This window comes from Streptomyces sp. NBC_01006 (assembly GCF_045162725.1).
Taxonomy (GTDB): domain Bacteria; phylum Actinomycetota; class Actinomycetes; order Streptomycetales; family Streptomycetaceae; genus Streptomyces.
In genome coordinates, this window is sequence record NZ_CP108700.1 from 2001243 (window position 1) to 2058913 (window position 57671).

The 57671-nt window shown below is 70.9% G+C and carries 52 protein-coding genes and 1 pseudogene (1 of these 53 only partly in view); 19 read left to right on the plus strand and 34 right to left on the minus strand.

What is annotated here, in order from left to right; all coding sequences use genetic code 11:
* Positions 1-46: 46 nt before the first annotated feature.
* Both eat and OG509_RS09065 read left to right on the plus strand, forming a co-directional pair.
* Complete coding sequence (gene eat / locus OG509_RS09060) at positions 47-1525, plus strand: ethanolamine permease (protein ID WP_406181554.1); 1479 nt, start codon at positions 47-49, stop codon at positions 1523-1525.
* 32 nt (positions 1526-1557) lie between these two features.
* Complete coding sequence (locus OG509_RS09065; protein WP_406181556.1) at positions 1558-2262, plus strand: gamma-glutamyl-gamma-aminobutyrate hydrolase family protein; 705 nt, start codon at positions 1558-1560, stop codon at positions 2260-2262.
* 30 nt (positions 2263-2292) lie between these two features.
* On the opposite strand, the gene OG509_RS09070 is transcribed toward OG509_RS09065, so the two are convergent.
* Positions 2293-3216 carry a LysR family transcriptional regulator gene (locus OG509_RS09070; protein ID WP_406181557.1) on the minus strand — a complete coding sequence of 308 codons (924 nt, stop codon included), beginning with the start codon at positions 3214-3216 and terminating at the stop codon, positions 2293-2295.
* Positions 3217-3286: 70 nt separating this feature from the next.
* Here OG509_RS09070 and OG509_RS09075 point away from each other — a divergent pair, with 70 nt between their 5' ends.
* The gene (locus OG509_RS09075; protein WP_406181559.1) at positions 3287-4408 is read left to right on the plus strand and encodes a TDT family transporter; all 1122 of its coding nucleotides are present in this window, start codon (positions 3287-3289) and stop codon (positions 4406-4408) included.
* On the opposite strand, the gene OG509_RS09080 is transcribed toward OG509_RS09075, so the two are convergent.
* Both OG509_RS09080 and OG509_RS09085 read right to left on the minus strand, forming a co-directional pair.
* On the minus strand, positions 4405-5142 hold the full coding sequence (locus OG509_RS09080; protein ID WP_406181560.1) for a helical backbone metal receptor: 738 nt from the start codon (positions 5140-5142) through the stop codon (positions 4405-4407). The two genes, OG509_RS09075 and OG509_RS09080, sit on opposite strands and share 4 nt — an antisense overlap.
* Complete coding sequence (locus OG509_RS09085) at positions 5139-5750, minus strand: helix-turn-helix domain-containing protein (protein WP_099893661.1); 612 nt, start codon at positions 5748-5750, stop codon at positions 5139-5141. Before OG509_RS09085 ends, OG509_RS09080 begins: the two co-directional genes overlap by 4 nt.
* A 251-nt stretch (positions 5751-6001) precedes the next feature.
* Between OG509_RS09085 and OG509_RS09090 the strand changes: the two genes are divergently transcribed.
* Genes OG509_RS09090 through OG509_RS09105 form a run of 4 tightly spaced genes read left to right on the plus strand, consistent with a single transcriptional unit; the run spans position 6002 to position 10368 of the window.
* A complete protein-coding gene (locus OG509_RS09090) occupies positions 6002-6907 on the plus strand; it encodes a 5'-3' exonuclease H3TH domain-containing protein (protein WP_385588493.1) in 906 nt (301 codons plus the stop codon).
* 49 nt (positions 6908-6956) lie between these two features.
* A complete protein-coding gene (locus tag OG509_RS09095; RefSeq protein WP_406181563.1) occupies positions 6957-7790 on the plus strand; it encodes a siderophore-interacting protein in 834 nt (277 codons plus the stop codon).
* 43 nt (positions 7791-7833) lie between these two features.
* On the plus strand, positions 7834-9375 hold the full coding sequence (locus OG509_RS09100) for a serine hydrolase (protein ID WP_406181564.1): 1542 nt from the start codon (positions 7834-7836) through the stop codon (positions 9373-9375).
* 18 nt (positions 9376-9393) lie between these two features.
* Positions 9394-10368: an RluA family pseudouridine synthase gene (locus tag OG509_RS09105; protein ID WP_406181566.1), complete on the plus strand. Its 975-nt coding sequence runs from the start codon at positions 9394-9396 to the stop codon at positions 10366-10368.
* 13 nt (positions 10369-10381) lie between these two features.
* Here OG509_RS09105 and OG509_RS09110 read toward each other — a convergent pair whose 3' ends face one another.
* From OG509_RS09110 to OG509_RS09165, 12 genes are all read right to left on the minus strand, one after another.
* On the minus strand, positions 10382-13222 hold the full coding sequence (locus OG509_RS09110; protein ID WP_406181568.1) for a DEAD/DEAH box helicase: 2841 nt from the start codon (positions 13220-13222) through the stop codon (positions 10382-10384).
* Positions 13223-13302: 80 nt separating this feature from the next.
* A complete protein-coding gene (locus tag OG509_RS09115) occupies positions 13303-13905 on the minus strand; it encodes a hypothetical protein (RefSeq protein WP_406181570.1) in 603 nt (200 codons plus the stop codon).
* A gap of 41 nt (positions 13906-13946) precedes the next feature.
* Positions 13947-14912 carry a twin-arginine translocase subunit TatC gene (gene tatC / locus OG509_RS09120; protein WP_406181571.1) on the minus strand — a complete coding sequence of 322 codons (966 nt, stop codon included), beginning with the start codon at positions 14910-14912 and terminating at the stop codon, positions 13947-13949.
* 73 nt (positions 14913-14985) lie between these two features.
* Positions 14986-15282 (minus strand): Sec-independent protein translocase subunit TatA, encoded by a 297-nt coding sequence (gene tatA / locus OG509_RS09125; RefSeq protein WP_030860241.1) that lies wholly within the window; start codon positions 15280-15282, stop codon positions 14986-14988.
* 214 nt (positions 15283-15496) lie between these two features.
* Positions 15497-15697, minus strand: a complete 201-nt coding sequence (locus tag OG509_RS09130) for a hypothetical protein (RefSeq protein ID WP_030157206.1) — start codon at positions 15695-15697, stop codon at positions 15497-15499.
* A 26-nt stretch (positions 15698-15723) separates the two neighbouring features.
* Positions 15724-15972 carry a hypothetical protein gene (locus OG509_RS09135; protein ID WP_134074760.1) on the minus strand — a complete coding sequence of 83 codons (249 nt, stop codon included), beginning with the start codon at positions 15970-15972 and terminating at the stop codon, positions 15724-15726.
* Positions 15973-16096: 124 nt separating this feature from the next.
* Positions 16097-17065 carry a YafY family protein gene (locus OG509_RS09140; protein WP_030860247.1) on the minus strand — a complete coding sequence of 323 codons (969 nt, stop codon included), beginning with the start codon at positions 17063-17065 and terminating at the stop codon, positions 16097-16099.
* A 115-nt stretch (positions 17066-17180) separates the two neighbouring features.
* Positions 17181-18137, minus strand: a complete 957-nt coding sequence (locus OG509_RS09145; RefSeq protein WP_385588413.1) for a helix-turn-helix transcriptional regulator — start codon at positions 18135-18137, stop codon at positions 17181-17183.
* A 153-nt stretch (positions 18138-18290) separates the two neighbouring features.
* Complete coding sequence (locus tag OG509_RS09150; protein ID WP_053688747.1) at positions 18291-18668, minus strand: FKBP-type peptidyl-prolyl cis-trans isomerase; 378 nt, start codon at positions 18666-18668, stop codon at positions 18291-18293.
* 42 nt (positions 18669-18710) lie between these two features.
* Entirely contained in the window at positions 18711-19649 is a 939-nt protein-coding gene (locus tag OG509_RS09155; protein WP_406181575.1) for an FKBP-type peptidyl-prolyl cis-trans isomerase, read from the minus strand.
* Positions 19650-19753: 104 nt separating this feature from the next.
* Positions 19754-21115, minus strand: a complete 1362-nt coding sequence (pafA, locus tag OG509_RS09160; RefSeq protein WP_030157196.1) for a Pup--protein ligase — start codon at positions 21113-21115, stop codon at positions 19754-19756.
* Positions 21116-21173: 58 nt separating this feature from the next.
* Complete coding sequence (locus OG509_RS09165; protein WP_406181578.1) at positions 21174-22460, minus strand: MFS transporter; 1287 nt, start codon at positions 22458-22460, stop codon at positions 21174-21176.
* Between the two features lie 114 nt (positions 22461-22574).
* Between OG509_RS09165 and OG509_RS09170 the strand changes: the two genes are divergently transcribed.
* Complete coding sequence (locus OG509_RS09170; RefSeq protein WP_406181580.1) at positions 22575-23570, plus strand: LacI family DNA-binding transcriptional regulator; 996 nt, start codon at positions 22575-22577, stop codon at positions 23568-23570.
* A 52-nt stretch (positions 23571-23622) separates the two neighbouring features.
* Here OG509_RS09170 and prcA read toward each other — a convergent pair whose 3' ends face one another.
* The 6 genes and pseudogenes from prcA to arc form a co-directional block, all read right to left on the minus strand.
* The gene (gene prcA, locus OG509_RS09175; RefSeq protein ID WP_406181581.1) at positions 23623-24390 is read right to left on the minus strand and encodes a proteasome subunit alpha; all 768 of its coding nucleotides are present in this window, start codon (positions 24388-24390) and stop codon (positions 23623-23625) included.
* Positions 24391-24436: 46 nt separating this feature from the next.
* On the minus strand, positions 24437-25276 hold the full coding sequence (prcB, locus tag OG509_RS09180) for a proteasome subunit beta (protein ID WP_406181583.1): 840 nt from the start codon (positions 25274-25276) through the stop codon (positions 24437-24439).
* Positions 25228-25403: pseudogene (locus tag OG509_RS09185) on the minus strand (endonuclease domain-containing protein); the annotation flags it as partial. The gene prcB and the pseudogene OG509_RS09185, both read right to left, overlap by 49 nt.
* Positions 25404-25518: 115 nt before the next feature.
* Complete coding sequence (locus tag OG509_RS09190) at positions 25519-25731, minus strand: ubiquitin-like protein Pup (protein WP_030016348.1); 213 nt, start codon at positions 25729-25731, stop codon at positions 25519-25521.
* A 170-nt stretch (positions 25732-25901) separates the two neighbouring features.
* Positions 25902-27413: a depupylase/deamidase Dop gene (dop, locus tag OG509_RS09195; RefSeq protein ID WP_385588432.1), complete on the minus strand. Its 1512-nt coding sequence runs from the start codon at positions 27411-27413 to the stop codon at positions 25902-25904.
* Between the two features lie 248 nt (positions 27414-27661).
* Positions 27662-29428, minus strand: coding sequence for a proteasome ATPase (arc, locus tag OG509_RS09200; RefSeq protein WP_030157184.1), 1767 nt, complete (start codon positions 29426-29428; stop codon positions 27662-27664).
* A gap of 264 nt (positions 29429-29692) precedes the next feature.
* On the opposite strand from arc, the gene OG509_RS09205 reads away from it, so the two are divergent.
* A complete protein-coding gene (locus OG509_RS09205) occupies positions 29693-30013 on the plus strand; it encodes a ferredoxin (RefSeq protein ID WP_406181586.1) in 321 nt (106 codons plus the stop codon).
* A gap of 4 nt (positions 30014-30017) precedes the next feature.
* Here the strand turns inward: OG509_RS09205 and OG509_RS09210 are convergent, their stop codons facing one another.
* From OG509_RS09210 to OG509_RS09220, 3 genes are all read right to left on the minus strand, one after another.
* Positions 30018-30620 (minus strand): hypothetical protein, encoded by a 603-nt coding sequence (locus tag OG509_RS09210; RefSeq protein ID WP_406181587.1) that lies wholly within the window; start codon positions 30618-30620, stop codon positions 30018-30020.
* A gap of 210 nt (positions 30621-30830) precedes the next feature.
* Complete coding sequence (locus OG509_RS09215; RefSeq protein ID WP_385588440.1) at positions 30831-31727, minus strand: tRNA (adenine-N1)-methyltransferase; 897 nt, start codon at positions 31725-31727, stop codon at positions 30831-30833.
* Between the two features lie 18 nt (positions 31728-31745).
* A complete protein-coding gene (locus OG509_RS09220; protein ID WP_406181589.1) occupies positions 31746-32951 on the minus strand; it encodes a site-2 protease family protein in 1206 nt (401 codons plus the stop codon).
* Between the two features lie 186 nt (positions 32952-33137).
* Between OG509_RS09220 and OG509_RS09225 the strand changes: the two genes are divergently transcribed.
* The gene (locus OG509_RS09225) at positions 33138-34064 is read left to right on the plus strand and encodes a RecB family exonuclease (protein WP_406181591.1); all 927 of its coding nucleotides are present in this window, start codon (positions 33138-33140) and stop codon (positions 34062-34064) included.
* Positions 34065-34128: 64 nt separating this feature from the next.
* Entirely contained in the window at positions 34129-34803 is a 675-nt protein-coding gene (locus OG509_RS09230; RefSeq protein WP_406181593.1) for a response regulator, read from the plus strand.
* Positions 34804-34901: 98 nt separating this feature from the next.
* On the opposite strand, the gene OG509_RS09235 is transcribed toward OG509_RS09230, so the two are convergent.
* From OG509_RS09235 to metH, 4 genes are all read right to left on the minus strand, one after another.
* The gene (locus OG509_RS09235) at positions 34902-36491 is read right to left on the minus strand and encodes an ABC transporter substrate-binding protein (RefSeq protein ID WP_406181595.1); all 1590 of its coding nucleotides are present in this window, start codon (positions 36489-36491) and stop codon (positions 34902-34904) included.
* A gap of 100 nt (positions 36492-36591) precedes the next feature.
* Entirely contained in the window at positions 36592-38196 is a 1605-nt protein-coding gene (locus tag OG509_RS09240) for an ABC transporter substrate-binding protein (protein WP_406181597.1), read from the minus strand.
* A gap of 480 nt (positions 38197-38676) precedes the next feature.
* Positions 38677-39378 carry an HAD family hydrolase gene (locus OG509_RS09245; RefSeq protein ID WP_406181598.1) on the minus strand — a complete coding sequence of 234 codons (702 nt, stop codon included), beginning with the start codon at positions 39376-39378 and terminating at the stop codon, positions 38677-38679.
* A 114-nt stretch (positions 39379-39492) separates the two neighbouring features.
* Entirely contained in the window at positions 39493-43005 is a 3513-nt protein-coding gene (gene metH, locus OG509_RS09250; RefSeq protein WP_406181600.1) for a methionine synthase, read from the minus strand.
* 252 nt (positions 43006-43257) lie between these two features.
* Here metH and OG509_RS09255 point away from each other — a divergent pair, with 252 nt between their 5' ends.
* The 5 genes from OG509_RS09255 to OG509_RS09275 all read left to right on the plus strand — a co-directional run bounded on the left by OG509_RS09255 (position 43258) and on the right by OG509_RS09275 (position 49487).
* A complete protein-coding gene (locus tag OG509_RS09255) occupies positions 43258-44025 on the plus strand; it encodes an IclR family transcriptional regulator (protein WP_030157167.1) in 768 nt (255 codons plus the stop codon).
* Between the two features lie 316 nt (positions 44026-44341).
* Positions 44342-45124, plus strand: coding sequence for an MIP/aquaporin family protein (locus OG509_RS09260; RefSeq protein WP_406181602.1), 783 nt, complete (start codon positions 44342-44344; stop codon positions 45122-45124).
* A gap of 74 nt (positions 45125-45198) precedes the next feature.
* The gene (gene glpK / locus OG509_RS09265) at positions 45199-46725 is read left to right on the plus strand and encodes a glycerol kinase GlpK (protein ID WP_406181604.1); all 1527 of its coding nucleotides are present in this window, start codon (positions 45199-45201) and stop codon (positions 46723-46725) included.
* 37 nt (positions 46726-46762) lie between these two features.
* On the plus strand, positions 46763-48370 hold the full coding sequence (locus OG509_RS09270; RefSeq protein WP_406181606.1) for an FAD-dependent oxidoreductase: 1608 nt from the start codon (positions 46763-46765) through the stop codon (positions 48368-48370).
* 127 nt (positions 48371-48497) lie between these two features.
* On the plus strand, positions 48498-49487 hold the full coding sequence (locus OG509_RS09275; RefSeq protein ID WP_406181608.1) for a PAC2 family protein: 990 nt from the start codon (positions 48498-48500) through the stop codon (positions 49485-49487).
* Positions 49488-49561: 74 nt separating this feature from the next.
* Here the strand turns inward: OG509_RS09275 and mshC are convergent, their stop codons facing one another.
* The 4 genes from mshC to OG509_RS09295 all read right to left on the minus strand — a co-directional run bounded on the left by mshC (position 49562) and on the right by OG509_RS09295 (position 53157).
* Positions 49562-50791 (minus strand): cysteine--1-D-myo-inosityl 2-amino-2-deoxy-alpha-D-glucopyranoside ligase, encoded by a 1230-nt coding sequence (mshC, locus tag OG509_RS09280; protein WP_406181610.1) that lies wholly within the window; start codon positions 50789-50791, stop codon positions 49562-49564.
* A 121-nt stretch (positions 50792-50912) separates the two neighbouring features.
* Positions 50913-51803 carry an SCO1664 family protein gene (locus OG509_RS09285; RefSeq protein ID WP_406187511.1) on the minus strand — a complete coding sequence of 297 codons (891 nt, stop codon included), beginning with the start codon at positions 51801-51803 and terminating at the stop codon, positions 50913-50915.
* Positions 51767-52357 (minus strand): DUF3090 domain-containing protein, encoded by a 591-nt coding sequence (locus OG509_RS09290; protein ID WP_385588476.1) that lies wholly within the window; start codon positions 52355-52357, stop codon positions 51767-51769. The genes OG509_RS09285 and OG509_RS09290 overlap by 37 nt, the downstream gene beginning before the upstream one ends.
* Positions 52358-52419: 62 nt before the next feature.
* Positions 52420-53157, minus strand: a complete 738-nt coding sequence (locus tag OG509_RS09295; protein WP_406181612.1) for a histidine phosphatase family protein — start codon at positions 53155-53157, stop codon at positions 52420-52422.
* A 54-nt stretch (positions 53158-53211) separates the two neighbouring features.
* Between OG509_RS09295 and OG509_RS09300 the strand changes: the two genes are divergently transcribed.
* Positions 53212-54204, plus strand: a complete 993-nt coding sequence (locus tag OG509_RS09300; RefSeq protein WP_406181614.1) for a magnesium and cobalt transport protein CorA — start codon at positions 53212-53214, stop codon at positions 54202-54204.
* A 25-nt stretch (positions 54205-54229) separates the two neighbouring features.
* On the opposite strand, the gene OG509_RS09305 is transcribed toward OG509_RS09300, so the two are convergent.
* Positions 54230-55018, minus strand: a complete 789-nt coding sequence (locus OG509_RS09305; RefSeq protein ID WP_406181616.1) for a ferritin-like domain-containing protein — start codon at positions 55016-55018, stop codon at positions 54230-54232.
* 186 nt (positions 55019-55204) lie between these two features.
* Positions 55205-56254, minus strand: coding sequence for an LLM class F420-dependent oxidoreductase (locus OG509_RS09310; RefSeq protein ID WP_385588487.1), 1050 nt, complete (start codon positions 56252-56254; stop codon positions 55205-55207).
* A gap of 109 nt (positions 56255-56363) precedes the next feature.
* Between OG509_RS09310 and OG509_RS09315 the strand changes: the two genes are divergently transcribed.
* A complete protein-coding gene (locus tag OG509_RS09315) occupies positions 56364-57356 on the plus strand; it encodes an aldo/keto reductase (RefSeq protein WP_406181618.1) in 993 nt (330 codons plus the stop codon).
* A protein-coding gene (locus OG509_RS09320; RefSeq protein WP_406181620.1) for a helix-hairpin-helix domain-containing protein crosses the window boundary here: on the plus strand, positions 57353-57671 show its beginning. The gene runs 2102 nt beyond the window's last position; 319 of the gene's 2421 nt are visible here — the first part of the coding sequence; it begins with the start codon at positions 57353-57355; its stop codon lies beyond the right edge, outside the window. The genes OG509_RS09315 and OG509_RS09320 overlap by 4 nt, the downstream gene beginning before the upstream one ends.

Genomic DNA, 57671 nt, shown 5'->3' on the forward strand with positions numbered 1-57671 from the left:
ACGGCAAAGGTACGCCCCACAACCATTGCCCTAGGCAGGAGCGCACATGGCCGACGACACCGAGGCACGGCTCGCAGCCGTACCCGAACCCACCACGTCCCCCGAGGGCGGCGACACCTCCGACGGCTACCTGGAGCGGCGCACGCTGCGCCGCGGCAGCGCCGGCTGGCTGCTGCTGACCGGCCTCGGCGTCGCGTACGTCGTCTCCGGCGACTTCTCCGGCTGGAACGTCGGCCTCGCCCAGGGCGGCTTCGGCGGTCTCGCCATCGCCACCGTCCTGATGGGCGCGATGTACGCCTGTCTCGTCTTCTCCCTCGCGGAACTGTCCGCGATCCTGCCGACGGCGGGCGGCGGCTACGGATTCGCCCGCCGGGCGCTCGGCACCTGGGGCGGCTTCCTCACCGGCACCGCGATCCTGATCGAGTACATCCTGGCCCCGGCCGCGATCGCCATCTTCATCGGCGACTACGTCGAATCCCTGAACCTCTTCGGCCTCACCTCCGGCTGGCCGGTCTACCTCGCCTGCTTCGCCGTCTTCATCGGCATCCACCTGTGGGGCGTCGGCGAGGCCCTGCGCTTCTCCCTCGTCGTCACCGCCGTCGCCGTGCTCGCACTGATCGTCTTCGCGCTCGGCGCCTTCACCGAGTTCGACCCCTCGAACCTCGACAACATCGCCGTGGACACCACCGCCGCCGGATCGAGCTCCTGGCTGCCGCTGGGCGTCCTCGGCATCTGGGCCGCCTTCCCCTTCGGAATGTGGTTCTTCCTCGGCGTCGAGGGCGTACCGCTGGCCGCCGAGGAGGCCAAGGACCCCGTGCGCTCCATGCCCCGGGCCCTGTCGATCTCCATGGGCATCCTCGTCCTGCTCGCCCTGCTCACCTTCCTGGCCTCGACCGGCGCCCGCGGCGCCGACGCCATCAAGGACGCCGGGAACCCGCTGGTCGTCGCCCTCGAAGGGAACCCCGGCCTCTCCTGGCTGAAGACCTTCGTCAACTACGCCGGTCTCGCGGGCCTCGTGGCCTCCTTCTTCTCCCTCATCTACGCCGGCTCCCGCCAGCTCTTCGCCCTCTCCCGGGCCGGCTACCTGCCGCGCTTCCTCTCCCTCACCTCCAAGCGCAAGGCCCCGTACCTCGGCCTGCTCATCCCCGGCGCGATCGGCTTCGCGCTCGCCGCGGCCACCGGCAACGGCCCGCGCATGCTCAACATCGCGGTGTTCGGCGCGACCATCTCGTACGCGCTGATGGCCCTCTCCCACATCGTGCTCCGCAGGCGGGAGCCGGGGCTGGAGCGCCCGTACCGCACTCCCGGCGGCATCGCCACCTCCTCGGTGGCCTTCGTCCTCGCCCTCTCGGCGCTCGTCGCCACCTTCCTGGTGGACAAGGACGCGGCGTTCATAGCCCTCGGTGTGTACGCCGTCGCCCTCGCCTATTTCGCGTTCTACAGTCGGCACCACCTCGTGGCCTCCGCACCGGAGGAGGAGTTCGCGGCGCTGGCTCAGGCCGAGGCCGAACTCACCCGCGACTGACCGCCGTTCCCCAACCCCTGGAGGTAGCAACCGTGCCCAGGCCGCTCATCGGCATCACGACCTACGTGGAGGAATCCACCCGCTACGGGGTGTGGGACGTCCCCACGTCCCTCGTACCCACCGGGTACTACGAACTCGTCCAGGCGGCGGGCGGCGCGGCCGTGCTGCTCCCGCCGGACGAACCCGGTTCGGCGGCGGAGGTGTTGAGCCGGCTGGACGGCCTGGTCGTCGCGGGCGGCCCCGATGTGGACCCGGTCCGCTACGGGACCGAGCGGGACCCGCGTACGGGCGCTCCCGCCACGAAGCGGGACGAGTGGGAACTCTCCCTGATCGAGGCGGCCTTGGCGGCGGGCCTGCCGGTGCTGGGCATCTGCCGGGGCATGCAGGCGCTGAACGTGGCCCTGGGCGGCACGCTGATCCAGCACATCGACGGCCACGCGGTCGCCCCGGGCGTCATGTCCTGGCACCCGGTCCGCCCGGTCGAGGGGACGCGGTACGCGGCGCTGATCCCGGAGGAGGCGGAGGTGCCGACCTACCACCACCAGGCCGTCGACCGCCTGGGCGAGGGCCTGATCGCCTCGGCCCACGCGGTCGACGGCACGGTGGAGGCCATCGAACTCCCCGACCCGGCGCACTGGGTCCTGGGCGTCCAATGGCACCCGGAACGCGACAAGGACACCCGCGTGATGTCCGCACTGGTCGAAGCGGCCTCCGTCAGCGCGGCCGTCCCGGCCTGACGGGCCCGGCGGCCGGTCGGCGACAGCCGGTCAGGGGCGGGCCCGGGTCAGCGACAGCAGGTCGCGGGCCGGGCCCGCCGGCCTGGCCCCCACGGGCCACACCGCCCGCAGGGCCCGCCCCAGCGCCGCCCCCGTCACCGGGACCTCCACCAGCCGCCGGGCCGCCAGCTCCTCCCCCAGCGCCAGCTCCGACAGCACGCACGGCCCGGCCCCGCTCAGCGCCGCCGCCTTCACCGCAGTCGTCGACGCCAGCTCCAGCAGCGGCGCCGCCGGCCCGCCGCTCTCCGCCAGCGCGGCGTCCAGCACCTGCCGGGTCCCCGAGCCCCACTCCCGCAGGATCAGCGGGGTCGCCGCCAGCTCGGCCGCCGCCACCCCCCGCGAGCGCCGCGCCCACGGGTGCCCCGGAGCCACCGCCACCACCAGCCGGTCCTGCGCGATCACCGCCGAGTCCAGTCCCTCCGGCACCGACAGCCCCTCCACGAACCCCAGGTCCGCCTCATGGGTCAGCACCCGTTCCGCGACCACCGCCGAGTTCCCCGCGTGCAGCGACACCGCCGTCCCCGGCCGCTGCCCGCGCAGCGCGATCAGCCACCCCGGCAGCAGGTACTCCGCGATGGTCATGCTGGCGGCCACCCGCAGCCGCGAGTCCCGCCGCCCGCGCAGCGCCTGCGCCCCGGCGTCGAAGGCCTCCGCCGCCTCCACCACGCGCCGCGCCCAGTCCGTGACCAGCGCCCCCTCCGCCGTCAGGGTCGACCCCCGCGGCGAGCGGTCCACCAGCGCCACGCCCAGCCGCGTCTCCATCGCCCGGATCCGGCTGCTCGCGGCGGGCTGGGTGATGCCCATGCGCCTGGCAGCGCCGCTCAGGCTGCCGACCCGGGCGACCGCGAGCAGCAGCTCCAGCGCCCCCAGGTCCGGTACCCGGTGCGCCAGCGGAACCCACTCCTCGTTACCCATAAAGTCAGTTTATGGCCTTATAGAGAGATGACCCCTGCCCCCGACAGAGCCCCGCCACGAGGCTGGGTCCATGGCCACCACCCTCGCGCGACCCAGCGCCCACACCTCCCGGAGCCCCGAAGCCCACAAGGCCTTCCCGGCGCTCCGTCACCTCGGCCCCAACTGGTACGCGTCCGTCATGGGCACGGCGATCGTCGCCAACGCCGGCGCGACCCTCCCGTACCAGGTGCCCGGCCAGCGCGTGGCCTGCCAGATCGTCTGGGCGCTGTCCGCGGCGGCCCTCGCCCTCCTGCTCACCGCCCGCGCCGGCCACTGGCTCCACCACCGCGACCAGGCCCGCGCTCACCTCCTCGACCCCGCCGTGGCCCCCTTCTACGGATGTCTCGCGATGGCCCTGCTGGCCGTCGGCGGCGGCACGCTGATCGTCGGCAAGGACCTCATCGGCGTGCCCGCCGCCGTCGCCGTCGACGCCGTGCTCTTCACCGCCGGCACCGCGATCGGCCTGCTCATGGCCGTGGCGGTGCCGTACCTGATGGTGGTCCGGCACAAGGTCGAGGCCGCGCAGGCCACCCCCGTATGGCTGCTGCCCCTGGTCGCCCCGATGGTCTCCGCCGCCCTGGGCCCCCTGCTGATACCCCACCTGCCCGCCGGACAGCCCCGCGAGGCGCTGCTGCTGGCCTGCTACGCCATGTTCGGCATCAGCCTGCTGGCCACCCTGCTGATGCTGCCCCTGGTCTTCGGCCGGCTGATCGTGAGCGGTCCCCTGCCCCTGCTGCTGACCCCGACCCTGTTCCTGGTCCTGGGCCCCCTCGGCCAGTCCGCCACCGCGGTCAACCAGCTCGCCGACATGGCCCCCGAGGCGATCGGCGCCCCCTACGCCGACGCGCTCGGCGCCTTCGCGGTGGTCTACGGAGTGCCCGTGATGGGCTTCGCCCTGCTGTGGCTCGCCCTCGCGGCCGCGATGCTGGTCCGGGCCGCCCGTAACGGCATGGGGTTCGCGATGACCTGGTGGGCGCTGACCTTCCCCGTCGGCACCTGCGTCACGGGCGCCGCCGGTCTGGCCCGCCACACCGGCCTGACCGCGTTCGCCTGGCTCGCCGCCGCCCTGTTCCTGGCCCTGCTGACCGCCTGGCTGCTCGCCGCCGTCCACACCCTGCGCGGCCTGTTCACCGGCGCGCTGCTGCCCCGCTAGCGGGCCGCGCGCAGGGCCGCCGCCAGTACCGCCGGGGCCTCGGCCAGCGAGGGCCCGTACCAGGTGAGGTGGCGGCCGCTGACCAGCGCGGAGGGACGGTCCGGGAAAGCTTCCGGGCCGTCCTCGCGCGTGAAGCGGTACGGCTCGTCGGGGAGCACCACCAGATCGCAGTCGGCGGCGGCCAGCTCCTCCACCGGCACCCGCGGATACCGCTCGGCGTGCCCGGCGTAGACGTTGTGCACGCCCAGGCGCGCCAGCAGATCGCCCGCGAAGGTGTCCCGGCCGAGCACCATCCACGGCCGCCGCCAGATCGGTACGAACGCCCGCAGCGGGCCGGCCGGGGTCACCCGCGCCCAGGCCTCCTCGGCCTCGTCCAGCCACTGTGGTCTCACCAGGCCCAGGGCCCCCACCAGCACCCGGGACAGCTCGGTCAGCGCCTGCGGCAGCTCCCGTACCTCGGTGACCAGCACCTCCACCCCGGCCGCGCGCAGCGCCGCCAGGTCCGGGGCCCGGTTCTCCTCCTCGTTGGCGATCACCAGGTCCGGGCGCAGCGCCGTGATCCGCTCCACGTCGGGGTTCTTCGTCCCGCCGATGCGCACCGCGCCCCGTTCGGCGAGGTCCGCGGGGTGCGTGCACCAGTCGGTCACCCCGACGAGCAGCCCGGGAGCGCTGACCGCCACCGCCTCGGTCAGCGAGGGCACGAGCGAGACGACCCGCGTCCGGCTGCGGCTCACTGCCCGGGCGAGGGCGGCTCGGAGGTCGCGTGGATGTGCTCGCCCACCGCCACGACCAGGAGCCGGGTGTCCTCGGAGACGGCCCGCCAGCGGTGCCGTACGCCGCCGGACAGGAACAGCGCGTCCCCGCTCTCCAGCCGGTACGCCCGCCCTTCGGCCTCCACCTGGCAGGCGCCCGAGACCACGTACATCAGCTCGTCGTTGCGGTGCTGGTACTCGCGGCCGGCGTCCTGGTCCCCGGTGAACTCCAGCGCGTGCAGCTGGTGGTGTCCGCGTACGAGGGGGCGCACGCCCGGCATCGGCGTGAGCCCGGAGTCGTCCCCGGCCCGTACGAGATCGACGGTGCGCGCGGTGTCGGAGGCGGCCAGCAGCTCGACGGCCGTGGTCTCCAGCGCGTCCGCGACCCGCTCCAGGGACCGCATGCTGGGCCGGGCCCGTTCGTTCTCTATCTGGCTCAGGAAGGGCACCGACAGGCCGCTGCGCGCCGATACGGCGGCGAGGGTGAGGTGCAGTGCCCGGCGGCGCTTGCGCACGGCCACGCCCACCCGGAGCGGTTCCTTGGCGTCCTTGTCCCGTTCCTTGTCGTCCGAGCCGTCCCTGTCGTCCATGGCGGGGCTGCCCTCCCCTTGTCTGGTCCGTCGGCGTACGTCGGCGTCCGTCTCACATCGGTGTGCTGTAAGCACCTTACGCAGCAACCGCCCCCGGTTTCGCGTGCAAGAGCCGACCAGGGTACGCCCCGGGTGAAACTTCCGTGCCGTTTTCGAGCGCTCTTGCGGCCACCTCCCGTGCCCCCGGGCGTAACCGTCGGCTGTGGGCGGGGTGCGGCATCATCGTCACCGTGACGACGACTCGACGCCTGATGCTGCTGGACACCGCCTCCCTCTACTTCCGCGCGTACTTCGGCGTGCCGGACTCCGTGAAGGCCCCGGACGGCACCCCCGTCAACGCGGTGCGCGGGCTGCTCGACTTCATCGGGCGCCTCGTGCAGGACCACCGCCCCGACGATCTGGTGGCATGCATGGACGCCGACTGGCGGCCGCACTGGCGGGTGGAGCTGATCCCCTCGTACAAGGCCCACCGGGTCGCCGAGGAGACCGAGACCGGTCCGGACGTGGAGGAGACCCCCGACACGCTGTCCCCGCAGGTGCCGATCATCGAGGCGGCGCTGGACGCGTTCGGGATCGCCCGGGTGGGCGTCGCCGGGTACGAGGCCGACGACGTGATCGGCACGCTCACGGCGCGCGCCACGGGCCCGGTGGACATCGTCACCGGCGACCGGGACCTGTACCAGCTGGTCGACGACGCCCGGCAGCGGCGCGTGCTGTACCCGCTGAAGGGGGTCGGCACGCTCCAGGTGACGGACGAGGCGTGGCTGCGCGGGAAGTACGGGGTGGACGGAGCGGGGTACGCGGACCTGGCGCTGCTGCGCGGCGACCCGAGCGACGGGCTGCCGGGGGTCCCGGGGGTCGGCGAGAAGACGGCGGCGAAGCTGCTGGACGCGTACGGCTCGCTGGCCGGGATCATCGCGGCGATCGACGACCCGAAGTCGAAGCTGACGCCCACGCAGCGCAAGCGGCTGGACGAGTCCCGGCCGTATCTGGCGGTTGCTCCGAAGGTGGTCCGGGTGGCCTCGGACGTCCCGCTTCCGGAGTTCGATCCGGCGCTGCCCGCGGTGCCCGCGCAGCCGGAACTCGTCGACGCGCTGGCGCGCCGGTGGGGTTTGGGCGGAGCGGTCTCGCGCCTGGGCAGCGCGCTGCGCCCTTGAGGTGCTAACTTAGGTAATCCTAAGTTTCAGGGGAGCAAGGGGAGACGCCGTGGCAGAAGGACGCGCCCGCAAGATCGGCACCGCAGTCGTCGTGCGCACAGAGCGGCTGACGCCGCACATGGTGCGCGTGGTGCTGGGCGGTGCCGGACTGGTCCGATTCAGTGCGGGCGAGTTCACGGACCATTACATCAAGCTCCTGTTCGCCCCCGAAGGCGTCACCTACCCCTCGCCGTGGGACCTGGACCGGATCCGCGCCGAGTACGCGCGGGAGGCCTGGCCGCGCCAGCGGGCGTACACGGTCCGCTCCTGGGACCCGGTGCACCTGGAGCTGACGCTCGACTTCGTCGTCCACGGCGACGAAGGGCTGGCCGGCCCCTGGGCGGCCCGCGTCCAGCCGGGCGAACTCGTCCGCTTCCTCGGCCCCGGCGGCGCGTACGCGCCGGACCCGGCGGCCGACTGGCACCTGCTGGTGGGCGACGAGAGCGCGCTGCCGGCGATCGCCGCCGCGATGGAGCGCATGCCGGTGGGCGCGCGGGTGCGCGCACTCGTGGAGGTCGAGGGCCCGGACGACGAGCAGAAGATCGCCACCCCGGACGGTGTCGTCCCGGTCTGGCTGCACCGCGGCTCCGGCCCGGTCGGCGGGATGCTCGTCGAGGCGGTCAGGTCCCTGGAGTTCCCCTCCCGCGACGTGCACGCCTTCGTCCACGGCGAGGCCGGCTTCGTGAAGGACCTCCGCCGCCACCTGCGCCTGGAGCGCGGCGTCCCCAAGGAGCGGCTGTCGATCTCCGGCTACTGGCGCCTCGGCGAGACGGACGAGGGCTGGCGGGCGATCAAGCGCGACTGGAACGAGCGGGTCCTGGCCGAACAGGAATCGGCGGCCTGACGCTCGCGGGGCGGGGTCGCCCGTTCGGCGGGACAATGTCGCCATGCGTACGCTCCACTCGCTCGGAGTAGCAGGAGCCGCCGTCGTGCTGGCCGCGACCGGCGCCGCCGCCGCGCCCAGCCCGCCGCCCGCGCCGAAACCCCAGATCACGGACGCGGAAGTGGACGCCGCGCTCGGGCGCCTGCCCGGGTTCGTCACCGACGCCATGCGCAGCACCGGGGTCCCCGGGGCCGCCGTCGCCGTCGTCCACGACGACAAGGTCGTCTACCTCAAGGGCTTCGGCGTCCGGCGCACCGACCGGAGCGGCACGATCGGCCCCGACACCGTCTTCCAGATCGCCTCCCTGTCGAAGCCGATCTCCTCCACGGTGGTGGCCGGCACCCTCAAGAACCCCGCCGACTGGGACCGCCGCACCGAACTCCCCGGGTTCGCGCTGAAGGACCCCTGGGTCACCGATCACGTGACCACCGCCGACCTCTTCTCGCACCGCAGCGGCCTCCCCGACCACGCCGGGGACCTCCTCGAAGACCTCGGCTACGACCAGGCGTACATCCTCGACCACCTCCGCATGGAGCCCCTCACCCCCTTCCGCGCGAGCTACAACTACACCAACTTCGGCCTCACCGCCGCCGCCGAGGCCGTCGCCCGGCAGCAGGGCACGAGCTGGCAGAAGCTCGCCGAGGACACCCTCTTCAAACCCGCCGGGATGACGCACACCAGCACCGAGTTCTCGGCCTTCATCAACGCCCCCGACCACGCGGCCACCCACGTCAAGAACCCGGACGGGACCTGGTCGCCCCGCTTCGTGCGCGACCCCGACGCCCAGGCCCCGGCCGGCGGCGTGAGCTCCACCGCCACCGACATGGCCCGCTGGCTGCGCCTCCAGCTCGCCAGCGGCACCCTCGACGGGAAGCGGATCATTCCCGCCGACACCCTGGCGGCCACGCGCCTGCCGCACATCGTGTCGCAGGCGCCGAACCCGCCCCTGGACCACACCGGCTTCTACGGGCTCGGCTGGAACGTCTCGTACGACGACGCGGGCCGGCTGCGCCTGAGCCACTCCGGCGCCTTCGAACTCGGCGCCAACACCAACGTCACGATGCTCCCCCTGGAGAAGCTCGGCATCGTCGTCCTCACCAACGGCGCCCCGGTCGGCATGGCCGACGCCATCGCGATGGACTTCTTCGACACCGCCGAGCACGGCGCGCCGACCACCGACTGGCTGCCGCTCTTCGCCGAGCTGTACGCCCGGCAACTCGGCCCCGGCCCCTCCGCCACCGACTACGCGCACCGGCCCGCGGGCGCGAAGCCGGCCCGCGCCGACAGCGCGTACACCGGGACCTACGTCAGCCCGTACTACGGCAAGCTGACCGTGACGGCGAACGCCAACGGCGACGGCGGGCTCACCCTCTCCCTCGGCCCGAAGCCCATGCGCTTCCCCCTCACCCACTACGACGGGGACACCTTCAGCTACGTGACCGCCGGCGAGAACGCCGTCGGCCGCACCGGGGTGACCTTCAAGGACGGCACGGTCCGCATCGAGTACCTGGACGCCACCCACCTGGGCACCTTCACCAAGCAGTAGCCGCATAGCCTGGACCCGATGAGACGCAGAGCCCAGGCACCCCCCTCGCCCCTCCCCCAGGTCGCCGGCATCGACCCGGTCCGGCTGCGGCTGCCCGCCGACCCCGACGGGCGCTGGCCCGACCTCGGCGGCTTCCTCGCCGAGCGGTACGCCGGCACCCGCGGCGCCGAGTCCATCGCGCACCTGCTGCGCGCCGGGCGGGTGTTCGGCCCCGGCGGGCGGGTCCTGAGTCCGCAGGACCCGTACGAGCCGGGCGCCTACCTGTGGTTCCACCGGGACATGCAGCCGGAGCCCGTGGTGCCGTTCCCGATCCGCGTCGTCCACCGCGACGCGCACCTGCTGGTCGTGGACAAGCCGCACTTCCTGGCGACCACCCCGCGCGGCAGCCACATCACGCAGACCGCCCTGGCCCGGCTGCGCACCGAGCTCGACCTGCCCGAGCTCAGCCCGGCGCACCGGCTGGACCGGCTGACCGCCGGACTGGTCATGTTCAGCATCCGCACCGAGGACCGCGGCGCGTACCAGCTGCTGTTCCAGGAGCGGCGGGTCGTCAAACAGTACGAGGCCCTCGCCGGCCACGACCCGGCGCTCACACTCCCGCGCACGGTCCGCAGCCACATCGAGAAGACCCGCGGGATCATGGCGGCGGCCGAGATCCCCGGCGCGGAGCCGAACGCCGAGACCCTGGTCGAACTCCTCGCCACCAAGGGGGAGCTGGGCCGCTACCGGCTGACCCCGCACACCGGGCGCACCCACCAGCTACGGGTGCACATGAACGGTCTCGGCCTGCCGATCCTCGGGGACCCGCTGTACCCGGAGGTCACCGACCCGGCCCCGGACGACTACCGCAGGCCGCTCCAACTCCTGGCCCGTACGGTGTCGTTCACCGACCCGGTCACCGGCACCCCGCGCCGCTTCGAGAGCGGCCTGAGCCTTCGGGCCTGGCAGGACCTCGCCGGCTGGCGAGGTCCCGAGGGCCCCGAAAGCGACTAGCCGGTGAAGCCGGCTAGCCGACCGAGCTGTAGGCCACCACGCCGCGCAGCAGCGCGTCGACGGCCTTGCGGGCGTTGCGGGCCACCGTGCTCCCGCTGTCACCGGACGCCGAGGGAGCCGCCGCCGCGATCTGCCCCAGTACGTCGATGACCTGCTTGCACCAGCGCACGAAGTCGCCGGCCGGCATCTCGGCCTCCCGCAGCACCTCGTCCAGGCTCTTGTCGGAAGCCCACTGGTAGGCCGCCCACGCGAAGCCCAGGTCCGGCTCGCGCTGGCCCACGCCCTCCGCCTGGTTGATGCGGTGCTCCTCCTCCAGCGCGTCGAGCCGGCCCCAGATCCGGACCATCTCGCCGAGCGCCGCCTTCGCCGCGCCGCCCGGAACCTTCGGCGCCACCGCGTCGTCGGACTGCCGCGCCTCGAACACCAACGCCGAGACGCAGGCGGCCAGTTCGGCCGGGGACAGCCCCTCCCAGACGCCCTCGCGCAGGCACTCCGACGCCAGCAGGTCGAGCTCCCCGTACAGCCGGGCGAGCCGCTTGCCGTGCACGGTTACCTCGTCCTCGCGCAGGTAGTCCAGCTCGGTGAGCAGCGCGTGGATCCGGTCGAAGGTGCGGGCGATCGTGTTCGTCCGGCCCTCGATGCGCCGCTCCAGCTGCTGGGTGTCCCGCTTGAGGCGGTGGTAGCGCTCGGCCCAGCGTGCGTGGTCCTCGCGCTCGTCGCAGCCGTGGCAGGGGTGCGCCCGCAGCTCGGCGCGCAGCCGCGTGATCTCGCGGTCGTCGGCCGCCGCGGCCCGGCCGCGCCCGCGCCGCTCCGGCGCGATGTGCCCGGCCTTGGCCCGCAGTTGGGACGCCAGGTCCCGACGGGACTGCGGCGAGCGCGCGTTGAACGTCTTGGGGATCCGCATCCGCTCGATGGCCTCGACCGGGACCGGGAAGTCGATCGCGGCGAGCCGCTTGACCTGCCGCTCCGCCGTCAGCACCAGCGGCCGCGGGCCCTCGGCGTACTCGTACCCCCGGTGCCCGTTGACCCGCCCGGCCGGCACGCCCGGGTCCAGGACCAGCGCGAGCCCGGCGAACTTGCCGGTCGGCACGTGGATGATGTCGCCCGGCTTGAGCTTCTCCAGCGAACTGGCCGCCTGCACCCGCCGCTGGGCCGCGCCCTGCTTGGCCAGGTCCGTCTCGCGGTCATTGAGGTCGCGGCGCAGCTGCGCGTACTCCTCGAAGTTCCCGAGGTGGCAGGTCATGCCCTCCCGGTAGCCGTCCAGGCCCTCCTCGTTGCGCTGCACCTGCCGGGAGATCCCGACGACCGAGCGGTCGGCCTGGAACTGCGCGAACGAGGTCTCCAGCAGCTCCCGCGAGCGGTGCCGCCCGAACTGGCTGACCAGGTTCACGGCCATGTTGTACGAGGGCTTGAAGCTGGAGCGCAGCGGATACGTACGGGTGCCGGCGAGCCCGGCGAGCCCCGCCGGGTCCATGCCCCGCTGCCACAGCACCACGGCGTGGCCCTCGACGTCGATGCCGCGCCGCCCCGCCCGGCCGGTGAGCTGGGTGTACTCGCCGGGGGTGATGTCGGCGTGCTGCTCGCCGTTCCACTTGACCAGCTTCTCCAGGATCACCGTGCGCGCGGGCATGTTGATGCCCAGCGCCAGGGTCTCGGTGGCGAAGACGGCCTTGACCAGGCCCCGGACGAACAGCTCCTCCACGACCTCCTTGAAGGTGGGCAGCATGCCGGCGTGGTGCGCGGCGATGCCCCGCTCCAGGCCTTCGAGCCACTCGTAGTACCCGAGGACGTGCAGGTCCTCGGTGGGGATGGAGGCGGTCCGCTCCTCGACGATCTCGCGCACCCTCAGGCGGGCGGTGTCGTCGTTGAGCCGCAGGCCCGCGAACAGGCACTGCTGGACGGCGGCCTCGCAGCCGGCCCGGCTGAAGATGAAGTTGATGGCGGGCAGCAGTCCGTCGCCGTCGAGGCGGGCGATGACCTCGGGGCGGCTCGGGGTCCAGATCCGGCCGCGGGAGCGCCGCTCGCGCTCGCGGTCGGCCTCGCGGACCATCTTGCCGCGCCGCCGGTCCTTCGGACTGTACGTGCGGGTGTTCTCCTCGCGCGCCATGCGCAGCAGGTCGGGGTTGACCTCGCGGCGCGCGGAGCCGCGGCCTCCGTGGTCGGACTCCTCCTCGAAGAGGTCGTAGATCTTGCGGCCGGCCATGACGTGCTGCCACAGCGGGACGGGCCGCTCCTCGGAGACGATCACCTCGGTGTCGCCGCGCACGGTGTCGAGCCAGTCGCCGAACTCCTCGGCGTTGGACACCGTGGCCGACAGGGACACCAGCGTGACCGACTCGGGGAGGTGGATGATCACTTCCTCCCAGACGGCTCCGCGGAACCGGTCGGAGAGGTAGTGCACCTCGTCCATCACGACGTAGCCGAGGCCGCGCAGCGACTGCGAGCCCGCGTACAGCATGTTGCGGAGCACCTCGGTGGTCATCACGACCACGGGCGCCTCGGAGTTGACGCTGTTGTCACCGGTCAGCAGGCCCACCTTGTCGGCGCCGTAGCGCTTGACGAGGTCGGCGTACTTCTGGTTCGACAGGGCCTTGATGGGCGTCGTGTAGAAACACTTGCGGCCCTGGCCGAGGGCGAGGTGCACGGCGAACTCGCCGACGATCGTCTTGCCCGAGCCGGTCGGGGCGGCGACGAGGACGCCCTTGCCGGCCTCCAGTGCCTTGCAGGCTTCGACCTGGTACGCGTCCAGGTCGAATTCGTACATCTCGCGGAAGGGGGCCAGGGCGGAGGCCTCTTCGGCGGCGCGGATCCGGGCAGCGGCGTACCGCTCGGCGGGTGAGAGTTCTTCGGTCATCTTGCTGTCGAGCCTACCCGCAGCCTCTGACAACAGTCGCGATCATTTATACGGACCGCCCGGCCGCCCCCACGACCGCGCTACGCCAGCAGCCGCAGGGCTCCCGGCACGCACTCCGCGGTCACCGGCAGCGGTCCCAGAGGCTCTCCGTCGGCGTACGAGGTGATCCCGGCGGCCTCCAGCGTGATCTTCGAGGCCCGGTGGGCGGTCACCTTCGGGTGGCCGAGGTGCGTCCCCTTGTAGACCTGCGGGAAGACCTTCAGCAGGGTGGCCCGGCTGCAGTCGCCCACGACCACGACATCGAAGAGCCCGTCGCCGACGGCGACCAACGTGGCCTCGGTCTCGATCACCGGGCCGGCGTCGAGGGTGATCCGGTACGGGAACGCCCGGAAGGCGGCCAGCTCGGCGAGGATCGCCAGGTCGTACTTGAACCGGCCGGCCGGCAGCCGCATCCGGTTGCCGCGGTCGTTGACCCGCGAATCGAAGCCGGAGCACAGCACGGTCCCGTACCAGGTCTCCCGCTGGTCCGGGCTCCCCGCCACCCGCCCGAGGTCGATCTCGCGGATCCGGCCCTCCTTGAGCGCCCCGGCGGCCCGGAGCGCGGAAGCGGCCGGCTGCGCGGCGTGCGCGCCCCGGCCGCGTCCCGCGGTGGGATTGACGAGGAGGGTGATCTCAGCGCTCACCCCCTGGGGGCACCTCCCAGCGGTAGCTGGGGGAGTACCTGTCAGGTCGCGTCGTCGTAACCGTTGATCTGCCTGCGGCCGCCGTCGGCCTGCTCGGGCAGGGCGGCCGGGGCCTGGACGGGCTCCATCTCACCGATCGGCGCGGGCGTCAGGTCCAGCTCGGACGCCTCGTCGTCGTCGAGCAGCGCGTCGGGGTTGCCGCGGCGCCGCCTGCGGTCGTTGACCAGGCAGATCCCGAGGGCGACGAAGTAGAGGGCGATGATCGGCGCGGCCAGCGACAGCATGGTCAGCGGGTCGCCGGTGGGCGTGGCAAACGCGGCGAAGATCGTGATGCCCAGCACCATGGCCCGCCACCAGCTCGCCAGCCGCTTCGCGGTGAGGACCCCGGTGAAGTTCAGGAGGATCAGCAACAGCGGCAGCTCGAACGCGAGGCCGAAGACGACGACCATGCGCGTGACCAGGTCGAGGTAGTCGTCGACCGGGAGCAGGTTGCGCGCGTTCTCGGGGGTGAATTCGAGGAGGATCTGCGCGGTCTTGGGCAGGAGCTTGTACGCGAGCACCGCACCGGCGCCGAACAGCGGAGCGCCGACGGCGACGAAGCCCGTCGCGTAGCGCTTCTCGTGCTTGTGCAGGCCGGGGGCGACGAAGGCCCAGAGCTGGTAGAGCCACACCGGGGCCGAGAGCACCACACCGGCGGTGAGCGAGACCTTGAGGGCGATCGAGAACGGGGCGATGAGGCCGTTCACGGTCATGTCGGCGCAGGGCCGGCCGTTGCGCTGCGAGACCACGCCGTTCGTGCAGCCGACGGAGTCCAGCATCGGCTTCAGCATGAAGTCGATGAGGTTCTTGTAGTAGAAGGCCGCCACCACAGTGATCACGAGGATCGCCAGGACCGACTTCAGCAGGCGGTTTCTCAGCTCACGCAGGTGCTCGACAAGAGGCATCCGCCCTTCGGCGTCCTTGTCCTGCTTGCCTTGCTTCTCCTGCTTGCGGGCAGACTTGAGCAACCCACGTCCCTTGTCTCGTTGCAGATGACCGGCGTGATCGCGGCCGCGGACCGGCAGCCCGGCGGCCGGGCGATCAGCCCTGGGTGGTGTGGTTCGGCTCGTTGACCGGACGCGAGCTGGTCACGTCACCGGGAGCGGCCTTGATGGTGCGCGGGGCGGCGGCCTGCTGCGGGGCCTGGTCGGCGACGGTCGCGGCGGTGGCGTTGTCCTCCGCGGCGCTCTCCGCCTTCATCGCCTTGGCCTCGCTCTTGAGGATGCGGGCCGACTTACCGAGGGAGCGCGCCATGTCGGGGAGCTTCTTGGCACCGAACAGCAGGAAGATCACGGCGATGATCAGGAGGATCTCAAGAGGCTTCAGATTGCCGATCATGTCTGACTTCCTTCTCACCGAAACGGCTGGTTGTGGTGTCGGCGGCCCCGGATCTTGATCCGTGACCGCTCAGGCAAGGATCGTAACCCCCGGGGGTTAACGCCCGGCAATCCCCCGGGGTATCCCGCCTTGCGTGCGGCTGGGACCGACGGTACGGGTACCGACCCGCACTTTCCAGAGAGCTGCGCGTCACGATCCGACACTTTGTCCCGTTTTACGGCCGGGCGGAGCCACCCGCACGCGCCAGATCGCCCGCCGCGCGCTCCAGGTCCCCCGAGGCGTCCGCGATCCGCCGGCTGGCCAGCTCGACCTGGCCGGACAGCCGCCGCACCTCCACGAAGACGCGCACCGCGAGGACGGCGAGGACGGCGAGCCCGAGGAAACCCAGGGCGATTGCGAGCATCGGCCACAGCATGGGTCGAGCCTAGGCCACCGGCCGCCTCAGACGCTGCGCAGGGTGCTCACGCCGCCACCGGTCAGCAGTTCCACGATGCGCTCACCGGCCGGCTTGCGTACGGAGGCCCCGCACGCGGGACAGGTGAACGAGTAGAACGTGGTGCGCCGGCTCCCGCCGATCACCAGCCGCAGGGCCCCCGCGTCCAGTTCGAAGCGGGCCCGGCAGTCGGAACAGGCCGCTTTGAAGGAGACCGGCGGCCCTGCGGCGGCCTGCACACCCCGTGGCCCGGACATTGGCGACATCGCTCGGCGCTCCCCTCAGACCGTCCGCTCGCGGACGGCGCAGCTCCCGTACGGCACGGCCCGTACCGCACGGCCCCGCCGCTTCCCCTTGCCCAGCCCTGCTCGTACCGGTTCCTCAGCCCTGTTCCCCGTACCCGGCGAGCGCCTCCCGGGCCGCCTGCCGCGCGCTGTCGGCCAGCTCCGCGGGTGCCACGATCCGACCCTCGCGGCCCAGCCGCAGCGCGAGCCGGCGCAACGAGGCCGGGTCCGGGCTGCGCAGCGTGATCCGCAGGCCGCCGTCGGAGAGCTCCTCGGCGCTGTCGTGCGGGTAGTACTCGGCGACCCAGCGGCCGCCCGGCCCGACCTCGACCACGACCTCCGGGTCCTCGGCGGCCGGCTGGACGAGTCCCTCGGACAGGTCGCGCGGCTCGATGGCGGGCGGCTCGGCCCGCTCGTCCAGCAGCCGGATCTCGGCGACCCGGTCGAGGCGGAAGGTGCGCCGGGCCTCGGAGAGGTGGCACCAGCCCTCCATGTACGTGTGGCCCACCGCGAAGAGCCGGATCGGGTCGACCTTGCGCTCGGTCAGCTCGTCCCGGGCCGGCGAGTAGTAGCGCAGCCACAGCCGGCGGCGCTCCGCGATGGCCCGGTCGACGTCCGCGAAGACCCCGCCCTCCGCCTCGAAGGTCACCGACAGCCGGGAGCTGGCCCCGGCCGCCTCGCCGGCCGCCGCCTCCAGCTTCGCGGTGGCGCGCAGCAGCGCGTCCCGGTCGCTCTCGCGCAGCCCGGGCAGCGTGGCCACGGCGCGGGCGGCGACCAGCAGCGCGGTCGCCTCGTCGGCCGCCAGGCGCAGCGGCTCCGCGGTGGACTCCCCCGAGGCGTCGGGGTTGCGCCACCAGATGCGCTCCCCGTCGGTGTCGATGTCGAGCAGGTCCCCGCCGCGGAAGCTGGTCCCGCACATGGGCAGCACGTCGAGGTCCGAGATCAGCTCGTCCTCGGTGATCCCGAAGGCGCGGGCGACGTCGGCGACGTGCGCCCCGGGGCGCTCGCGCAGGTACGTCACCAGGGACAGCATCCGGCGGGTCTGGTCGATGGCGTTGGCAGCCATGCTGGTACGTCTCCCCCTCAGGGCACGTCTTGCGAACGGTGCGGTGGTGCGATCGGTGCGGCGGATCGGGCGGCGGCCGGGGCGGCTCGGGCCGGTCCGGTCCGCCGGGGCGGCCTCAGCCAGCGGCCACGGCGCGCAGCCGGTCCACGACGTCGGCCCGCAGGTCGGCGGGGGCCACGACCACCACGTCCGGCCCGAACTCGACCAGCCAGGCGTCGAGCCCGTGCCCGTACGGGATCTCCAGCTCGTCCCAGCCGTCCCCGCCCTCGCGCACGGCGGTGGCCTTGGCCCGCAGCGGATACCCGGCCCCGGACCGCAGCCGGATCAGCGCGGAGCGGTCCGCGCTCTCCCCGGCCCAGCTCGCCACGGTCTCCCGTACGGTGACCACGTCCGGGACCTCGGCGGTGTACGCGGCCGCCCGCGAGCGGACCTTGCCGGTGATCCGGGAGAGCCTGAACACCCGCTCCGCCCCGCGGTCGCGGTCGTAGCCGGCCAGGTACCAGTGGCCGCGCCAGCACTCCAGCGCCCACGGCTCCACCTGCCGGGTCTCGGGGCGCGCGGCGGTGGACTTGCGGTAGTCGAAGACCACCGGCCGGCGGTCGCGGCAGGCCAGCATCAGCGGTTCGAAGGCCGCCTCGTGGACCGGGATGCGCGGCTCGATGGCGCTGTGCTGGCCCTCGTACGGGTCCCCCGCCTCCGGCATCCCGCCCGCGCGCAGCTTCTGCAGGGCGCCGCTGGCGGCTCCGGCGAGGCGGGCCTGCTGCCAGACCTTGGCCGCGAGCCCCAGGGCGGCGGCCTCCTCGGCGTCGAGGGAGACGGGCGGCAGCCGGTTGCTGTCGCGGCGCGCGAGATAGCCGGTCTCGCCCTCCAGGTTCTCCACCGTCTCGATGACCAGGCCGAGTTCACGCAGATCGTCCTTGTCCCGCTCGAACATGCGGTTGAACGACTCGTCGTTGCCGGCTTCCATGTACGCCTCGATGGAACCGCGCAGCTCCCGCTTGCTCAGCGGCCGGCGGGTCCCCAGCAGACACAGCGCCAGATTCATCAGCCGCTCGGCCTTGGCAATCGCCATCGACGCCCTTCCGCCCTTCTCCGCCCACACGTTGCACCCACGGCACGCACGACGCGTCCGTGACCGTTGACCGTACCGCCCCGGCGCGCCCCGGCAAAAGCGAGGGCCCCCGCCTGACGGCGGGGGCCCATTTACCGATCACGGTACGTCGAATCAGACGCCCATCAGGTCGCAGACGAAGATCAGCGTCTCGCCCGGCTTGATCGCGGGGGTCGGGCTGTTGTCGCCGTACGCCAGGTGGGCCGGGATGACCAGCTTGCGCCGGCCGCCGACCTTCATGCCCTGGACGCCCTGGTCCCAGCCGGCGATGACCTGGCCGATGCCCAGGATGAACTGCAGCGGGGCGCCGCGGTTCCAGGAGGCGTCGAACTCCTCACCCGTGGAATAGGACACGCCCACGTAGTGGACGGAGACCTTGTTGCCGGCCGTGGCCTCGGCGCCGTCGCCCTCCCAGATGTCCTCGATGACCAGGTCGGCGGGGACCGGGAAGTCGGGGAAGTCGATCTCGGGCTTCTCGAGCTGGTTGCTCACGGAACTGCTCCTCAAAACTGAATCAGGTCAACCCGGACAGTCTTACATCACGGCGAGGATGTCGAGGCTGAAGACGAGCGTCGAGTTGGCCGGGATGGTGCCCGTCTCCTTGTCGCCGAAGCCCTGGTCCGGCGGGATGACCAGCAGGATGCGGCTGCCGACCTTCTTGCCGGTCAGGCCTTCCTTGAGACCCTTGACCGAGAGCTGGTCCATCGGCCAGGTCACCGTCTGGTCCGTGGCGTACGTGCTTTCGAAGGTCTTGTCGTCCTTCCACGTCTTGCCGTTGAACTTGACCACGACGCTGTCGGTGTCCTTGACGGCCGGGCCGTCACCCTCCAGCACGTAGTTCGAGACCAGCTTCGCCGGCGGCGTGGAGTCCTTCGGAACGGTCACGGAGACTTCCTTGCCGTCCGTGTTCGTACCGATCTTCGGCAGGTCCTTGTCGTCCTGCGCGACCTCCTTGCCCTTGGCCGAGGCCGGGACCGAGGTGCCCTTGACGATGTCCACGACGAAGACAAGCGTGGCGTTCGGCTTGATCTTGTCGCCGGAACCCTTGTCGCCGTAACCCAGGTCCGGCGGGATCACCAGCTCCAGACGGCTGCCGACCTTCTTGCCCTCAAGACCCTGGTCCCAGCCCTTGATGACCATTCCGGCACCGATGGTCACCTCGAACGGCTTGCCCTTGCCGAAGCTCTGGTCGAACGGCTCCTTGCCGTCCCACACCTGGCCGTAGTAGTTGACCTGGGCGACGTCGCCCTTCTTCAGCACCGGGCCGTTGCCCTCGCTGACGGTCACCACCTTCAGCTCCTTCGGCGGGTCGCCCTTGCCCTTCGACAGGGTCGGGGTCTCACCGAACTTGGCACCCTTCGTGATCGCGGGCGCCCCGTTCTTCATCTCGGCGGAGTCGGAGCCGCTGTCGCCACAGGCTGCTGTCGACAGCAGCAGAAGGGGTACGACAAGCAGGCCGGCAAGTCGGCGCACGTGTTCCTCAGATCTCAGACGGCGGTGCGGTCGACGCCACTCTAAGGCGTGCGCAGGGCCCCGTACGAGATCCGTACGGGGCCCTGCACGAGATCAGCGCGATCTCACATCCCGGCGATCAGCTTCTCCACCCGGTCGTCCACCGACCGGAACGGGTCCTTGCACAGCACGGTCCGCTGCGCCTGGTCGTTCAGCTTGAGATGCACCCAGTCGACCGTGAAGTCCCGCCGCTGCTCCTGCGCCCGGCGGATGAAGTCACCGCGCAGCCGCGCCCGCGTGGTCTGCGGGGGAACCGACTTGCCCTCGAAGATCTTGAGGTCGTTGCAGATCCGCGCCGCCTGCCCCTTGCGCTCCAGCAGGTAGTACAGCCCGCGCCGGCGGTGGATGTCGTGGTACGCGAGGTCTATCTGGGCCACGCGCGGGTTCGACATGGTCATGCCGTGCTTGGCCCGGTACCGCTCGATCAGCTGGTACTTCATGACCCAGTCGATCTCGGTCCCGATCCGGTCCAGGTCCTCCGCGTCGATCGCGTCGAGGGTGCGGCCCCACAGCTCCAGCACCTGGTCCACCGTGCCGGTACGGATCCCCCGGCGCTCGGCGAAGTCCACGGCCTTGTCGTAGTACTCGCGCTGGATCTCCAGCGCCGAGGCCTCGCGACCGCTCGCCAGGCGCACCTTGCGCTGGCCCGTGATGTCGTGGCTGACCTCGCGGATCGCCCGGATCGGGTTCTCCAGGGTCAGGTCCCGCATCACCGTGCCCGCCTCGATCATGCGCAGCACCAGGTCGGTGGCCCCGACCTTGAGCAGCATGGTCGTCTCGGACATGTTCGAGTCCCCGACGATCACGTGCAGGCGGCGGTAGCGCTCGGCGTCCGCGTGCGGCTCGTCCCGGGTGTTGATGATCGGCCGGGACCGGGTCGTCGCGGAACTGACGCCCTCCCAGATGTGCTCGGCCCGCTGGCTCACGCAGTAGACCGCGCCCCGGGGGGTCTGCAGCACCTTGCCCGCGCCGCAGATCAGCTGACGCGTGACGAGGAACGGAATGAGGATGTCCGCCAGGCGGGAGAATTCCCCGTGCCGGGCCACCAGATAGTTCTCGTGGCAGCCGTACGAGTTGCCCGCCGAGTCGGTGTTGTTCTTGAAGAGATAGACGTCGCCCGCGATTCCCTCCTCGTGCAGGCGGCGTTCGGCATCGACGAGCAGACCTTCGAGAATGCGCTCGCCCGCCTTGTCGTGCGTGACGAGTTCCGTCACGTTGTCACATTCGGGAGTTGCATATTCCGGATGCGAACCCACGTCGAGGTACAGGCGGGCGCCGTTCCGCAGGAAGACATTGCTGCTGCGGCCCCATGACACAACACGGCGGAAGAGGTAGCGCGCCACTTCGTCAGGAGACAGTCGGCGCTGTCCCCTGAACGTGCACGTGACGCCGTACTCGTTCTCCAGCCCGAAAATGCGGCGGTCCATGACTGAACATTACGCCTTTCGCACTGTTCTGAAACCGGGTTCGTGAACGCCGTTTCGATCAGTTCCCCACGAGCCGCTCCGCCGGACCGTCCTCCGGACCCCCGCCTGCGGCTCCGTCGGCCCCCTCGGCGGATCCCGACGGCGAACCCGCCACCGTCCGCGTCCGGCCCGGAGCGGCCAGGATCCGCTGAGTGGCCGTCAGCACCAGCAGCGCCGCCGCACCGGCGACGCTCGCCACGCCGAACCCGTACGCCGTACCGCCCAGTTCCACCGCCGGACCGGCCGCGGCCGTACCGATCGCCGCGCCCACACCGAAGAACGTCACCAGCCACGAGAACGCCTCCGTCACCGTCCCCGCCGGAGCGTGCCGGTCCACGACGATGAACGCACAAGCCAGCGCGGGCGCCAGGAACACACCGGCCAGCGCCGCCAGCGCCGCCATCGGCAGCGGGCCCGGGACCAGCATCAGCGGCAGGTAGCAGACCGCCAGCAGCGCCACCAGCAGCCGCAGCCGCCGCTCCGGCGCCCCCGCCCACTGGCGAGCCCCGTACGTCACCCCGCCGGCCAGCGCGCCCAGACCCAGCGCCGCCATCAGCCAGCCGTACACCGCCTGGTTCCCGTGGTCGTCGGCGTACGCCACGCCCGCCACCGTGATCGAACCCAGCGCCCCGCCCACGAAGAAGAACGAACCCAGCAGCGCCAGCAGCCCCGGCGAACGCAGCGCGCCCAGCCAGTGCGCCTCGCGCGGCTCCGAACGCCAGGCACGCGAAGGCTCCGACACCACCACCGACAGCGCACCCAGCACGCCGATGGCATTGATCACCAGCAGCGCCACCGCCGGGTCCCACAGCGCCACGCACAGCGTCACCAGCAGCGGCCCGACCGTGAACATGACCTCCTGGGCCACCGCGTCCATCGCGTACGCGGCGTGCACCCGCTCCTCCTTGCCGCCGAGCACGCCCGGCCACAGCGCCCGCAGCCCGCCCTCCAGCGGCGGCGTGAAGAGCCCCGCCACCACCACGGCGCCGTACGCGGCCACCGGCGCCCCGGTGCCCGCCACCGCCAGCCACACCATGCCCAGCGCGGACACCACCGCGGCCGGCAGCTGCACCCGCGGCTGCCCGAACAGGTCGACGGCCCGCCCCAGCAGCGGCTGACCCACCGCGTTGGCCAGCCCGTACACGGCCGCCAGCGCGCCCGCCAGGCTGTAGCTGCCGCCCTCGGCCCGGGTGAACAGCACGATCGCGATCGGCCCGGTGCCGTTCGGCAGCCGGCCTACGAGCGTGCCCACCAGCAGCCTCGCGGCGTGCCGGGTCCTGAGCAGCTCCGCGTATCCCGCGGCCATGACGGCCCCCTTCTGCCCGGCTCCAGCCGGGGTAATACGTATAACGTGACCCGTCATACGTACCATGGCCACACCACAGGGGTCCACCCGAACGACCGCGCCCAGGAGCAGAGTGTGACGAGACCCACCAGCCGCGACGTGGCCACCGCCGCCGGGGTCTCGCAGGCCACCGTCTCCCTCGTCCTCGGCGACAAATGGCGCGGCCGCGTCTCCGAACGCACCGCCGGCCTCGTCCGCGAAGCCGCCACCACCCTCGGCTACCGGCCCAACCTCGCCGCCCGCAACCTCCGCCTCGGCTCCACCCGCACCGCCCTCCTCGTCGTCCCCGCCCTCACCAACGAGTTCTTCGCCCGCGTCTACACCGGCGCCGCCCGCATCGCCGCCGAACACGGCTTCGGCGTCGTCCTCTACCCCTCCCCCGACGGCACCGGCCCCGCCCGCGACCCCTTCGCCTCCGCCCGCGCCGCCCTCGACGGAGTCATCGCCTCCTCCATGGCCGCCCACGCCCTCGACGCCATCGGCGACGCCGAACTCCCCCTCGTCATGCTCGACAGCGACCCCACCGCCACCCGCGCCGCCGCCCACGTCAACCTCGCCATGGCCGACGGCATGCGCCAGATCACCGAACACCTCCTCGCACTCGGACACCGCCGCATCCTCCACCTCGCCTCCGCCGTCGACTCCTGGACCTTCCACGTCCGCGCCGAAGCCCTGGCCGCCCAGCTGCCGCCCCACACCGAGCTGCGCACCGTACGGGCCCCCCTCACCGTCACCGACGCCCGTACGGCCATGGAGGCGGCCCTCGCGGCCCCCGAGGGCCGGCCCACCGCCGTCGTCTGCGACGACGACATCCTCGCCGCGGGCGCCTGCAAGGCCGCCCGGCGCCTGGGCCTGCGCGTCCCCGAGGACCTCTCCGTCACCGGCTTCGACGACCTCGCCCTCGCCACCGCCGTCGAACCCGAGCTCACCACCGTCCACCTCCCCGCCGAACGCGTCGGCGAACAGGGCATGACCGCCCTCCTCGCCGTCCTGGACGGCGCCCCCTGGACCGCCCCCGACCTCCCCGTCGACCTCATCGTCCGCGCCTCCACGGGCCCCGCCCCCGCCTGAAACACGAAAACGCCCCCGGCCAAAGGGCCGGGGGCGCCACTCGCGCGTCGATCTACTCCTCGGAATCGTCCTCGGGAGCCTCGTCGTTCGACACGGCGTCGGCCTGCACCGCCGCCGTGACGTCCGCCTCCAGCAGCCGCGACAGCTGCCGGCCCCGGATCCGCTTGAACTTCCGCTGCTGGGCCCGCGTCCGGTCCAGCACCGCGACCTCCAGCCGCTCGGCCGGAATCGTCTTGTCCGCACCGTTCGCCTGGCTGGAGAGCGCCTGCACCGCCAGCTTCAGCGCCTCGGACAGGGTCATCCCGTCCCGGTGGCGCTGATCCATGAACGTGCTGATCTGCTCCGCGTTCCCGCCCACCGCGACCGAGCCGTGCTCGTCCACGATCGAACCGTCGTGCGGCAGCCGGTAGATCTGGTCACCCGCGGCCGTCGCACCGACCTCGGCCACGACCAGCTCCACCTCGTACGGCTTCTCGCCGGCCGACGAGAAGATCGTGCCCAGCGTCTGCGCGTAGACGTTCGCCAGCCCACGGGCCGTCACATCGTCACGGTCGTAGGTGTATCCGCGCAGATCGGCATAGCGCACGCCGCCGATCCGCAGGTTCTCGTACTCGTTGTACTTGCCGGCGGCCGCGAAGCCGATCCGGTCGTAGATCTCGCTGAACTTGTGCAGCGCGCGGGACGGGTTCTCTCCGACGAACACGATGCCGTCGGCGTACTGCAGCACGACAAGGCTGCGACCGCGGGCGATGCCCTTCCGGGCGTATTCCGCCCGGTCGGCCATGGCCTGCTGGGGTGACACATAGAACGGAGTCGACACCGGCTGTCCGTCCCTTTCTTCTGGGCTCCTACGGGGCGACGGATGGTCAGAGCAGGGCGGCGCGCGGGCCGTCGGGCTGCTCCAGCCGACGGTTGGTGACCGTACGGGCGAGCTCCTGCGACTCGTCGTCGGTCAGCCTGCGGAATCCCTCGTCCGTGATGACGGTGACGATCGGATAGATGTGGCGGTACAGGTCCGGACCACCGGTCGCCGAGTCGTCGTCGGCGGCGTCGTACAGGGCCTGCACGACGAGGGTGGTGGCCTGCTCCTCCGTCAGGTCGGGGCGGTACAGCTTCTTCATGGAGCCGCGGGCGAAGATGGAACCGGACCCGGTGGCGGCGTAGCCGTGCTCCTCGGAGCGGCCGCCGGTCACGTCGTAGGAGAAGATCCGGCCCTTCTCCTTGGCCTCGTCGTACCCGGCGAACAGCGGCACGACGGCCAGCCCCTGCATCGCCATGCCCAGATTGCTCCGGATCATGGTGGAGAGCCGGTTGGCCTTGCCCTCCAGGGAGAGGGTCGTCCCCTCCACCTTCTCGAAGTGCTCCAGCTCCAGCTGGAACAGCTTGACCATCTCCACGGCCAGGCCGGCCGTACCGGCGATGCCCACCGCGGAGTACTCGTCGGCCGGGAACACCTTCTCGATGTCCCGCTGCGCGATCATGTTCCCCATGGTCGCCCGGCGGTCACCGGCGAGCACGACCCCACCGGGGAAGGTGGCGGCCACGATGGTCGTCCCGTGCGGCGCCTCGACAACGCCCTCGGGCAGCTTCCGGTTCCCCGGCAGCATCCCGGGCGCATGCGCCCCGAGGAAGTCCATGAAGGACGAGGACCCCGGCGTCAGGAAGGCTGCCGGCAGCCGCCCCGTGCTACGAGTGTTGGCTTCCACGCGTTCCCTCCAAATATGCGGCGGCCCGACGCATGCGGTCGGGGTTGTCTTTCAACACGCCAAGACCTGAATTGCAGTTGATGCAAAGTACGCCACGGACCCTACCCGTCCGACGGCGGTGATCAACCTGCGGGATCGAACGCCCGATGCGGCTTCTGCATCACCGCATCGGGCGCACGACTTCGCTCCGCTCCAGCCCGGCCATCTCCTACCATCACCTTCGAATCGAAGGCAAAGGGGCCTTACTGGCCACCCTTTTGCACGAAGGACCGCACGAAGTCCTCGGCGTTCTCTTCGAGGACATCGTCAATCTCGTCCAGTACGGAGTCGACGTCGTCGGAGAGCTTTTCCTGGCGTTCCTTGAGATCGGTCGATTCCTCGACCGCCGCCTCCTCGACCTCCTCGGTCGAGCGAGTCGCCTTCTGCTGTCCGCCGCCGGTGTCCTTGGTCGCCATGTCTACCTCACCCCGCTCGGTTCGCGCGCTCATGTCGAGAGACCCCGGGATCGGGATCTCTCAAGATCAGACCCTACGTCGGACCCTACAAGGAGGGCCCGGCATTCGTCCCCGCACTTTCATAACGTGCGGCTGACTTCATGATTCCCGGACCGGGGACTTTTCAGCCCTCAGTTCCCGCTGAGTACCCGCACCAGGTCCTCCGCCGTGCGGCAGCGGTCCAGGAGCTCCTTCACGTGCTTGCGGGTACCCCGCAGGGGTTCCAGCGTCGGGACCCGCTGGAGCGAGTCGCGGCCCGGGAGATCGAAGATCACCGAGTCCCACGAGGCCGCGGCCACGTCGTCCGCGTACTGCTCCAGGCACCGGCCCCGGAAGTAGGCCCGGGTGTCCTCCGGAGGCTTGCCCTGCGCGCGCTCCACCGCCGGCTCCTCCACCAGCCGCTTCATCTTGCCGCGGGCAACCAGGCGGTTGTACAGGCCCTTCTCGGGCCGTACGTCCGCGTACTGGAGGTCCACCAGGTGGAGCCGGGCGGCGTCCCAGCCGAGCCCGTCCCGCCTGCGGTAGCCCTCCAGGATCTCGCGCTTCGCGATCCAGTCCAGCTCCCCCGACAGGCTCATCGGGTCGCTCTCCAGCCGGCCCAGCACGTCCTCCCAGCGGGCCAGCACATCCTTGGTCTGCTCGTCCGCGTCGGAGCCGAAACGCTCGTCCACGTACTTCCTGGCCAGCTCGAAGTACTCCATCTGGAGTTGTACGGCGGTCAGCGTGCGGCCGCTGCGCAGCGTGATCAGGTGTCGCAGGTCGGGGTCGTGGGAGACCTGGTGCAGGGTCCGCACGGGCTGATCCACGGCCAGGTCGACGTTGATGAACGAGTCCTCGATCATCGAGAGGACGAGGGCGGTGGTGCCGAGCTTGAGGTACGTGGAGATCTCGGAGAGGTTGGCGTCGCCGATGATCACGTGCAGCCGGCGGTACTTCTCGGCGTCCGAGTGCGGCTCGTCGCGCGTGTTGATGATGGGGCGCTTGAGCGTCGTCTCCAGGCCGACCTCGACCTCGAAGTAGTCCGCGCGCTGGCTGATCTGGAAGCCGTGCTCGCGGCCGTCCTGGCCGATCCCCACGCGCCCCGCGCCGGTCACGACCTGGCGGGAGACGAAGAAGGGGGTCAGGTGGCGCACGATCTCCGAGAAGGGGGTCTCCCGCTTCATCAGGTAGTTCTCGTGCGTGCCGTAGGAGGCGCCCTTGTTGTCGGTGTTGTTCTTGTAGAGGTGGATGGGCTGGGCGCCGGGGAGCTGGGCGGCCCGTACGGCGGCCTCGGCCATGATCCGCTCGCCGGCCTTGTCCCAGAGGACGGCGTCGAGCGGGTTGGTGATCTCCGGGGAGCTGTACTCGGGGTGCGCGTGGTCGACGTAGAGCCGTGCGCCGTTGGTGAGGATGACGTTGGCGAGGCCGATGTCCTCGTCGGTGAGCTGACTGTTGTCGGCGGCCTCGCGGGCGAGGTCGAAGCCGCGGGCGTCCCGCAGCGGGTTCTCCTCCTCGAAGTCCCAGCGGGCGCGGCGCGCCCGGTGCATCGCCGCCGCGTAGGCGTTGACGATCTGGGACGAGGTGAGCATGGCATTGGCGTTCGGGTGCCCCGGGACGGAGATCCCGTACTCCGTCTCGATTCCCATTACTCGCCGTACGGTCATGCGGCCCTCCTTGCCCGGCGGCGCTCCCCTTCGGGAGCGGCGCTCAAGTACCGCTGGTGCTCCGGTGCGTGTGCGGTGCCCGTCCCCGCACTGCGGATGAGGCGGTACGGAAGAGCCTAGAACCACTCCGCGCTGGTGGGGAGATCATTTCAGTCATTGACTTCACCCCGTCACCGGCTGAAAAGGACAGTCGGTAAAGCAGTCGGCTGCGGGTGCCCGGGTAGGGCATCCGCAGCCGCCCTGTTCGGTCAGAGGTACTGACCGGTGTTTGCCACGGTGTCGATGGAGCGTCCGGTGTCCGCGCCCTGCTTTCCGGTGACGAGGGTGCGGATGAATACGATCCGCTCGCCCTTCTTGCCGGAGATCCGGGCCCAGTCGTCCGGGTTGGTGGTGTTGGGCAGGTCCTCGTTCTCCTTGAACTCGTCCACGCAAGCCTGGAGGAGGTGGGAGACGCGCAGGCCCTTCTGGTTGTGTTCGAGGAAGGCCTTGATGGCCATCTTCTTGGCCCGGTCCACGATGTTCTGGATCATGGCGCCGGAGTTGAAGTCCTTGAAGTACAGGACTTCCTTGTCGCCGTTGGCGTACGTGACCTCGAGGAAGCGGTTCTCCTCGGTTTCGGCGTACATCTGCTCGACGACGGTCTGGATCATGCTGTGGACGGCGACCTCGGGCGAGCCGGAGTGCTCGGTGAGGTCGTCGCTGTGGAGCGGCAGCGAGGCCTTGAGGTACTTGGCGAAGATGTCCTTCGCGGCTTCGGCGTCGGGGCGCTCGATCTTGATCTTCACGTCGAGCCGGCCGGGGCGCAGGATGGCCGGGTCGATCATGTCCTCGCGGTTGGAGGCGCCGATCACGATGACGTTCTCCAGGCCCTCCACACCGTCGATCTCGGCGAGCAGCTGGGGGACGATGGTGTTCTCCACGTCCGAGCTGACTCCGGATCCGCGGGTGCGGAAGAGGGATTCCATCTCGTCGAAGAAGACGATGACGGGGGTGCCCTCGCTGGCCTTCTCGCGGGCACGCTGGAAGACGAGGCGGATGTGCCGCTCGGTCTCGCCGACGTACTTGTTGAGGAGTTCGGGGCCCTTGATGTTCAGGAAGTAGGACTTGCCCTGGGCCTGTCCGGTCACCTCGGCGACCTTCTTGGCAAGGGAGTTGGCCACTGCCTTGGCGATGAGCGTCTTGCCGCAGCCGGGAGGGCCGTAGAGCAGGATGCCCTTCGGGGGCCGCAGTTCGTGTTCCTTGAAGAGGTCGGGGTAGAGGTACGGGAGCTCGACCGCGTCGCGGATCAGCTCGATCTGGTCGCCCAGGCCGCCGATCTTGTCGTAGTCGATGTCCGGGACCTCTTCGAGGACCAGGTCCTCGACCTCGCTCTTGGGGACGACCTCGTAGACGTAGCCGGAGCGGGGTTCGAGCAGGAGGGCGTCGCCGGGGCGGATGGTGATGTCCAGGAGCGGCTCGGCGAGCCTCACCACCCTTTCCTCGTCGGTGTGCCCGACCACCAGGGCGCGCTCGCCGTCCTCGAGGATCTCCTTGAGGGTGACGATGTCCCCGGCCCGTTCGAACTCCATGGCCTCGACCACGTTGAGGGCCTCGTTGAGCATGACCTCCTGGCCGCGCCGGAGGTCTTCCGGTTCGACGCTGGGGCTGACGTTCACGCGGAGCTTTCGGCCGCCGGTGAAGATGTCGACGGTGCCGTCTTCGTTCGCCTGAAGGAAGACACCGAAACCGGCCGGCGGCTGTGCGAGCCGGTCGACTTCCTCCTTGAGCGCGACGATCTGGTCGCGGGCCTCACGGAGCGTATTTGCCAGTCGCTCGTTTTGCGCGGAGACGCCGGCCAGGTTTGTCTGGAGCTCGACGATCCGCTCTTCGAGAATCCTCGTGTGTCGCGGAGAGTCGGCGAGCTTACGTCGCAGGACGGCGATTTCCTGCTCGAGATAGGCAACCTGGCCGGCGGGGTCCTCAGACCCTCGCCCCGGCCGGATGCCGCGGTTGATGTCGTCGTCGTGGGCTGCCACGGTCCTCACCTCCTCCAAGGGGAGCTGGACGCTTCCTGACCCTACCTGGGCTGGTGGTGATTGAAACCCCTAGATCACAAAGACGGTAGAGGTGTGTCCGATCTTCACCCTTGCGTACTCCCTCACGCCAAGGAAATACCCACCCATCAACATCGGAAAGCGGCCGGTTGTAAGGTCGAACTGTTCAACACCCGTCAGGGCTCGCGCGACTTGCCGCGGCTTGTGGCGGAAACGGATCACTGAGCGCAGGGAACGGCAGGAGATATGACCGTGCAGCAGGAGGCTTCCACGGGGGGTGCCGGGCAGGCCGGCGAGCCGCTCGAGGTCTGGATCGACCAGGACCTGTGCACCGGTGACGGGATCTGTGTGCAGTACGCGCCGGAGGTGTTCGAGCTGGACATCGATGGTCTGGCGTACGTGAAGAGCCCTGAGGACGAGCTTCTGGTGGAGGCGGGGGCGACGACTCCGGTTCCTCTGACGCTGCTGCAGGACGTGGTGGACTCGGCGAAGGAGTGCCCGGGTGACTGCATCCACGTAAGGCGCGTTTCGGACAGGGTCGAGGTGTTCGGTCCGGACGCGGAGTGACGCTTCAAACACTCCTGGCGTCTGAGTTCGTCAGCTCCTGGCGGAATTTTCCGCCGCTCCAGCGCCACTTGGCGAGCTGTTTCACGTCGGGGCTGTAGCGGGGCACCTGGGGCGAGGAGTACCCGATGAGGCTGGCGGTGACGACTCCGTCGCGGACGGTGAGCTCGGTGGCGGTCTGCCTCTTCCCGGCCTCCAGCAGGGTGGCCACGACCCTCGGCTTCGCGCCGGGGGTCTTGTCCTGGGCGAGTACGTAGATCGCGTGGGGCGGGGTGCCGGATCCGGCGTCGCAGCGTACGGCGGCCACGCTCTCGGGGCGGCCGTCGCCGTCGAGGTCGCCCTGGGCGGTGGCCGTGACGGCCGTCGGGAGGCCCTTGCAGTCCAGCGGGTACGTGACCGCGGCCGGGTCTGGGGCGGCGGCCTGCGGGGCGCTCGCGGGGGCCGTGGAGGGGCCGGCGTGGCCGGTGGCGGCCGCGTCCGGCTGGATGAGTCCCGCGGCGGCTACGACGGCGGCCATGGCGGTGGCCGTGGCGAGCCAGTGGAGGGGCCTGGTGCTGCTGTGGCCCAGGAATTCCGGTGTCGGCGTCAGCTCGGCGGGGCGGTGCGGCACGCGGGGTGTCTCCTGTGCGAAGGGTGACGGGGAGCCAGCATCGTGCCACACCTCACACCGGGGCGGAACGGCCGGGTCCGTGTCGGCTGGGACCGGTATGGGGGGCACCTGGTGGGACAACGAAAAGGCGCTGTGGCGCAGTTCCCGGATCGTCCGGGGAACTGCGCCACAGCGCCTTGGTGTTGGGTGGCCGGGCGGCCTCGCCGCCGTCTAGGCGGAGCGGTCGCTGCCGGGTCCGTCGTAGTCCTCGCCATAGGCGCCCTTGGCGGGGCGGCGGCGGCGCATCGGGGGCTCGACCCCGTCGGCGAGGCGGCGGGCGGTGACGAGGAAGCCGGTGTGTCCGATCATCCGGTGGTCCGGCCGGACGGCGAGGCCCTCGACGTGCCAGTTGCGGATCATCGATTCCCAGGGCTGCGGCTCGGCGAAGCAGCCGATCTCGCGGATGGACTCGACCGTCTTGGAGAGCTGGGTGGTCGTGGCCACGTAGCAGCACAGGATGCCGCCGGGGACCAGCGCCTTGGAGACGGCCTCCAGGCACTCCCAGGGGGCGAGCATGTCGAGGACCACGCGGTCGACGTCGGTGTCGGACAGGTTGTCCTGGAGGTCGCCGACGGTCAGCTGCCACGCGGGGTGCGGGCCGCCGAAGTAGCGCTCGACGTTGGCGGTGGCGATCTCGGCGAAGTCCGCGCGGCGCTCGTAGCTGTGGAGCATGCCCTGGTCGCCGATGGCGCGCAGCAGGAAGCTGCTCAGGGAGCCGGAGCCCACCCCCGCTTCCACGACGCGGGCGCCGGGGAAGATGTCGGCGAAGGCCAGGATCTGGCCGGCGTCCTTGGGGTAGACCACGGCGGCGCCGCGGGGCATGGACAGGACATAGTCGGGGAGCAGGGGACGCAGCGCGAGGTAGGCGACGTTGCCCGTGGTACGGACGACGCTTCCTTCGGGGGAGCCGATCAGCTCGTCGTGCGGGAAGGAACCCTTGTGGGTGTGGAAATTCTTCCCGGCTTCGAGCGTGAACGTGTAGTGGCGGCCCTTGGGGTCGGTGAGCTGAACCTGGTCCCCGACCTCGAAGGGCCCGCGTCGGCGGGCGGCACCGGTCGGTTCGGACATGTGACCAGTGTATTGGCTTCAGGACTGGGGCCGCGCCATGGCCTTCACGAAGGCCTTCTCGACGTCGAGGGTGGACAGGACGCCGTAGATCTCGCCGCCGGGTTCGAGTACGAGGTATTCGGTGGCGGGGGTGGCGCGGAGGTGGTCGAGGAGTTCTTCGCCGGAGAGTTCGGCGGAGACCTTCATTCCGTCGGTGAGCTCCTGGGCGAGGGTGCTGACGGCGACCCAGGGGCGGCGGTGTTCGGGGACGGAGGCGATGGCGCTCTCGCGGACGATGGAGAGGGGGTCGCCGTGGCCGTCGACGACGACGATGGCGCGGGCGCCGTGGGCGTTGGCGCGGCGCAGGGCCTCGGAGAGGGGGGTGGCGTTCTCGACGGGGACGGCGCGCCGGGTGAGGGTGCGGGCGCGCAGTTCGGGGAGGTGCTCGCGCAGGCGGGCCATGCGCAGGCTGTTGCCGGCGCCGGTCCAGATGATGGCGGCGAGGATCGCGGCGAGCAGGGCGTCCATGACGGTGTTCATGCCGGTCGACTCGATGGCACCCGTGCCGGAGCCGAGGATGCCGGTGTGGGTGAGCATCGGGAGTCCGATGAGGACGGCGACGGCGAGGCCGCGGCCGACCCAGGCGGCGGCGACGGTTCCGGTCATGGGTTTGCCGGTGATGCCCCAGATGACGGCGCGGAGCATGCGGCCGCCGTCGAGCGGGAGGCCGGGGAGCAGGTTGAACGCGGCGACCAGCAGGTTGGAGATCATCAGGCCGGCGAGGAGCACGCCGGGGACGCTGGCCGGGTCGACGAGTTCCATGCCGAGGTAGAAGGCGCCGGCGAGGAGGAGCGAGAGGAGGGGGCCGACGAAGGCGAGGACGAATTCGCGGCCGGGGGTCTCGGACTCCTTCTCGATCTCGGAGACGCCGCCGAAGAACTGGAGCTGGATGCGGCGCACGGGAAGTTTGAAGCGCAGTGCGGCGACGGTGTGGGCGAGTTCGTGGACGAGGACCGAGGCGTAGAAGGCGACGGCGAAGAAGAGGGAGACGAGGTAGCGGGCGGGGCCGAGGTCGGGCAGGACGCGGTCGAGCTGGTCGCCGAAGACCCAGGTGATGAGGGCGGCGACGAGGAACCAGCTGGGCGAGACGTAGACGGGCACGCCGAAGGGGCGGCCCATGAGGATGCCGCCGCCCGGTCCGGAGCGCTTGTCTGCGCGCTCGCCGGTTTCGTCGGTGTCTGCCACGGCTGTCCTTCGTTCGGTGCTGTCCGGCGGGTTGCGGCCGGCGGTGCTCTCAGTGTGGTGCAGGTGCACGGTGGGTGCGGGGCGGGGTGTCCGGTGGCGCGGTGTGATGCTCCGATCATGCAGTGCGAGGGGCCCGTCGTCGATGGTATGCGCGCGCTGTCGGCGGCGGGTCGTAGGGTTTTGTCCATGACGACGAGCCCCGGTCCGGTTCCTGGCGCACCCGATGCCGACGCAGCGCCGCGCGCTGTGGCGCCTTCTTCGCTCTCCCCTTCGCGGGCGAGCGATTTCATGCAGTGCCCGTTGCTGTACCGGTTCCGGGTGATCGACAAGCTGCCGGAGAAGCCGAGTGCGGCGGCGACGCGGGGCACGCTGGTGCACGCGGTGCTGGAGCGGCTCTTCGATCACCCGGCGGTGGAGCGGACGGCGCCGCGGGCCAAGGCGCTGGTCCCGGGGCAGTGGGACCGGCTGCTGGAGTCGAAGCCGGAGCTGGTGGAGCTGTTCCCGGAGGGTGACGAAGGGGCGGGGCTGGCGCGCTGGCTGACGGAGGCCGAGGCGCTGGTGGAGCGGTGGTTCACGTTGGAGGACCCGACGCGGCTGGAGCCGGTGGAGCGGGAGTTCTTCGTGGAGACGGAGCTGGAGTCGGGGCTGCGGCTGCGCGGGATCATCGACCGGGTGGACGTGGCGCCGTCGGGCGAGGTGCGGATCGTCGACTACAAGACGGGCAAGGCGCCGCGGCCGGAGTACGCCGAGGGTGCGCTGTTCCAGATGAAGTTCTACGCACTGGTGGTGTGGCGGCTCAAGCAGATCGTGCCGCGGCGGCTGCAGCTGGTGTATCTGGGCAGCGGGGACGTGCTGACGTACGACCCGGTGGTCGCGGATCTGGAGCGGGTGGAGCGCAAGCTGCTGGCGCTGTGGGAGGCCATCAAGGAGGCGACGGAGACGGGTGAGTGGCGGCCGCGGCCGACGAAGCTGTGCGGCTGGTGCGATCACCGGGCGGTGTGTCCGGAGTTCGGCGGGACTCCCCCGGTGTATCCGCTGATGGTCGTCCCGAGGCCCGGGGCCGAGCCGGAAGCGGGGGCCGGGCCGGGGGCGGGCCGCCCGGAGGAATCCTGAGCGGCCGATCAGGGCAGAATGGGCGGCGTCCGTCGATACCGCCGTACGAAGACGAGGTACCCCCGTGGCGATCCGTGTCCTGCTGGTCGACGACCAGCCGCTGCTGCGCACCGGCTTCCGGATGATCCTGGAGGCCGAACAGGACCTGGCGGTCGTCGGCGAGGCCGGGGACGGTCTGCAGGCGCTGGACCAGGTACGGGCGCTGCAGCCCGACGTGGTGCTGATGGACATCCGGATGCCGCGGATGGACGGGGTGGAGGCGACCCGGCAGATCACGGGTCCGGGCCGGGACGGGCCGGCGAAGGTGCTCGTGCTGACCACGTTCGATCTGGACGAGTACGTGGTGGAGGCGTTGCGGGCGGGGGCGAGCGGGTTCCTGTTGAAGGACGCGCCGGCCGTCGAGCTGGTGCAGGCGATCCGGGTGGTGGCGGGCGGCGAGGCGATGCTGGCGCCGAGCATCACGCGCCGGCTGCTGGACAAGTACGCGGGGCACCTGCCGTCGGGCCAGGAGAGCGTGCCGGACACGCTGGGCACGCTGACCGAGCGGGAGGTCGAGGTGCTGAAGCTGGTGGCGCGCGGCCTGTCGAACGCGGAGATCGCGGCGGACCTGTTCGTCAGTGAGACGACGGTGAAGACGCACGTGGGGCACGTGCTGACGAAGCTGGGCCTGCGCGACCGGGTCCAGGCGGCGGTGTACGCGTACGAGAGCGGTCTGGTGCGGCCGGGCGCGGGCCAGTAGCGCGCGGGGCATCGGCGCGCGGGGTACGCCCTGAGCAGGCCGAAGGGGCCGGCAGCCGCATCGCGTGGCTGCCGGCCCCTTCGCCGTACCGGGTCGGGTCAGCCCTTGCTGATCTCCCAGAAGCGGAAGACGGTGGAGGCGTCCAGCGACCACTGCAGGCCGGTCACGTTCTGGCGGGTGACGGCGTACTGCTTGCTCTGCCAGAGCGGGAGCAGCGGGATCTCGTCGGCGACGATGTCCTGGAGGCGGTTGTAGTCGGTGTTGGCCGCGGTGCGGTCGGACTTGGCGGAGGTCGACGGGATGATCGTCCCGCTGATCTCCTTGTTGTCGTAGTTGTTGTGCACGACGTTGTCCGGGCCGAAGAACGGCTGGGTGAAGCTGTCGGCGTCGGGGTAGTCGGGGACCCAGCCCTTGACGTACACGCCGTACTTGCCGTCCTGGATGTCCTTCTCGTACTGCGTGAACTCGACGGACTTGACGTCTGCCTCGAAGAGTCCGCTCTCGTTGAGCTGCTTGGCGATGAGCTGGAACTGCTGGTCGGTGGAGGGGCCGTTGCGCGTCGTCGTCGAGTACAGGGTGATCTTCACCTTGTCCTTGATGCCGGCGGCGCGCAGGACGGCCTCGGCCTTCTTCGGCTGCGGGCTGCCGCCGTAGCGGTCGAAGAAGGCGGTGTTGTGGGAGGCGATGCCGGCCGGGACGATCGAGTAGAGGGAGGTCGTCGTACCGTCGTAGACCTCCTTGACGATCGCTTCGCGGTCCACGAGGTAGGCGATGGCCTTGCGGATCGGGAGCTTTCCGGCGACCGGGTCGTTCATGTTGAAGACGAGGTGCTCGACTTCGGCGCCGGTGCCCTGGACGACCTCGACCTTGTGGTCCCCGGTCTTGGTGGAGGACAGGGCGGCGATGTCCTTGGCGGCGAGGCCGCGGAAGGCGAAGTCGACGTCGCCGCCCTCCAGGACCTTCTTCAGGCCGGCCTGGTCGCCGTTGAAGAACTTGAGCGTCACGCCGGTGTTCTTCGCCTTGGCCTTGCCGCTGTAGTTCTCGTTGACGGAGAAGCCTGCGCTCTTGTCGTTGAACGAGTCCAGCTTGTAGACGCCGGAGCCGACGGCCTTGTTGTCGGTCCGCAGCTTGTCCGCCGGGTACTCGCTGTGGTCGACGATCGAGCCCGCGCCCGAGGCGATCTTGCTGGGGAAGGTCGCGTCGGAGGTCTTGAGGCGGAAGACGACGGTCTTGTCGTCGGGGGTGTCGATGCCGGCGATCGACGCGAGCATCACGGCCGGGCCGTTGTCGTCATTGATCTTCAGCGTGCGCTCGAAGGAGTACTTGACGTCCTTGGAGGTGAGCGCGTGGCCGTTGCTGAACTTCAGGCCGGCGCGCAGGGTGCACTTGTAGAGCTTGCTGTCGCCGCCCTCGAAGTTGCAGCTCTGCGCGGCGTCGGGCTCCGGCGTGGTGCCGCCGCCCTTGGGGAAGGCCAGCAGGGACTGGAAGACGTTGTTGAAGAGCAGCCAGGAACCGGCGTCGTAGCCGGAAGCCGGGTCGGTGGACCGCACCCGGTCGGATATGCCCATGACCACGCCCTTGCCGCCGCCGTCGGCGGTGGGGCTGCCGGTCGAACCGCAACCGCTGAGCAGTGCGGCGGCGGTGGCCGCGCCGAGCGGGGCCGCAAGCCATTGGTTACGTCTCATCACGCGAACGTCCTTCACAGTCAGTCGAACTGTTTCGTTGCGCCGGCTTGCGACACCCGCCGCCGGTACTGCCGGTACTGCCGGTACTGCCGTACTGCCGGTCTCAGCCGCTGACGCCGCGGCCGAGTTCCCACAGCTGGAGGTCGGAGATGGCGTTGACCGACCACTCCACTCCGGTGATCCCGTCGCGTGCGGCGACGTACTGCTTGCCCTGCCACAGCGGCAGGACGGGCACGTCCTCGGCGACGATGTCCTGCATCTCCGTGATCGCGGGGACGGCGACGTTGCGGTCGACGGCGCGCCGGGATTCGGGGATGAGCTTGGTGCGCACCGCGGCGTTGGCGTACGGCGTGCCCAGGAAGTTGTCCTGCTCCAGGAACGGGGCGAGGAAGTTGTCGGCGTCGGGGTAGTCGGGGAACCAGCCGAGCCCGTAGGCGGCGTAGTCGCCCTTCTTCTGCGCGGGCCGGAAGTCGGACCAGTCGGAGCCCTGGACGGTGACGTCGAACAGCTGGGTGGAGTTCAGCTGGTTCTTGATGGTCTCGAACTCGGTGGCCGTGCCGTCGCCGTAGTGGTCCTTGGTGTAGTTCAGCGTCAGCTTGACCGGGGTCTTGATCCCGGCGGCCTTCAGCAGGTCGGCGGCCTTCGCGGTGTTGGCCTCGCCGTACTTGTTGAAGAAGGAGTTGACGTGGCCGGGCACGGAGCTGGGGACCAGCGAGTACAGCGGCTGCGCGGACTTGCCGTAGACCTTGTCGATGATCGCGTTGCGGTCGACGGCGGCGGCGAGGGCCTGGCGTACGGCCTTGTCCTTGACGGCCGGGGCGTCGGTGTTGAAGCCGATGTAGCGGATCTCCAGGCCGGGCAGCGGGACCAGCTTGACGCCCTTGGGCGGCTTGGCGGCGAACTCGGTGATCTGGGCGGGCGACAGGGTGCGGGAGACCATGTGGACGGATCCGGCGGTGAGGGCCTTGCCCATGGCCGCGGAGTCGTCGAAGGTGCGCAGTTCGACCTTGTCGTTCTGCAGCTTCAAGTCGCCCTTGTAGTTCGGGTTCTTGCTGAAGACGGCCCGGACGAGGTGGTTGTCCTTGACCTCGGCCTTCATCGTGTACGGGCCGGAGCCGTCGACGGCGAAGCCCTCGCGGAGCTTCTTGGCGTCGTAGTTCTTCTCGCTGACGATGCCGGCGGCGGGGGTGGAGAGCTTGTACGGGAAGGTCGCGTCCGGGGTCTTCAGGTGGAAGACGACGGTGTCGGCGGACTTCACCTCGACGGTGTCGAGGGTGGAGAGCAGCGAGGAGGGGCCGTTCTCGTCCTTGATGGCGAGGACGCGGTCGATGGAGAACTTGACGTCCTTGGCCGTGAGGGGCTCGCCGCTCGCGAACTTGAGGCCGGAGCGCAGGGTGCAGCGGTAGCTCTCGTTGCCCGTGTCGGTGAAGCGGCAGTCGGAGGCCGCTTCGGGGACGGGCTGGCCGCCGCCGCGGGGGGTGTGCATCAGCGTCTGGACGGTCTGCCGCAGGACGTTCCAGGCGCCGGCGTCGTAGGCGTAGGCCGGGTCGAACGGTGCGGGGGCGTAGTCGGCCGCCTCGAACCGGTCGGTGGTTCCGACGACGATCACTCCGGATCCCGCTGCGCCTCCACTCGTGCTGCCGCAGGCGGCGAGCGTGGGGGTGAGCAGTCCGGCCGCGGCCGTCAGCACCAGGGTCTTGCGGTTCATGCTGGAAGTACTCCCTAGACCGGCACTTGCTCAAAGCGGCGTAAAGGGCACTTCGCGGCGGTCGCCCGTTCAGGGCGGAACGATCGGGCCGGTGTTGTGACGATCGGTCCACGCGGTTCCGGCACATGGGTGTGTGTCCGGGACAGCAGCGGTGCGGCGTAGTGCCCGCGTCGACATTAGTGGTCTGGGAGGGGATGGCTTGAACTGGCAGGACTTGGGGCGTAATCGCACGGTGATGGGTGCGGACTGCCTGTCTATGTGCTGGTCACCGCAGATTCGGTCAGGAGCTGATCAATCCGGACACAAGGGCAGGTTTCCAAGCCCCCGGACAGGTCCGTCGGGGGCTTGGCGGGTGACAAAGGTCACGCGCTACAACTGCCACGGAAAGGATGGAATTTCAGCCTCCAGGCCATGGAACGGAAGATCCTTCCGTGGGACCTCGGTCACACCGCTATTCCGTTCGGCACTGAGCGTATGCGATCAGTTCATCGGGGTGATGAGGGAGCGCAGGAACGGAAGGTCCACGTCCTCCAGCGAGCGGACGATCGTGCGGCCGGGCGCGGGTGCGATCACACCGACGGAGGGCACGGCAACGACCCGGCAGCCGGCGGCCTCGGCGGAGGCGACGCCCGTCGCGGTGTCCTCGATGACCGCGCAGCGCGAGGGGTGGGCGCCGAGGGTGCGGGCGGCGAGCAGGTACGGGTCGGGGTGCGGCTTCGTACGGGACACCTCGTCGCCGGCCACGCTCAGCGCGAACCGCTCGGGGCCCAGGGTGCGCAGCACCCGGTCGATGACGCGGCGGTGCGAGGCGGAGACGAGGGCGGTGGGCACGTTGTGCCGGGCCAGCTCGGCCAGCAGCCGCTCGGCGCCGGGCATCAGCGGGACCTGATCGGCGATCCGCGCCTCGAAGCGCTCGTTGAGCAGGACGCTCAGCTCCGAAAGGGTGATGGCGGCGCCGGTGGACTCGATGAGGAAGGCGGCGCTGCGGGTCATCGGCCCGCCGACGACGACATCGCGCCAGGACTCGTCGAGCCGGTGGCCGAGCTCGCCGAAGACGTCCACCTCGATCTCCCACCAGAAACCCTCGGTGTCGACGAGGGTGCCGTCCATGTCCAGCAGCACCGCCTGCAGGGCATGCCCGTCGGCCGTACGGGCGACGGGCGCGGGGACGGTGCTGGTCATCCGGCACACACCTCTCTCAGGGGACGAGAAGGCCGGCCGCCTCTTCCCCATGGGCATTCCCCCGGGGACAGGCGACCGGCCTGTATGGGACCGACAAGTGTACGTCGGTCCGCGTCAGCGTGCGTTGAAATACTTCGCTTCGGGGTGGTGGATGACGATCGCGTCGGTGGACTGCTCCGGGTGGAGCTGGAACTCCTCGGAGAGGTGGACGCCGATCCGCTCCGGCCGGAGGAGGTCGGCGATCTTGGCGCGGTCCTCCAGGTCGGGGCAGGCCCCGTAGCCCAGCGAGAAGCGGGCGCCGCGGTACTTCAGGTCGAACATGTCCTGGACCGCGGCCGGGTCCTCGCCGCCGAATCCGAGCTCGGCGCGGACTCGGGCGTGCCAGTACTCGGCCATGGCCTCGGCCAGCTGGACCGACAGGCCGTGCAGCTCCAGGTACTCGCGGTACGAGTCGGACTCGAACAGCTTGGCCGTGGCCTCGCCGATCTTCGAGCCGACCGTGACCACCTGGAGGCCGACCACGTCGGTCTCGCCGGACTCCTCCGGGCGGAAGAAGTCGGCGAGGCACAGGCGCCGGCCGCGGCGCTGGCGCGGGAAGGTGAAGCGGGTGCGCTCGTTGCCGTCGTCGTCGAGGATGATCAGGTCCTCGCCCTTGGACACGCACGGGAAGTACCCGTAGACCACCGCGGCCTCGAGCAGGTTCTCGGTGTGCAGCTTGTCGAGGAGGCCGCGCAGCCGCGGCCGCCCCTCGGTCTCGACGAGCTCCTCGTACGTGGCCCCGCCGGCGCGGGCCTGCTTGAGGCCCCACTGGCCCTTGAACAGCGCGCCCTCGTCCAGCCAGGAGGCGTAGTCCTTCAGCGGGATGCCCTTGACCACGCGGGTGCCCCAGAACGGCGGGGTGGGGACGGGATTGTCGACGGCCACGTCGGAGCGGCCGCCCTTCTCCTCCGGCTCGTCCACCTGGAGGACCGCGGTGTCCCGCTTCGCGACGCGGCGCTGCTTGAGCTCGGGCAGGGAGGCGCCGGGGACGCCGCGCTTGACGGCGATCAGGGCGTCCATCAGGCGCAGGCCCTCGAAGGCGTCGCGGGCGTAGCGGACCTCGCCCTCGTAGATCTCGTGGAGGTCCTGTTCGACGTAGGCGCGGGTGAGGGCGGCGCCGCCGAGGATCACCGGGTAGTCGGCCGCCAGCTTGCGCTGGTTGAGCTCCTCCAGGTTCTCCTTCATGATCACGGTCGACTTCACGAGCAGGCCGGACATGCCGATGACGTCGGCCTTGTGCTCCTGCGCGGCTTCGAGGATCGCGGAGACCGGCTGCTTGATGCCGATGTTCACGACGTTGTAGCCGTTGTTGGTGAGGATGATGTCGACGAGGTTCTTGCCGATGTCGTGGACGTCGCCGCGGACGGTGGCGAGCACGATGGTGCCCTTGCCCTCGTCATCGGTCTTCTCCATGTGCGGCTCCAGATGGGCGACCGCGGTCTTCATGACCTCGGCGGACTGGAGGACGAACGGCAGCTGCATCTGGCCGGAGCCGAAGAGCTCGCCGACGACCTTCATGCCCTCCAGGAGGGTGTCGTTGACGATGTCGAGGGCGGCGCGGTCCCGCAGGGCCTCGTCGAGGTCGGCCTCCAGGCCGTTCTTCTCGCCGTCGATGATGCGGCGCTGGAGCCGCTCGTCGAGCGGGAGCGCCATGAGCTCCTCGGCGCGGCCGGCCTTGAGAGACTTGGTGTTGACGCCCTCGAAGAGGGCCATCAGCTTCTGGAGCGGGTCGTAGTCCTCGGCGCGGCGGTCGTAGATCAGGTCGAGGGCGGTGCCTACCTGCTCCTCGTCGAAGCGCGCGATGGGCAGGATCTTGCTGGCGTGGACGATCGCCGAGTCCAGGCCGGCCTTGACGCACTCGTCGAGGAAGACCGAGTTCAGCAGCACGCGGGCGGCCGGGTTCAGGCCGAAGGAGATGTTGGACAGACCGAGCGTGGTCTGGACGTCCGGGTGGCGGCGCTTGAGCTCGCGGATCGACTCGATCGTCGCGATGCCGTCCTTGCGGGACTCCTCCTGGCCGGTGCAGATGGTGAAGGTCAGCGTGTCGATGAGGATGTCCGACTCGTTGATGCCCCAGTTGGCGGTCAGGTCGTCGATCAGGCGTTCGGCGATGGCGACCTTGTGCTCGACGGTGCGGGCCTGGCCCTCCTCGTCGATGGTCAGCGCGATCAGCGCGGCGCCGTGCTCGCGGGCCAGCCGGGTGACCTTGACGAAGCGGGAGTCGGGGCCGTCGCCGTCCTCGTAGTTCACCGAGTTGATGACGGCGCGGCCGCCCAGCTTCTCCAGGCCCGCCTGGAGAACGGGAACCTCGGTTGAGTCCAGGACGATCGGCAGCGTCGAGGCCGTGGCGAAGCGGCCGGCGAGCTCCTTCATGTCGGCGACGCCGTCGCGGCCCACGTAGTCCACGCAGAGGTCGAGCATGTGCGCGCCCTCGCGGATCTGGTCGCGGGCCATCTCGACGCAGTCGTCCCAGCGGGCGTCGAGCATGGCCTCGCGGAACTTCTTCGAGCCGTTCGCGTTCGTCCGCTCGCCGATCGCCATGTACGCGGTGTCCTGGCGGAACGGGACGGTCTGGTAGAGCGAGGACGCGCCGGGCTCCGGGCGGGGCTCGCGGACGGCCGGGCTGAGCTCGCGGACCCGCTCGACGACCTGGCGCAGGTGCTCCGGCGTCGTACCGCAGCAGCCGCCGACGAGGGAGAGCCCGTACTCGCGGACGAAGGTCTCCTGGGCGTCGGCGAGCTCGGGGGCGGACAGCGGGTAGTGCGCGCCGTTCTTGCCGAGGACGGGCAGGCCGGCGTTGGGCATGCAGGAGAGCGGGATGCGCGCGTTGCGGGCCAGGTAGCGCAGGTGCTCGCTCATCTCGGCGGGGCCGGTGGCGCAGTTCAGGCCGATCATGTCGATACCGAGCGGCTCCAGCGCGGTGAGCGCGGCGCCGATCTCGGAGCCGAGCAGCATGGTGCCGGTGGTCTCGACGGTGACGGAGCAGATCAGCGGGACGGAGACGCCGAGGGCCTCCATTGCGCGGCGGGCGCCGATGATGGAGGACTTGGTCTGCAGGAGGTCCTGGGTGGTCTCGACGAGCAGGGCGTCGGCCCCGCCGGAGATCAGGCCCTCGGCGTTGACCTGGTAGGCGTCGCGGATCGTCGCGTAGTCGATGTGGCCGAGGGTGGGCAGCTTGGTGCCGGGGCCCATGGAGCCGAGGACCCAGCGCTGCTGCCCGGTCCTGGCGGTGTACTCGTCGGCGACCTCGCGGGCGATGCGGGCGCCGGACTCCGACAGCTCGAAATTGCGTTCGGGGATGTCGTACTCGGCGAGCGCCGCGAAGTTCGCACCGAAGGTGTTGGTCTCGACGCAGTCCACGCCCACCGCGAAGTACGCGTCGTGGACGGAGCGCACGATGTCGGGGCGGGTGACGTTCAGCACCTCGTTGCAGCCTTCGAGCTGCTGGAAGTCCTCCATGGAGGGGTCCTGCGCCTGGAGCATCGTTCCCATGGCTCCGTCGGCGACGACCACGCGGGTCGCGAGCGCCTCTCGGAGGGCATCGGCCCGGGTCTGGGTGTCAGCGGGCGGGTTCGGCAACGAGGCCATGGGCGTGCTCCCTGGGATGCGACGGCTGTCGGCTTTGCACCCTCGCTGTGTCAAGGGTGCACGCGGTCAGCGTAACCGCGCGGCACCGGCCCCGGTGAGGCTGTCCCACGTGGCGGACTGCATTCTGTGCGCGGGGGTCTGCCAGGGATGTCCTGGTCGACGGAGGCCTGAACAGTTGCCCAACCATGCACAAGGTCGACATGGACCGATACTGTTCAGCATTGTCGAACTACGTCAGCAGGAGGCTGCGCGATGGCACGGAACATCCAGTCGCTCGAACGAGCCGCTGCGATGCTGCGACTCCTGGCGGGCGGCGAGCGCCGGCTGGGCCTCTCGGACGTGGCCAGCTCCCTGGGCCTGGCCAAGGGGACGGCCCACGGGATCCTGCGCACGCTGCAGGCCGAGGGCTTCGTGGAGCAGGACCCCGCCTCGGGCCGCTACCAGCTGGGCGCGGAGCTGCTGCGCCTGGGCAACAGCTATCTGGACGTGCACGAGCTGCGCGCCCGCGCGCTGGTCTGGACGGATGATCTGGCCCGGGCGAGCGGCGAGAGCGTGTACGTGGGCGTACTCCACAAGAGCGGGGTGCTGATCATGCACCACGTGTTCCGCCCGGACGACAGCCGCCAGGTGCTGGAGGTGGGCGCCATGCAGCCGCTGCACTCCACGGCCCTGGGCAAGGTGCTCTCCGCGTACGACCCGGTCGCCCATACGGAGGCGTTGGAGGCGGAGCGCGAGGCGTTCACGCCCCGGACGGTCATCGACGGCGCGGGCTTCGAGGAGATCCTCGACCTGACCCGGGCGCGCGGCTGGGCCGCGGACGTCGAGGAGACCTGGGACGGCATCGCCTCGGTGGCGGCGCCGATCCACGACCGGCGCCGGATGCCGGTGGGCGCGGTGGCGGTCGCGGGGGCCGTGGAGCGGGTGTGCGGGGAGTCCGGGGAGCCCCGTGCGAGCCTCGTGGCGTCCGTACGGGACTGTGCACGCGCTGTTTCACGCGATCTCGGCGCGGGCCGGTTCTAGGCCCCTTCCAGCACGTTTTCGGCCACTCACTGGCTGCTTTCTGCCCTCTTTTCGTCATATCTCGGCCACCTGGTGGCTGGGTTTGGCTGATCGTACCTAGTGGTAACGATCCGACACTTTGGCCTGGCCAACCCTTGACGCGTTCTTCACCAGGGATGAAAACTGCCGTTCATCGGTCGGCATTGTCGAACACCTAACGGCAATACGCGTTAGGGTGTGGCAAGGCCATGGACCGGTGAACCACTCACCGAGTGCGCGGACCACCGGACGGGACCCGGTTCCGCACACCCCTGGACGTAAGACAAAGGAGTCGCGGGTGTCCAGCTCCGACATCTTCATCGGCGAGACCATCGGTACCGCCCTGCTCACACTGCTCGGTGGTGGCGTCTGCGCCGCCGTGACGCTCAAGAGTTCCAAGGCCCGGAACGCAGGCTGGCTCGCGATCACGTTCGGCTGGGGTTTCGCCGTTCTCATCGCCGCCTACGTCTCCGCACCGCTCTCCGGCGCGCACCTCAACCCGGCGGTCACCGTCGGCCTTGCGATCAAGAACGGCGACTGGAGCGACACACCGGTCTACTTCGCCGGCCAGCTCCTCGGCGCCATGCTCGGCGCGGTCCTCATGTGGATCACGTACTACGGACAGTTCCGGGTGCACCTCTCGGACCCGGAGCACATCCGTGACGCCACGCTCGGCCCCGAGGACCCGCACCCGCACGACCAGGCCGGCCCGGTGCTCGGTGTCTTCTCCACCGGCCCCGAGATCCGCAACGTCGTCCAGAACATGACGACCGAGATCATCGGTACGTTCGTCCTGGTCATCGCGATCCTGACCGAAGGCCTGCAGGACAACGGCAAGGGCCTCGGCGTCATCGGCGTCCTGATCACCTCCTTCGTGGTCGTCGGCATCGGCCTCTCCCTCGGCGGTCCGACCGGCTACGCCATCAACCCGGTCCGCGACCTCGGCCCGCGCATCGTCCACTCCCTGCTGCCGCTTCCCAACAAGGGCGGCTCCGACTGGGGATACTCCTGGATCCCGGTGGTCGGCCCGCTCGTCGGTGCCGCCCTCGCCGGTGGTCTGTACAACCTCGCGTTCGCCTGATCAGCACCGGCACGTATCGCAAGATCCGCACCGCCACCTGATTCCGCCTACCTAGACCTGCCAGGAGCAGCCACATGACCAGCAGCACCGGCCCCTTCATCGCCGCGATCGACCAGGGCACCACCTCCTCCCGCTGCATCGTCTTCGACCGCGACGGCCGCATCGTCGCCGTCGACCAGAAGGAGCACGAGCAGATCTTCCCGAAGCCGGGCTGGGTCGAGCACGACGCCACCGAGATCTGGACCAACGTCCAGGAGGTCGTCGCCGGCGCCATCGCCAAGGCCGAGATCACCGCCGCCGACGTCAAGGCCGTCGGCATCACCAACCAGCGCGAGACCACCGTCCTGTGGGACAAGAACACCGGCCAGCCGGTGCACAACGCGCTGGTCTGGCAGGACACCCGCACCGACGCCCTGTGCAAGGAGCTCGGCCGCAACGTCGGCCAGGACCGCTTCCGCCGCGAGACCGGCCTGCCGCTGGCGAGCTACTTCGCCGGCCCGAAGGCCCGCTGGCTGCTCGACAACGTCGAGGGCCTGCGCGAGCGCGCCGAGGCCGGGGACATCCTCTTCGGCACCATGGACTCCTGGGTCATCTGGAACCTCACCGGTGGCGCCGAGGGCGGTGTGCACGTCACCGACGTCACCAACGCCTCGCGCACCATGCTGATGAACCTGCACACCCTGGAGTGGGACCAGAAGATCGCGGAGTCGATGGAGGTCCCGACCGACATCCTCCCCGAGATCAAGTCCTCCGCCGAGATCTACGGCCACGTCAAGGACGGCGTCCTCGCCGGTGTCCCGGTCGCCTCTGCGCTCGGTGACCAGCAGGCCGCCCTCTTCGGCCAGACCTGTTTCGCCGAGGGCGAGGCCAAGTCCACGTACGGCACCGGCACGTTCATGCTGATGAACACCGGCGACAAGGTCATCAACTCCTACAGCGGCCTGCTGACCACGGTCGGCTACAAGATCGGCGACCAGAAGCCGGTCTACGCCCTGGAGGGCTCCATCGCCGTCACCGGCTCGCTCGTCCAGTGGATGCGCGACCAGATGGGCATGATCAAGACCGCGGCCGAGATCGAGACCCTCGCGCTCTCGGTCGAGGACAACGGCGGCGCCTACTTCGTACCGGCCTTCTCCGGCCTGTTCGCCCCGTACTGGCGCTCCGACGCCCGCGGTGTGATCGCCGGCCTCACTCGGTACGTCACCAAGGCGCACATCGCCCGTGCCGTCCTGGAGGCCACCGCCTGGCAGACCCGCGAGATCACCGACGCCATGACCAAGGACTCGGGCGTCGAGCTCGCGGCCCTCAAGGTCGACGGCGGCATGACCTCCAACAACCTGCTGATGCAGACCCTCTCCGACTTCGTGGACGCCCCCGTGGTCCGTCCGATGGTCGCGGAGACCACCTGCCTCGGCGCCGCCTACGCCGCCGGCCTGGCCGTCGGCTTCTGGCCCGACACCGACGCCCTGCGCGCCAACTGGCGCCGCGCGGCGGAGTGGACCCCGCGGATGCCCGCCGAACAGCGGGACCGCGAGTACAAGAACTGGCTCAAGGCCGTCGAGCGGTCCATGGGCTGGATCGACGACGAAGACGCCAGCTGACGCACCAGCTGAGTCAATCGACGAGGAGCTAAGAGATATGAGCACCCTGCAGAGCGTCCCCACCCTGGGGTCGCACCCGACCGCCGGTTCGAACGCGAGCCGCGCCGAGACCCGTGAGCAGCTGGCCAAGGCCACGTACGACCTGCTGGTCATCGGCGGTGGAATCCTGGGCACCTCGGTGGCCTGGCACGCCGCGCAGTCGGGTCTGCGGGTCGCCATGGTGGACGCCGGCGACTTCGCCGGCGCCACCTCCTCCGCCTCCTCCAAGCTCGTCCACGGCGGTCTGCGCTACCTGCAGACCGGCGCGGTCAAGCTGGTCGCCGAGAACCACCACGAGCGCCGGGTGCTGGCCAAGGACGTGGCCCCGCACCTGGTCAACCCGCTCACCTTCTACCTGCCGGTCTACAAGGGCGGACCGGTCGGTGCGGCCAAGCTGGGCGCGGGCGTCTTCGCCTACTCCGCCCTCTCGGCCTTCGGCGACGGCATGGGCAAGGTCATATCCCCGGCCCGTGCCGCCGCCGACAACCCGGGTCTGAAGACGGACAACCTCAAGGCCGTCGCGGTCTACTACGACCACCAGATGAACGACTCCCGCGTCGCCGTCATGACGGTCCGCGCGGCCGTCGAGTCGGGCGCCGTCGTCCTCAACCACGCCGAGGTCACCGGCCTGCGCACGACGCGCGGCCGGGTCACCGGTGCCGAGCTCAAGGACCGCCTCGACGGCACCGAGTTCGGCGTCGACGCGCGCGTCGTGCTCAACGCCACCGGCCCGTGGGTGGACCACCTGCGGCGCATGGAAGACAAGCACTCGATGCCGTCGATCCGCCTCTCCAAGGGCGCGCACATCGTCATGAAGCGCAAGTCGCCGTGGAAGGCCGCCATGGCCACCCCGATCGACAAGTACCGCATCACCTTCGCCCTCCCGTGGGAGGACCAGCTGCTGCTCGGCACCACCGACGAGGTGTACGAGGGCGACCCGGCGGACGTGCGCGCCACCGAGGCCGACATCCAGCAGATCCTGGACGAGGCGGCCTTCTCGGTGAAGGACGCCGACCTGGACCGCTCGCTGATGACGTACGCCTTCGCCGGCCTGCGGGTGCTGCCCGGCGGCCCCGGCGGCGTCGAGAAGGCCAAGCGCGAGACGGTCGTCTCCGAGGGCGCCGGCGGCATGCTGTCGGTGGCCGGCGGCAAGTGGACCACGTACCGGCACATCGGCCGCGTGGTCATGGACAAGCTGGCCAAGCTGCCCGGCAGCCCGCTCACGGACGACATGGAGCCGGTGAAGTCGCTCGTACGCCGGGTGCCGCTGCCCGGTGTCGCCAACCCGAACGCCGTCGCGCACCGCCTGCTCGTGGACCGCGAGCCCGGCACGCGGATGGACCCGCTCACCGCCCGCCACCTGGCCTCGCACTACGGCTCGCTGGCCTTCGACATCGCGCGCCTCGCGAACGAGGACCCGGCGCTGGCCGAGCGGATCCACCCGGACGGCCCGGAGATCTGGGCGCAGGTCGCCTACGCCCGCGACAACGAGTGGGCCGAGACGGTCGACGACGTGCTGCGCCGCCGCACCACGGTGACGGTCCGCGGCCTGGACGACGACTCCGTGCGCGCGCGGGTCGAGGAGATGCTGAGCCGCAAGGCATAGCTCGTACGCAGGTGGGGAAGAGGGGCGGTTCCGAGGGGAACCGCCCCTCTGTCGTGGGCTGTGGCCGGTGTCCCCTCAAGGCTTAGGCTGGCCCACGTACGCAAGGGAACTTCGGAAGGAGACCTGGGTGATCGAGCTTGAGGGCGTGCCCGAGCTGATCGACCCGGTCATGGTGGCCGCGTTCGAGGGCTGGAACGACGCGGGTGACGCGGCCTCCGGTGCGGTCGCGCACCTGGACCGGGAGTGGAAGGGCGAGGTCTTCGCGGCGCTGGACGCCGAGGACTACTACGACTTCCAGGTCAACCGGCCGACGGTGTGGCTGGACAACGGGGTACGGAAGATCACGTGGCCGACGACGAGGCTGTCGGTGGTGCGGATCGGCGGGACGAAGCCGCGCGACCTCGTGCTCGTGCGGGGCATCGAACCGTCCATGCGGTGGCGGTCGTTCTGCAACGAGATCCTGGGCTTCGCGCACGAACTGGGCGTGGAGATGGTCGTGATCCTGGGCGCGCTGCTCGGGGACACCCCGCACACCCGGCCGGTGCCGGTCAGCGGGGTCACCTCGGACGCGGACCTGGCACGGACGATGGACCTGGAGGAGACCAAGTACGAGGGTCCGACGGGGATCGTGGGCATCCTCCAGGAGGCCTGCACCCACGCGGGCGTCCCGGCGGTCTCGCTGTGGGCGGCGGTCCCGCACTACGTCTCCCAGCCGCCGAACCCGAAGGCGACGCTGGCCCTGCTGAACCGGCTGGAGGATCTGATCGACATCCGGATCCCGCTGGGTGAACTCCCGGAGGACGCGCGGGCGTGGCAGCTCGGCGTGGACCAACTGGCCGCGGAGGACAGCGAGGTGGCGGAGTACGTCCAGACACTGGAGGAGGCCCGGGACACCGCGGACCTGCCGGAGGCCTCGGGCGACGCCATCGCCCGGGAGTTCGAGCGGTACCTGCGCCGCCGGGACCCGGCGGCCCCCTCGGCCGAGCCGGGCGACGGCTCGTACCTGCGCGACACGTCGAGCGGCCTGACCCGCCCGCCGAAGCGCAAGCCGGACCCCTCGGGCCCGGGCGAGGAGCCGCCGTCCCCGGACGAGGACGACACGCCTCCCGAGGCGTAGCCGGCCGGCCCGGAACGCGCCGATGCCCCCTGTCCGGAAGGACGGGGGGCATCGGCAGCTCCGGCCGCGGCCGGCTAGAGGGCCACGCCCAGGAGGGCGTCGACCGTGCGCGAGACCAGGCCCGGCGCGGACTCGTCGTCCCCGTCGGAGGCGTTCTGGGCGTCCACCCAGCGGTCCACCGCCGCCAGCGCGGCGGGGGCGTCCAGGTCGTTCGCCAGGGCCTCGCGGACCTCCTCGACGAGGGCGTCCGCCGGCAGGCCGTCCGGGCGGGACACCGCCGCGCGCCAGCGCTCCAGACGGGCCACCGCCTGCTCCAGGACCTCGTCCGTCCACTCCCAGTCGGCCCGGTAGTGGTGCGAGAGCAGCGCGAGGCGGATCGCCGCCGGGTCCACCCCGGCGCGCCGCAGCGCGGAGACGAAGACCAGGTTGCCCTTCGACTTCGACATCTTCTCGCCGTGCAGCGCGACCATCCCCGCGTGCACGTACGCCTTGGCCATCGGGAACTCGCCCGTCAGCACCTGCGCGTGCGAGGCGCCCATCTCGTGGTGCGGGAACACCAGGTCGGAGCCGCCGCCCTGGATGTCGAAGCCCATGCCCAGGTGGTCCAGGGCGATGGCGACGCACTCGATGTGCCAGCCGGGCCGGCCGCGGCCCAGCGAGCCGCCGTCCCAGCTCGGCTCGCCCGGGCGGGCCGCCATCCACAGCATCGGGTCCAGCGGGTTCTTCTTCCCCGGGCGCTCCGGGTCGCCGCCGCGCTCCGCGGACAGCAGCCGCATCGCCTCGGCGTCGAGGTGGGAGACGCTGCCGAAGTTCGCGTCGGACTCCACCGAGAAGTAGATGTCGCCGTCGAGCTCGTAGGCGGCGCCGGCGTCGCGCAGCCGCTCCACCAGCGGCACGATGCCCGGTATGGCCTCGACGGCGCCGATGTAGTGCTGCGGCGGCAGCATCCGCAGGGCGGTCATGTCCTCGCGGAAGAGGGCCGTCTCGCGCTCCGCGAGCTCGGTCCAGTCCTGGCCGTCGCGCAGCGCCCGCTCAAGGAGCGGATCGTCGACGTCCGTCACGTTCTGGACGTAGTGGACCTGCCGCTTGGTGTCGAGCCACACGCGCTGTACGAGGTCGAACGCGTTGTAGGTCGCCGCGTGACCGATGTGGGTCGCGTCGTACGGAGTGATGCCGCAGACGTAGATACGGGCGACGGGACCGGGGGCGAGGGTGATCGTCCCCTGGGTCGCGGTGTCGTGGATCTGGAGGTCGCGGCCCTTGCCAGGAAGGGCGGGGACCTCAGAAGCGGGCCAGGCATGCATGCGTCGAGCCTAACCGGACGCGTGTTCCGAAAACGAACCGGACCTGCACTGTTGGCTTGATCGGCGGTCTTGCGATCCGGCTGGTTCTGTGCCTACTCGGGCTCCGCCCGGCCCGCCCTGCTCAGACCGGCGGCCAGGGGATGGCCGGCCACTGCCCGGACGGCTGCGGGTGCACTCCGGTGCGCAGCAGATCGGCCACGCGGGCCCGTACGGCGGCCAGCTCGACCGGGGTGATCAGTTCGGCCAGCCGGGTGGCGAGCGGCTCCCCGTCGGCCAGCCGGGCGGCGAGGGCGGTGAGCACCTCGCGCGCTTCGTCGGTCAGCGGTTCGCCGGCCCAGCCCCACAGCAGGGTCCGCAGCTTGTCCTCGCGGTGGAAGCTCACCCCGTGGTCGATGCCGTAGAGCCGCCCGTCGGGCGCGGGCAGCAGGTGGCCGCCCTTGCGGTCGCCGTTGTTGATCACGGCGTCGAGCACGGCAAGCCGGCGCAGCCGCGGGTCGTCGGCGTGCACGAGCAGCGCGGTGCGGCCCTCCCCGACGTCGGCGAGGGCGACCGGCTTCCAGCCCTCCCCCGCCTCCTCGCCCTCGACGAGGGCCAGCAGGCCGCTGCCGTCGGACCCGTCGCCGCCGGACTCGTCGCCGCCCGAACCGTCGTCCCTGTCGTCCCCGTCGTCCCCGGGCCCGATCCACAGCTGGACCATGCCCTCGCCGTACGGCCCGTCGCGCAGCACGGTCGGCGGCACCAGGCCCCATCCCGTGGCCTCGGAGACCAGGTAGGCGGCGACCTCGCGCTGCGCCAGGTTCCCGTCCGGGAAGTCCCACAGCGGGCGCTCGCCCTTGACCGGCTTGTACACGCAGTCGGCGCTGCGGCCCCCGTACGCCACCGTGCACAGCAGCACGGCGTTGGACGCCTCGCGGATCCGGCCGACGACCGTGAGCTCGCCCCGGGCGAGCAGCTCCTCAAGTTCCCCCGTGGCGCTCACGCCTGGCGCCGGTACCCGTTCTGGCGCGGGCAGACGTGCCCCTCCGGGTCCAGCGGCAGGCTGCACAGCGGGCACGGCGGCCGGCCCGCGTTGACCACGTCCAGGGCCCGCTTGGCGAAGGCCCGGGCCTGGGCGCCGGTGAGGCGGACCCGCAGCATCGGCGGGCCGTTCTCCTCGTCCTGGAGCAGCCGCTCCTCCGCCTCGGCGAGGTCCTCCTCCGAGTCGGCTTCGAGCTCCACCAGCGCCTGCGCCTCGACGATCATCCGCTGTTCCTCGCCGTCCCAGGCCAGGGCCATGGTGCCGACGCGGAACTCCTCGTCGACCGGGACGTCCAGCGGCGCGGTGTCCGCGGCCTCGGCGGGGGCGACGGCCGGGACCGGCGCATTGCCGCCGGTGCGCCGTACGACCTCGTCCAGCAGCTCGTCCATCCGCTCGGCCAGCGCCGCGACCTGGGTCTTCTCCAGGGAGACACTGGTGACGCGGGGGCCCGATGAGGCCTGCAGGAAGAACGTACGGCGTCCCGGGAGGCCGACCGTGCCCGCCACGAAGCGGTCCGGCGGGTCGTAGAGGTACACCTGACGGGGCACGTCCAGTCTCCAAGTCTCGGTGGCGGGTTGTTTCGGCCCGTCCACCCTACTGCGCCGTTCGATCAGGCCGCGCCCGCGCCGCCTCCGACGACCGCGTTCCCTCCGGTCTCCGCCGCGCTCTCGAACGTGGCGGTGTCCGCGGCCGCGGGGTCCGGCGCGCGCGCCGGGCGCGGGGCGAGCGAGCCGAAGTCCCCGGTGTCGCCGAGCCGGAGCAGGAACGGGCGCGTCGGCGTGTAGCGGACGGCCGTGACCGAGCAGGGGTCCACGTGGATGCGCTGGAAGAGGTCCAGGTGCATGCCCAGGGCGTCCGCGACGAGGGACTTGATGATGTCCCCGTGCGAGCACATCAGGAAGACGGCGTCGCTCCCGTGCTCCTCCTCGATCCGCGCGTTCCACTCCCGTACGGCGTCCACGGCGCGCGCCTGCATGGCGCGCATCGACTCCCCGCCGGGGAAGGCGGCGGCCGAGGGGTGCTGCTGGACGATCTTCATCAGGGGTTCGTCGGAGAGCTCCGAGAGTTTGCGGTTCGACCAGTCCCCGTAGTGGCATTCGCCGATCCGGTCGTCGGTGTGCAGCGCCAGCTCCGGGCGCGCGGCGAGCAGCGGCGCCAGGGTCTCCCGGCAGCGCTGGAGCGGGCTGGTGACCGCGGCGGCGAGCGGCACCGCGGCGAGCCGCGCGGGCAGCGCCGCCGCCTGCTCGGCGCCGCGCTCGTCAAGGGCCACCCCCGGCGTCCATCCGGCGAGCAGCCCTGCGGTGTTGGCGGTGGACCGCCCGTGTCGTACGAGGATCAGCGTGGCCATGCCGCAAGCCTAAGCGGTGGTGCTCGTGTGCGGGCGGGGTGCGGGCAGGGGAGAATGCCGTCCGTGATAGTCGATTGCGCCATGTACCGGGACGGCCGCCGCTCTCCTGCGCCCGAGGACCTCTCGGACGCCCTCGACGAGGCGCGGGCCAGTGGTGACGCCTTCCTCTGGGTCGGCATGTACGAGCCGACGGAGGAGGAGTTCGAGCACGTCAGCCGGGAGTTCCGACTGCACAAGCTGGCGGTGGAGGACGCTCTGACCGCGCACCAGCGCCCCAAGCTGGAGGTGTACGACGACTCGCTGTTCGTCGTCCTCAAGCCGGTCATGTACGACGACGACACCGACACGGTGACCACGGGCGAGCTGATGCTCTTCATCGGCGACTCCTTCGTGGTCACGGTCCGGCACGGCGAGGGGGCCGCGCTGAGCGCCGTGCGCAACCGGCTGGAGCACGAGCCGGAGGTCCTGCGGCACGGTCCGACGGCGGTGCTGTACGCGGTGTCCGACGCTGTGGTCGACCACTACATCGAGGTCGCGGCCGAGCTCCAGGCCGACCTGGAGGAGGTGGAGGCCGACGTCTTCGCCCCGCAGGCAACGGACACCAAGAACACCGCCGCCCGGATCTACGGCTTCAAGCGGCAGGTGCTGGAGTTCCGCAGGGCGACGAGCCCGCTGCTCCAGCCGATGGACCGGCTGGCCTTCGGGAACGTGCCGTTCGTGCACGAGCACGCGCAGCCGTTCTTCCGCGACGTCGCCGACCACCTGACCAAGGCGAGCGAGTACATCGAGGGCCTGGACCGGCTGCTGTCGGACGCTCTGGCCGCGCACCTGGCGCAGATGGGCGTCCGGCAGAACGACGACATGCGCAAGATCTCGGCCTGGGCCGCGATGGCGGCCGTCCCGACGATGGTGGCGGGGATCTACGGCATGAACTTCGACCACATGTGGGAGCTGCGCCAGCCCTGGGGCTATCCGGCGGTGCTCCTGGTGATGGTGGGCGCCTGCCTGGGCCTGCACCGCCTGTTCAAGACCCGCGGCTGGCTGTAGGCGGCGGTGTCCGGCGGAGCGCCTCCTACGCGTACTCGGGGGCGGTCACCGGTACGCCGCCCAGCGCGTCCCGCCGCTCCGGCGGGCGCAGGCTGATCATCCGGTGCCAGCCGGCGAAGCGCTCGTACGCGTACATCCCGCGGATCCCGGCGACCAGCGCAGCGGCCTTGGGCGCGGGCCAGCGCAGCAGTCGGCCCATGTGGTCCATGACGGCGAGGCTCACGTCCCGGTAGATGGAGATCTCGGCGAGGGCGCTCTCGCGCAGCACCCGCTGGATGGCCCGGCCGTGCCCCTCGCGGACGAGGCGGAGCAGCTCCTCGTTGCAGTAGGCGAGGTGGTTGTCCTCGTCGTGGCTGATCATGCGGATGGCCTTGCCGACCTCGGGGTGGTCCCCGAACTGCCGGACGAGCATGACCATCTGGTCGGCGGCGCGCTGCTCGGTGACCCGGCTGTGGGCGAGGTAGACGACGATGTCCTGTTCGGTCAGCGGCTCCTGGCGGCGCAGCTTCTCGTGCGCGAGGCCGATGCCGCGCCGCTCCAGCAGCATGGTGTAGTCGGTCTCGGGCGGCACCGGGACGGGCGGCAGGCCGCGCTTGCGCAGCAGGGCGTTGAAGATCCGGCCGTGCTTGTCCTCGTCGGCGCCGTGCCGGGTGATCTTCGGCGCGAGCTCGCGCATGCCGTCGGGCACGAGCGCCGCGATCCGGCCGTTCTCCCAGCCGCCCTGGGACTCCCCGCTGGCGGCGATCGAGCAGAACAGCTGGAACGAGTCGTCGTTGTCGACGATCTCCTGGAACAAGCTGCGGGCAGAGAGCATGCATCGAGTCAACGGCCGATCCGGGGGCCCGGCAACCGAGGGGTGGCGCCGCTCGGCCGAATGAACGACGTGCCGTGGTGGGGGCGCGGGCGTAACCCGGAGGGTGCCGCCCGCGTTGTGCCTGTGTCGGCCGTGGCGGGGAAGACCCCCGAGCCCCCACCACGGCCGCAGAGGCCTTTCCCGGGCTTACGCCAGGCCGGCGCGCTCCATGGCTTCCGTGCCGGCCCGCAGGGCGGTGATCCGCTCGTCCAGGGTGAAACCGGCCGGGGCGAGCGTGAGGGTGGTGACCCCGGCCTCGGCGTAGGCGCGCATCCCGTCCGCGATCCGCTCGACGGAGCCGAGCAGGGTGGTCGAGTCGATCAGCGAGTGCGGGACGGCCGCGGCCGCGGCCGTCTTGTCGCCCGCCAGGTACTTGTCCTGGATCTCGGCGGCTTCCTTCTCGTAGCCCATGCGCTGGGCGAGCTGGTTGTAGAAGTTCTGCTTCCGGCTGCCCATGCCGCCGACGTACAGGGCGGTGTACGGACGGAACATGTCGGCGAGGGCGGTCACGTCCTCGCCGACGGCCAGCGGGACCGTCGGGCAGACGTCGAAGCCCTCCATGGTCAGTCCGGCCTTCTCGCGGCCCGCCCGGATGTGGGTGAGCGCGGTGGCCTCCAGGTGCTCGGCGGCCGGGAAGATGAGCAGGGCGCCGTCGGCGATCTCGCCGGTCTGCTCCAGGTTCTTGGGCCCGATGGCGGCGATGTAGAGCGGGATGTGCTCGCGCTCCGGATGCACGGTGAGCTTGATCGGCTTGCCGGGGCCGCCGGGCAGCGGGAGGGTCCAGTGCTCGCCCTCGTAGCTGAGGCGCTCGCGGCTCATCGCCTTGCGGACGATCTCCACGTACTCGCGGGTGCGGGCGAGCGGCTTGTCGAACTTGACGCCGTACCAGCCCTCGGAGACCTGGGGCCCGGAGACGCCGAGGCCGAGCCGGAAGCGGCCCTTGGTGAGCGAGTCGAGGGTGGCGGCCGTCATGGCGGTCATCGCGGGCTGGCGGGCCGGGATCTGGAGGATCGCGGAGCCGACGTCGATGCGCTCGGTCTGGGCGGCGACCCAGGCGAGCACGGTCGGGGCGTCGGAGCCGTAGGCCTCCGCGGCCCAGCAGACGTCATAGCCGAGGCGGTCCGCCTCCTGGGCCACGGCGAGGTTGTCGGCGTCCATGCCAGCGCCCCAGTAGCCGAGATTGATGCCGAGCCGCATGTGTCGTCCCCTTACGGTGTTGCCGGTTTACCGATCAGTAACGTACGTCTGCGGGGGACTGTAGCGCGCCAGGGCTCCGTGCGTCAGTGCCCCAGTAGTCTCAGCGGTCATGGAGCAGAGGCATCTCGGCCGCACCGGACTGCGCGTGTCCCGGATCGGCCTCGGCACCCTGACCTGGGGCCGTTCCGCGGAGGGCCCGGACGAGTCGGGCGCTGCCGAGCAGTTGAAGACGTTCTGGGAGGCGGGCGGGACGCTCGTCGACACCGCCGACGTGTACGGGGGCGGTGAGGCGGAGTACCTGCTGGGGCAGTTGATCGACGGGCTCGTCCCGCGCCGGGACCTGGTGATCGCGACGAAGTCGGGCTCGGTCCGGGCCGCAGACCGCCGGGTCGACGGCTCGCGCGGCCACCTCCTCGCCGCGCTGGACGATTCGCTGGCCCGACTCGGAACGGACCACGTCGACCTGTGGCAGGTCCACGCGTTCGACCCGGCGACCCCGCTGGAGGAGACCCTCCAGGCCCTGGACCTGGCGGTGAGCAGCGGCCGGGCCCGGTACGCGGGGGTGGCGGGCTTCTCCGGCTGGCAGCTCGCGAAGGCCGCGACGTGGCAGCTGGCCACGCCGGGGGTGCGGACGCGGCTGGCGTCGGCGCAGATGGAGTACTCGCTGCTCCAGCGGGGCGTGGAGCGCGAGGTCCTGCCGGCGGCGCTGGACCTGGGCGTCGGGCTGCTCCCCTCCTCTCCCCTGGGGCGGGGGGTGCTGACGGGGAAGTACCGGGACGGCATCCCGGCGGATTCGCGGGGTGCGTCGCCGACGATGGAGGGCTTCGTGGAGCCGTACCTGGACGATACGGCGGGCGGCATCGTGGACGCGGTGGCGACGGCGGCCCAGGGGCTGGCCGTGACCCCGCTCCAGGTGGCCCTGGCCTGGATCCGGGACCGGCCGGGGGTGGTCGCGCCGATCGTGGGCGCGCGGACGTCCGCGCAGCTCAGCGAGGCGTTGTCGGTGGAGCCCCTTACTCTTCCGGAGGAGATCTGCCGGGCGCTGGACGATGTGTCGGCGCCCGTGCACCGCTACCCCGACCACGACTGGAGCACGCTGTGAGCACGGACCGCCAAGCCGCGCAAGCCGCTTCCGCGGCCCCCCCGCCCACCCCCGACACGGACCCGGCGCAGCCGCAGCCGCCCACCGCCGCGGAACCGGCGGAGCAGGGAGCCGCCGCCGCGGAACCGGCGGAGCAGCAGCCGCAGGCCGCCGAAGGCGGGGCCCGCTCCGGCGAAGCCGAGGGGACGGAGGCCGCGGAGCCGGTGGAGCCGGGGGCCGCCGGAGGCGGGCAGGCTCGCTCCGGCGGAGCCGGGAGCGGGGGGCCGGGGGCGGAGCCCCCGGTTTCGGGAAGGGGCGGGGTGGGGGAAAGCCCCG

Bases quoted from the DNA above. Each gene is read 5' to 3' on its own strand.
- OG509_RS09070 (WP_406181557.1), bottom strand. From the start codon at position 3,216: ATGGGTAACGAGGAGTGGGTTCCGCTGGCGCACCGGGTACCGGACCTG.
- OG509_RS09110 (WP_406181568.1), bottom strand. From the start codon at position 13,222: ATGACCGAAGAACTCTCACCCGCCGAGCGGTACGCCGCTGCCCGGATC.
- OG509_RS09145 (WP_385588413.1), bottom strand. From the start codon at position 18,137: ATGGCGATTGCCAAGGCCGAGCGGCTGATGAATCTGGCGCTGTGTCTG.
- mshC (WP_406181610.1), bottom strand. From the start codon at position 50,791: ATGCATGCCTGGCCCGCTTCTGAGGTCCCCGCCCTTCCTGGCAAGGGC.
- OG509_RS09270 (WP_406181606.1), top strand. From the start codon at position 46,763: ATGAGCACCCTGCAGAGCGTCCCCACCCTGGGGTCGCACCCGACCGCC.
- OG509_RS09205 (WP_406181586.1), top strand. From the start codon at position 29,693: ATGACCGTGCAGCAGGAGGCTTCCACGGGGGGTGCCGGGCAGGCCGGC.
- OG509_RS09130 (WP_030157206.1), bottom strand. From the start codon at position 15,697: ATGCTGTGGCCGATGCTCGCAATCGCCCTGGGTTTCCTCGGGCTCGCC.
- OG509_RS09140 (WP_030860247.1), bottom strand. From the start codon at position 17,065: ATGGCTGCCAACGCCATCGACCAGACCCGCCGGATGCTGTCCCTGGTG.
- OG509_RS09245 (WP_406181598.1), bottom strand. From the start codon at position 39,378: ATGACCAGCACCGTCCCCGCGCCCGTCGCCCGTACGGCCGACGGGCAT.
- glpK (WP_406181604.1), top strand. From the start codon at position 45,199: ATGACCAGCAGCACCGGCCCCTTCATCGCCGCGATCGACCAGGGCACC.
- OG509_RS09225 (WP_406181591.1), top strand. From the start codon at position 33,138: ATGACGACGAGCCCCGGTCCGGTTCCTGGCGCACCCGATGCCGACGCA.
- OG509_RS09215 (WP_385588440.1), bottom strand. From the start codon at position 31,727: ATGTCCGAACCGACCGGTGCCGCCCGCCGACGCGGGCCCTTCGAGGTC.
- metH (WP_406181600.1), bottom strand. From the start codon at position 43,005: ATGGCCTCGTTGCCGAACCCGCCCGCTGACACCCAGACCCGGGCCGAT.
- dop (WP_385588432.1), bottom strand. From the start codon at position 27,413: ATGACCGTACGGCGAGTAATGGGAATCGAGACGGAGTACGGGATCTCC.
- OG509_RS09085 (WP_099893661.1), bottom strand. From the start codon at position 5,750: ATGGACGACAGGGACGGCTCGGACGACAAGGAACGGGACAAGGACGCC.
- OG509_RS09315 (WP_406181618.1), top strand. From the start codon at position 56,364: ATGGAGCAGAGGCATCTCGGCCGCACCGGACTGCGCGTGTCCCGGATC.
- OG509_RS09255 (WP_030157167.1), top strand. From the start codon at position 43,258: ATGGCACGGAACATCCAGTCGCTCGAACGAGCCGCTGCGATGCTGCGA.
- eat (WP_406181554.1), top strand. From the start codon at position 47: ATGGCCGACGACACCGAGGCACGGCTCGCAGCCGTACCCGAACCCACC.
- OG509_RS09305 (WP_406181616.1), bottom strand. From the start codon at position 55,018: ATGCTCTCTGCCCGCAGCTTGTTCCAGGAGATCGTCGACAACGACGAC.
- OG509_RS09105 (WP_406181566.1), top strand. From the start codon at position 9,394: ATGAGACGCAGAGCCCAGGCACCCCCCTCGCCCCTCCCCCAGGTCGCC.
- OG509_RS09300 (WP_406181614.1), top strand. From the start codon at position 53,212: ATGCCGTCCGTGATAGTCGATTGCGCCATGTACCGGGACGGCCGCCGC.
- OG509_RS09075 (WP_406181559.1), top strand. From the start codon at position 3,287: ATGGCCACCACCCTCGCGCGACCCAGCGCCCACACCTCCCGGAGCCCC.
- OG509_RS09240 (WP_406181597.1), bottom strand. From the start codon at position 38,196: ATGAACCGCAAGACCCTGGTGCTGACGGCCGCGGCCGGACTGCTCACC.
- OG509_RS09165 (WP_406181578.1), bottom strand. From the start codon at position 22,460: ATGGCCGCGGGATACGCGGAGCTGCTCAGGACCCGGCACGCCGCGAGG.
- OG509_RS09190 (WP_030016348.1), bottom strand. From the start codon at position 25,731: ATGGCGACCAAGGACACCGGCGGCGGACAGCAGAAGGCGACTCGCTCG.
- OG509_RS09135 (WP_134074760.1), bottom strand. From the start codon at position 15,972: ATGTCCGGGCCACGGGGTGTGCAGGCCGCCGCAGGGCCGCCGGTCTCC.
- OG509_RS09100 (WP_406181564.1), top strand. From the start codon at position 7,834: ATGCGTACGCTCCACTCGCTCGGAGTAGCAGGAGCCGCCGTCGTGCTG.
- OG509_RS09310 (WP_385588487.1), bottom strand. From the start codon at position 56,254: ATGCGGCTCGGCATCAATCTCGGCTACTGGGGCGCTGGCATGGACGCC.
- pafA (WP_030157196.1), bottom strand. From the start codon at position 21,115: ATGGACCGCCGCATTTTCGGGCTGGAGAACGAGTACGGCGTCACGTGC.
- OG509_RS09090 (WP_385588493.1), top strand. From the start codon at position 6,002: ATGCTGCTGGACACCGCCTCCCTCTACTTCCGCGCGTACTTCGGCGTG.
- tatA (WP_030860241.1), bottom strand. From the start codon at position 15,282: ATGATCGGCAATCTGAAGCCTCTTGAGATCCTCCTGATCATCGCCGTG.
- OG509_RS09295 (WP_406181612.1), bottom strand. From the start codon at position 53,157: ATGGCCACGCTGATCCTCGTACGACACGGGCGGTCCACCGCCAACACC.